The organism is Pseudomonas sp. AL03, from assembly GCF_029960815.1.
Lineage (GTDB): Bacteria > Pseudomonadota > Gammaproteobacteria > Pseudomonadales > Pseudomonadaceae > Aquipseudomonas.
In genome coordinates this window covers 1-57,671 of the sequence record NZ_JASBRE010000011.1, presented here as the reverse complement: position 1 = coordinate 57,671, position 57,671 = coordinate 1, and the positions used below count along the sequence as shown (strand labels likewise).

At 59.0% G+C, this 57,671-nt stretch carries 49 protein-coding genes, 5 tRNA genes and 7 pseudogenes (1 of these 61 running past the window's edge); 24 read left to right on the top strand and 37 right to left on the bottom strand.

Annotated features, from left to right (window positions below):
* The 7 genes from QK293_RS12930 to leuC all read right to left on the bottom strand — a co-directional run.
* Positions 1-1,288 carry the 5' end (the start) of a FimV/HubP family polar landmark protein gene (locus QK293_RS12930; RefSeq protein WP_282377662.1) on the bottom strand. 1,337 nt of this gene lie to the left of the window's left edge, so only the first 1,288 of its 2,625 coding nucleotides appear in the window; its start codon is at positions 1,286-1,288; the stop codon falls past the left edge of the window.
* Positions 1,289-1,496: 208 nt separating this feature from the next.
* Positions 1,497-2,507, bottom strand: a complete 1,011-nt coding sequence (locus QK293_RS12925) for an aspartate-semialdehyde dehydrogenase (RefSeq protein ID WP_282377661.1) — start codon at positions 2,505-2,507, stop codon at positions 1,497-1,499.
* Between the two features lie 244 nt (positions 2,508-2,751).
* Positions 2,752-3,864, bottom strand: coding sequence for an aspartate-semialdehyde dehydrogenase (gene asd, locus QK293_RS12920; protein ID WP_282377660.1), 1,113 nt, complete (start codon positions 3,862-3,864; stop codon positions 2,752-2,754).
* A gap of 69 nt (positions 3,865-3,933) precedes the next feature.
* A complete protein-coding gene (gene leuB / locus QK293_RS12915; protein ID WP_282377659.1) occupies positions 3,934-5,016 on the bottom strand; it encodes a 3-isopropylmalate dehydrogenase in 1,083 nt (360 codons plus the stop codon).
* Between the two features lie 65 nt (positions 5,017-5,081).
* Positions 5,082-5,846: a methyltransferase domain-containing protein gene (locus QK293_RS12910; protein ID WP_282377658.1), complete on the bottom strand. Its 765-nt coding sequence runs from the start codon at positions 5,844-5,846 to the stop codon at positions 5,082-5,084.
* A gap of 129 nt (positions 5,847-5,975) precedes the next feature.
* Positions 5,976-6,620, bottom strand: coding sequence for a 3-isopropylmalate dehydratase small subunit (gene leuD, locus QK293_RS12905; RefSeq protein WP_282377657.1), 645 nt, complete (start codon positions 6,618-6,620; stop codon positions 5,976-5,978).
* Positions 6,621-6,630: 10 nt separating this feature from the next.
* Positions 6,631-8,049 carry a 3-isopropylmalate dehydratase large subunit gene (leuC, locus tag QK293_RS12900; RefSeq protein ID WP_282377656.1) on the bottom strand — a complete coding sequence of 473 codons (1,419 nt, stop codon included), beginning with the start codon at positions 8,047-8,049 and terminating at the stop codon, positions 6,631-6,633.
* Positions 8,050-8,202: 153 nt separating this feature from the next.
* Here leuC and QK293_RS12895 point away from each other — a divergent pair, with 153 nt between their 5' ends.
* Both QK293_RS12895 and QK293_RS12890 read left to right on the top strand, forming a co-directional pair.
* A complete protein-coding gene (locus tag QK293_RS12895) occupies positions 8,203-9,093 on the top strand; it encodes a LysR family transcriptional regulator (protein WP_282377655.1) in 891 nt (296 codons plus the stop codon).
* 65 nt (positions 9,094-9,158) lie between these two features.
* Complete coding sequence (locus QK293_RS12890) at positions 9,159-12,437, top strand: bifunctional diguanylate cyclase/phosphodiesterase (RefSeq protein WP_282377654.1); 3,279 nt, start codon at positions 9,159-9,161, stop codon at positions 12,435-12,437.
* 113 nt (positions 12,438-12,550) lie between these two features.
* Here QK293_RS12890 and QK293_RS12885 read toward each other — a convergent pair whose 3' ends face one another.
* The 9 genes from QK293_RS12885 to gltX all read right to left on the bottom strand — a co-directional run bounded on the left by QK293_RS12885 (position 12,551) and on the right by gltX (position 17,765).
* Positions 12,551-13,510: a tRNA-dihydrouridine synthase gene (locus QK293_RS12885; RefSeq protein WP_282377653.1), complete on the bottom strand. Its 960-nt coding sequence runs from the start codon at positions 13,508-13,510 to the stop codon at positions 12,551-12,553.
* Between the two features lie 50 nt (positions 13,511-13,560).
* Positions 13,561-13,998: a thioesterase family protein gene (locus tag QK293_RS12880; RefSeq protein ID WP_282377652.1), complete on the bottom strand. Its 438-nt coding sequence runs from the start codon at positions 13,996-13,998 to the stop codon at positions 13,561-13,563.
* 48 nt (positions 13,999-14,046) lie between these two features.
* On the bottom strand, positions 14,047-14,880 hold the full coding sequence (locus QK293_RS12875; protein WP_282377651.1) for an alpha/beta fold hydrolase: 834 nt from the start codon (positions 14,878-14,880) through the stop codon (positions 14,047-14,049).
* 31 nt (positions 14,881-14,911) lie between these two features.
* The gene (locus tag QK293_RS12870; RefSeq protein WP_282377650.1) at positions 14,912-15,451 is read right to left on the bottom strand and encodes a TetR/AcrR family transcriptional regulator; all 540 of its coding nucleotides are present in this window, start codon (positions 15,449-15,451) and stop codon (positions 14,912-14,914) included.
* 182 nt (positions 15,452-15,633) lie between these two features.
* Positions 15,634-15,709, bottom strand: a tRNA-Glu gene (locus QK293_RS12865).
* Between the two features lie 80 nt (positions 15,710-15,789).
* Positions 15,790-15,865, bottom strand: a tRNA-Ala gene (locus QK293_RS12860).
* 52 nt (positions 15,866-15,917) lie between these two features.
* A tRNA-Glu gene (locus tag QK293_RS12855) sits at positions 15,918-15,993 on the bottom strand.
* Positions 15,994-16,072: 79 nt separating this feature from the next.
* Positions 16,073-16,148, bottom strand: a tRNA-Ala gene (locus tag QK293_RS12850).
* 135 nt (positions 16,149-16,283) lie between these two features.
* A complete protein-coding gene (gltX, locus tag QK293_RS12845) occupies positions 16,284-17,765 on the bottom strand; it encodes a glutamate--tRNA ligase (RefSeq protein WP_282377649.1) in 1,482 nt (493 codons plus the stop codon).
* Between the two features lie 140 nt (positions 17,766-17,905).
* Here gltX and QK293_RS12840 point away from each other — a divergent pair.
* Positions 17,906-18,609, top strand: a pseudogene (locus tag QK293_RS12840) (HlyD family secretion protein); the annotation flags it as partial.
* A gap of 49 nt (positions 18,610-18,658) precedes the next feature.
* A complete protein-coding gene (locus QK293_RS12835; RefSeq protein ID WP_282377753.1) occupies positions 18,659-20,149 on the top strand; it encodes an MDR family MFS transporter in 1,491 nt (496 codons plus the stop codon).
* A gap of 145 nt (positions 20,150-20,294) precedes the next feature.
* Here QK293_RS12835 and uvrB read toward each other — a convergent pair whose 3' ends face one another.
* Entirely contained in the window at positions 20,295-22,310 is a 2,016-nt protein-coding gene (gene uvrB, locus QK293_RS12830; protein ID WP_282377648.1) for an excinuclease ABC subunit UvrB, read from the bottom strand.
* Positions 22,311-22,663: 353 nt separating this feature from the next.
* Here uvrB and QK293_RS12825 point away from each other — a divergent pair, with 353 nt between their 5' ends.
* Together QK293_RS12825 and QK293_RS12820 are read left to right on the top strand one after the other, a co-directional pair.
* Positions 22,664-23,860 (top strand): amino acid aminotransferase, encoded by a 1,197-nt coding sequence (locus QK293_RS12825; protein WP_282377647.1) that lies wholly within the window; start codon positions 22,664-22,666, stop codon positions 23,858-23,860.
* A gap of 141 nt (positions 23,861-24,001) precedes the next feature.
* A complete protein-coding gene (locus QK293_RS12820) occupies positions 24,002-24,202 on the top strand; it encodes a hypothetical protein (protein WP_282377646.1) in 201 nt (66 codons plus the stop codon).
* Here the strand turns inward: QK293_RS12820 and QK293_RS12815 are convergent.
* Positions 24,199-24,429, bottom strand: a complete 231-nt coding sequence (locus tag QK293_RS12815) for a hypothetical protein (protein WP_282377645.1) — start codon at positions 24,427-24,429, stop codon at positions 24,199-24,201. The genes QK293_RS12820 and QK293_RS12815 overlap by 4 nt on opposite strands.
* Before the next feature lie 227 nt (positions 24,430-24,656).
* Here QK293_RS12815 and QK293_RS12810 point away from each other — a divergent pair.
* Positions 24,657-24,732: transfer RNA gene (locus tag QK293_RS12810), tRNA-Asn, on the top strand.
* A gap of 89 nt (positions 24,733-24,821) precedes the next feature.
* Here QK293_RS12810 and QK293_RS12805 read toward each other — a convergent pair.
* A complete protein-coding gene (locus QK293_RS12805) occupies positions 24,822-26,339 on the bottom strand; it encodes a nucleobase:cation symporter-2 family protein (RefSeq protein WP_282377644.1) in 1,518 nt (505 codons plus the stop codon).
* A gap of 255 nt (positions 26,340-26,594) precedes the next feature.
* On the opposite strand from QK293_RS12805, the gene QK293_RS12800 reads away from it, so the two are divergent.
* Together QK293_RS12800 and QK293_RS12795 are read left to right on the top strand one after the other, a co-directional pair.
* Complete coding sequence (locus QK293_RS12800) at positions 26,595-26,876, top strand: BrnT family toxin (RefSeq protein WP_282377643.1); 282 nt, start codon at positions 26,595-26,597, stop codon at positions 26,874-26,876.
* Between the two features lie 3 nt (positions 26,877-26,879).
* Positions 26,880-27,212: a BrnA antitoxin family protein gene (locus QK293_RS12795; protein ID WP_282377641.1), complete on the top strand. Its 333-nt coding sequence runs from the start codon at positions 26,880-26,882 to the stop codon at positions 27,210-27,212.
* 65 nt (positions 27,213-27,277) lie between these two features.
* Here the strand turns inward: QK293_RS12795 and QK293_RS12790 are convergent, their stop codons facing one another.
* The 6 genes and pseudogenes from QK293_RS12790 to QK293_RS12765 form a co-directional block, all read right to left on the bottom strand.
* On the bottom strand, positions 27,278-28,105 hold the full coding sequence (locus QK293_RS12790) for an arylamine N-acetyltransferase (protein WP_282377640.1): 828 nt from the start codon (positions 28,103-28,105) through the stop codon (positions 27,278-27,280).
* Positions 28,106-28,217: 112 nt separating this feature from the next.
* A complete protein-coding gene (locus tag QK293_RS12785; protein WP_282377639.1) occupies positions 28,218-29,012 on the bottom strand; it encodes an exodeoxyribonuclease III in 795 nt (264 codons plus the stop codon).
* A gap of 98 nt (positions 29,013-29,110) precedes the next feature.
* A complete protein-coding gene (locus tag QK293_RS12780) occupies positions 29,111-31,681 on the bottom strand; it encodes an EAL domain-containing protein (protein ID WP_282377638.1) in 2,571 nt (856 codons plus the stop codon).
* 173 nt (positions 31,682-31,854) lie between these two features.
* Positions 31,855-32,808 (bottom strand): annotated as a pseudogene (locus QK293_RS12775) (DUF1254 domain-containing protein); the annotation flags it as partial.
* 143 nt (positions 32,809-32,951) lie between these two features.
* Positions 32,952-34,523: a GGDEF domain-containing protein gene (locus tag QK293_RS12770; RefSeq protein WP_282377637.1), complete on the bottom strand. Its 1,572-nt coding sequence runs from the start codon at positions 34,521-34,523 to the stop codon at positions 32,952-32,954.
* A 228-nt stretch (positions 34,524-34,751) separates the two neighbouring features.
* Positions 34,752-34,988, bottom strand: a pseudogene (locus tag QK293_RS12765) (haloacid dehalogenase type II); the annotation flags it as partial.
* Here QK293_RS12765 and QK293_RS12760 point away from each other — a divergent pair.
* Positions 34,973-35,511 (top strand): annotated as a pseudogene (locus tag QK293_RS12760) (LysR family transcriptional regulator). The pseudogenes QK293_RS12765 and QK293_RS12760 sit on opposite strands and share 16 nt — an antisense overlap.
* 31 nt (positions 35,512-35,542) lie before the next feature.
* Here the strand turns inward: QK293_RS12760 and QK293_RS12755 are convergent.
* Positions 35,543-36,334, bottom strand: a complete 792-nt coding sequence (locus QK293_RS12755; protein WP_282377635.1) for a lipopolysaccharide biosynthesis protein — start codon at positions 36,332-36,334, stop codon at positions 35,543-35,545.
* Positions 36,335-36,533: 199 nt separating this feature from the next.
* Positions 36,534-38,285, bottom strand: a complete 1,752-nt coding sequence (locus QK293_RS12750; RefSeq protein WP_282377634.1) for a L,D-transpeptidase family protein — start codon at positions 38,283-38,285, stop codon at positions 36,534-36,536.
* A gap of 81 nt (positions 38,286-38,366) precedes the next feature.
* On the opposite strand from QK293_RS12750, the gene QK293_RS12745 reads away from it, so the two are divergent.
* The 9 genes and pseudogenes from QK293_RS12745 to tal all read left to right on the top strand — a co-directional run bounded on the left by QK293_RS12745 (position 38,367) and on the right by tal (position 44,799).
* On the top strand, positions 38,367-39,071 hold the full coding sequence (locus QK293_RS12745; protein ID WP_282377633.1) for a murein L,D-transpeptidase catalytic domain family protein: 705 nt from the start codon (positions 38,367-38,369) through the stop codon (positions 39,069-39,071).
* Between the two features lie 317 nt (positions 39,072-39,388).
* Entirely contained in the window at positions 39,389-39,781 is a 393-nt protein-coding gene (locus QK293_RS12740; RefSeq protein ID WP_282377632.1) for a hypothetical protein, read from the top strand.
* A gap of 102 nt (positions 39,782-39,883) precedes the next feature.
* Positions 39,884-40,288: a hypothetical protein gene (locus tag QK293_RS12735; RefSeq protein WP_282377631.1), complete on the top strand. Its 405-nt coding sequence runs from the start codon at positions 39,884-39,886 to the stop codon at positions 40,286-40,288.
* A 99-nt stretch (positions 40,289-40,387) separates the two neighbouring features.
* On the top strand, positions 40,388-40,660 hold the full coding sequence (locus QK293_RS12730; protein WP_282377630.1) for a heavy metal-associated domain-containing protein: 273 nt from the start codon (positions 40,388-40,390) through the stop codon (positions 40,658-40,660).
* A gap of 136 nt (positions 40,661-40,796) precedes the next feature.
* Positions 40,797-41,059 (top strand): annotated as a pseudogene (locus QK293_RS12725) (hypothetical protein).
* A gap of 40 nt (positions 41,060-41,099) precedes the next feature.
* Positions 41,100-41,885, top strand: a complete 786-nt coding sequence (locus QK293_RS12720) for a transporter substrate-binding domain-containing protein (protein ID WP_282377629.1) — start codon at positions 41,100-41,102, stop codon at positions 41,883-41,885.
* A gap of 331 nt (positions 41,886-42,216) precedes the next feature.
* On the top strand, positions 42,217-42,465 hold the full coding sequence (locus QK293_RS12715) for a short-chain dehydrogenase (RefSeq protein ID WP_282377628.1): 249 nt from the start codon (positions 42,217-42,219) through the stop codon (positions 42,463-42,465).
* A 233-nt stretch (positions 42,466-42,698) separates the two neighbouring features.
* Positions 42,699-43,694 carry a tRNA dihydrouridine(20/20a) synthase DusA gene (dusA, locus tag QK293_RS12710; protein WP_282377627.1) on the top strand — a complete coding sequence of 332 codons (996 nt, stop codon included), beginning with the start codon at positions 42,699-42,701 and terminating at the stop codon, positions 43,692-43,694.
* Positions 43,695-43,872: 178 nt separating this feature from the next.
* On the top strand, positions 43,873-44,799 hold the full coding sequence (tal, locus tag QK293_RS12705) for a transaldolase (RefSeq protein ID WP_282377626.1): 927 nt from the start codon (positions 43,873-43,875) through the stop codon (positions 44,797-44,799).
* Between the two features lie 127 nt (positions 44,800-44,926).
* On the opposite strand, the gene rssC is transcribed toward tal, so the two are convergent.
* From rssC to QK293_RS12690, 3 genes are all read right to left on the bottom strand, one after another.
* A complete protein-coding gene (gene rssC / locus QK293_RS12700; protein ID WP_007935262.1) occupies positions 44,927-45,409 on the bottom strand; it encodes an anti-sigma factor antagonist RssC in 483 nt (160 codons plus the stop codon).
* Entirely contained in the window at positions 45,409-46,590 is a 1,182-nt protein-coding gene (gene rssB / locus QK293_RS12695) for a two-component system response regulator RssB (protein WP_282377624.1), read from the bottom strand. Before rssB ends, rssC begins: the two co-directional genes overlap by 1 nt.
* Positions 46,591-46,942: 352 nt before the next feature.
* On the bottom strand, positions 46,943-47,632 hold the full coding sequence (locus QK293_RS12690) for a VacJ family lipoprotein (protein WP_282377623.1): 690 nt from the start codon (positions 47,630-47,632) through the stop codon (positions 46,943-46,945).
* A 199-nt stretch (positions 47,633-47,831) separates the two neighbouring features.
* On the opposite strand from QK293_RS12690, the gene QK293_RS12685 reads away from it, so the two are divergent.
* Together QK293_RS12685 and QK293_RS12680 are read left to right on the top strand one after the other, a co-directional pair.
* Complete coding sequence (locus QK293_RS12685) at positions 47,832-48,452, top strand: HAD family phosphatase (protein ID WP_282377622.1); 621 nt, start codon at positions 47,832-47,834, stop codon at positions 48,450-48,452.
* Positions 48,453-48,562: 110 nt separating this feature from the next.
* Positions 48,563-48,826 carry a DUF4404 family protein gene (locus QK293_RS12680; RefSeq protein WP_282377621.1) on the top strand — a complete coding sequence of 88 codons (264 nt, stop codon included), beginning with the start codon at positions 48,563-48,565 and terminating at the stop codon, positions 48,824-48,826.
* Between the two features lie 51 nt (positions 48,827-48,877).
* Here QK293_RS12680 and queF read toward each other — a convergent pair whose 3' ends face one another.
* Positions 48,878-49,708 (bottom strand): NADPH-dependent 7-cyano-7-deazaguanine reductase QueF, encoded by an 831-nt coding sequence (gene queF / locus QK293_RS12675; RefSeq protein ID WP_282377620.1) that lies wholly within the window; start codon positions 49,706-49,708, stop codon positions 48,878-48,880.
* A 61-nt stretch (positions 49,709-49,769) separates the two neighbouring features.
* Positions 49,770-49,877 (bottom strand): annotated as a pseudogene (locus tag QK293_RS12670) (copper-binding protein); the annotation flags it as partial.
* Here QK293_RS12670 and QK293_RS12665 point away from each other — a divergent pair.
* Positions 49,852-50,124: pseudogene (locus QK293_RS12665) on the top strand (hypothetical protein); the annotation flags it as partial. The pseudogenes QK293_RS12670 and QK293_RS12665 overlap by 26 nt on opposite strands.
* Before the next feature lie 59 nt (positions 50,125-50,183).
* Here the strand turns inward: QK293_RS12665 and QK293_RS12660 are convergent.
* The 3 genes from QK293_RS12660 to QK293_RS12650 form a co-directional block, all read right to left on the bottom strand.
* Positions 50,184-51,428: a lipoprotein-releasing ABC transporter permease subunit gene (locus QK293_RS12660; RefSeq protein ID WP_282377619.1), complete on the bottom strand. Its 1,245-nt coding sequence runs from the start codon at positions 51,426-51,428 to the stop codon at positions 50,184-50,186.
* 65 nt (positions 51,429-51,493) lie between these two features.
* Positions 51,494-52,177: a lipoprotein-releasing ABC transporter ATP-binding protein LolD gene (gene lolD / locus QK293_RS12655; RefSeq protein ID WP_282377618.1), complete on the bottom strand. Its 684-nt coding sequence runs from the start codon at positions 52,175-52,177 to the stop codon at positions 51,494-51,496.
* 7 nt (positions 52,178-52,184) lie between these two features.
* Entirely contained in the window at positions 52,185-53,435 is a 1,251-nt protein-coding gene (locus QK293_RS12650; protein WP_282377617.1) for a lipoprotein-releasing ABC transporter permease subunit, read from the bottom strand.
* Positions 53,436-53,529: 94 nt separating this feature from the next.
* On the opposite strand from QK293_RS12650, the gene QK293_RS12645 reads away from it, so the two are divergent.
* Both QK293_RS12645 and QK293_RS12640 read left to right on the top strand, forming a co-directional pair.
* The gene (locus tag QK293_RS12645) at positions 53,530-54,111 is read left to right on the top strand and encodes a PilZ domain-containing protein (RefSeq protein ID WP_282377616.1); all 582 of its coding nucleotides are present in this window, start codon (positions 53,530-53,532) and stop codon (positions 54,109-54,111) included.
* 14 nt (positions 54,112-54,125) lie between these two features.
* Positions 54,126-54,848 (top strand): glycerophosphodiester phosphodiesterase family protein, encoded by a 723-nt coding sequence (locus tag QK293_RS12640; RefSeq protein WP_282377615.1) that lies wholly within the window; start codon positions 54,126-54,128, stop codon positions 54,846-54,848.
* 42 nt (positions 54,849-54,890) lie between these two features.
* Here QK293_RS12640 and sthA read toward each other — a convergent pair whose 3' ends face one another.
* Complete coding sequence (gene sthA / locus QK293_RS12635) at positions 54,891-56,285, bottom strand: Si-specific NAD(P)(+) transhydrogenase (RefSeq protein WP_046055269.1); 1,395 nt, start codon at positions 56,283-56,285, stop codon at positions 54,891-54,893.
* 207 nt (positions 56,286-56,492) lie between these two features.
* A complete protein-coding gene (locus QK293_RS12630; RefSeq protein ID WP_282377752.1) occupies positions 56,493-57,473 on the bottom strand; it encodes an FAD:protein FMN transferase in 981 nt (326 codons plus the stop codon).
* Positions 57,474-57,671: the final 198 nt, after the last annotated feature.

Here is a 57,671-nt window from a genome sequence, read left to right as displayed (position 1 = left end):
GCAGAACCACCGCACCGCCGCCCACCAGGCCGAGCAGCACCGGATTGGTCAGCAGCTCGTTGAATTTTTGATCCTCGGACGCTACAGGTGTCGGCTCGACTGGCTTCTCGACCGGAGACGGCGTGGCCTCAGGCGCAGCAGCAGCTACAGGTGCCGCCGGAGCCGCGTCCGCATGCGTTGCCGCAGGGCTGGCCGCCAATTCGGCTGACATCACCGGTGCGCCCGGGGCACCTTCAGCCTGCAACTTGGCCAGTTGATTGTTCTTCAGTTCGATCAGTCGTTGCAGCTTGTCCATCTGACTTTGCAGATCGGTCATGCGGCTTTTCAGTTCGGCGTTGTCACGACGGGACGTGTCGAGGCTTTCCTGGGTCACGGCCAGCTTGTTGCTCAGGTTCTTGGCATCACCCGCGGCGCCTTTGCCTCCGGCCTTGCCGGACTCGGCAGAGACCAGGCTCAGGCTGTCTTTCACCGTTTGCGACGAAGTGCCTTCACCGCGACCGCGTTTGGTGGCATCGAGCTGCTGCTGTCCGGTCCCGGGCTTCGCCACGTAGCGACGACCCTGACGCCACGCGGTGTTCTGCGCAGAGACTTCAGCAATAGCCTTCGGTTGCGGCAGGCTGGTGCTCTGTGCCTGATCCGGCAAACGCAGCACCTGACCGGTTTTCAACCGGTTGATGTTGCCGTCGATAAAGGCATCCGGGTTCAACGCCTGGATGGCTAGCATGGTTTGCTGGACCGAACCGCCATTGCGCGCCTTTGCGGCGATTTCCCACAGGGTATCGCGCGGCGTGGTGGTGTATTGAGTCGGCCCGGTCGCGCCGGTCACTGGCGCGGTGACGGTTTGCGTCGGTGCAGGTTGCGCAGCCGCATCAGCGGTTTGCGGCGAGAATTTGGACGGATCGAGCAGCACGCTGTAATCGCGCAGCAGGCGACCGTTGGGCCACATCACTTGAACCAGGAATTTCACCATGGGTTCGGAGAGTGGTTTGCTGGACGTCACACGCAGGACGCTTTTACCGCTGGCGTTGAGCACCGGGGTAAAGGTCAGGTCATTCAGAAACGCTTGGCGGTCGACACCGGCCTTGGCGAAATCTTCGGGCGAAGCCAAGCTCGGCAGCACTTCAGCAGCAGTGAGGTCCTTGACGTCGAGCAACTCGATTTCCGCCACCAGAGGCTGGTTCAGCGTCGACTTCAGGGTCAATTCCCCGAGCCCGAGGGCATGCGCCATACCGGAGGACAGCGCCGAGGCGGCCGCTATTGCTAACACCAGTTTGCGAACTTGAACCATAGCCTAATCCTTTGTTTGAACATTCCTCGGCCAGCGAGAAGGTGTTGATAGCCGCTGCCGTAAGGCATTGCGCGCGGCGGCGAAGAGTCGTCGCGCGCGATCATTTCATTCATGCCACGCAAAGCCCCGGAGGGTGGCTCGCCTTCGGCAATCTGGCCAAGCATAGCGCTCGGCCCGAATCATTCTGTGAATTGTTGCGAAGTATCTTTTACAGCAGGTCTTTTATCAACAATTCAGCCACCTGCACAGCATTGAGCGCGGCGCCTTTGCGTACGTTATCTGACGTCAGCCACAAATTAAGTTCCGACGGGTCGTCGATCCCGCCGCGAACCCGACCAACGTAGACCACGTCCTGCCCTACCGCATCGCCTACTGGCGTCGGGTAATCACCGGCTTCCACCAGCTCGATACCGGGCGCGTCTTCCAGGGCGGCGTTGATTTTCGCCAGGTCGATGTCGCTCGATGACTGCAACGTCACGTTAAAGCTATCGCCAAAAAACACCGGGGCTTGAATGCAAGTGACGGAAATCTTTAATAAAGGCAGTGCCATGACCTGACGCAGTTCGCGTACCAGGCGTTTTTCCAGCAGCGTATGCCCCTGGTCATCGGGCTTGCCGACTTGCGCCAGCAGGTTGAAGGCCATCTGCCGATCGAAGAAGGTCGGCTCCAGCGGACGCACGTTGAGCAGCTCGGCAGTTTGCCGGGCCAGCTCGGTGACGGCTTCGCGCCCCTGGGCAGACACGGCCAGGCTGGCGGTCAGGTTGATGCGTTGCAGGTCGAGCAAACCGAGCAACGGTGCGAGCACTACCGCCAGCGTGGTGGCTGAAGGGCTTGGACTGCTGACCTGGAACGGCTTTTTCAAACCGGCCAGGATTTCGGCGTTGGCTTCAGGCACTACTTGCGGCGCCTGATCAGCCGGCAAGGCGCCGGACAGGTCGATCAGCGAGCAACCGGCCGCCGTGGCACGCGATGCGAAACTCAGGGTCACCGCCGGGCCGGCAGCGAAGAACACCAGCTGGACTTTACTGAAGTCGAACTCATCGACCTCCCGCACCCGCACGTTCTTGCCGCGAAACGGCACCGAATGCCCCGCCGATTCGCTGCTGGCGAGCAGGTGCAAATTGCCGACCGGAAAGTCGCGTTCTTCGAGAATCTGCACGAGCGTTTCGCCGACAGTACCGGTGGCGCCGATCACGGCAATATCAAAGGACTGGCTCATGGTTCTACCTCTGGCGAAACGGGGGGAGCGGCACTTTACCGGGTGGTTGGCATGCAGGCAATTCTGCCGGGGATTTGTGGTGCCTGCGCCGGCCCCTTCGCGGGCAAGCCTCGCTCCTACATGGGATCGCGCTGCACTTGTAGGAGCGAGGCTTGCCCGCGAAGGGGACCGTCTTGACGACACATTTCCCATAAAAAAACCCGCACCTCTTTCAAGGCACGGGTTCGTTCATTACTTCAGTCGATCAACGCTCAAGCAGGATCCGCAGCATGCGACGCAGCGGTTCGGCCGCGCCCCACAGCAGCTGGTCGCCGACGGTGAACGCGCCGAGGTACTGCGTGCCCATGTTCAGTTTGCGCAGACGGCCAACCGGTACGTTCAGGGTGCCGGTGACTTTCGTCGGGCTCAGTTCCTGAATGCTGACGTCACGCTGGTTCGGCACCAGCTTGACCCAAGGGTTGTGCTGGCTGATCAGCCCTTCGATGTCGGCGATCGGCACGTCTTTGTTCAGTTTGATGGTCAGCGCCTGGCTGTGGCAGCGCATAGCGCCGATGCGCACGCAGATGCCATCAACCGGGATCGGGCTCTTGAAGCGACCGAGGATTTTGTTGGTCTCGGCCTGGGCCTTCCACTCTTCGCGGCTCTGACCGTTCGGCAGTTCTTTGTCGATCCACGGGATCAGGCTGCCGGCCAGCGGTACGCCGAAGTTTTCGGTCGGGTACGCGTCGCTGCGCATGGCTTCGGCGACACGGCGGTCGATGTCGAGGATCGCGCTGGCCGGGTCGGCCAGTTGATCGGCGACAGCGGCGTGGGTCGCGCCCATTTGCTTGATCAGTTCACGCATGTTCTGCGCGCCGGCACCGGAGGCCGCCTGATAGGTCATGGCACTCATCCACTCCACCAGACCGGCTTCGAACAAGCCGCCGAGGCCCATCAGCATCAGGCTGACGGTGCAGTTGCCGCCGATGTAGTTCTTGGTGCCCGCATCGAGCTGCTGGTCGATGACCTTGCGGTTCACCGGGTCCAGCACGATCACCGCGTCATCCTGCATGCGCAGGCTGGAAGCGGCGTCGATCCAGTAACCCTGCCAGCCGTCTTCGCGCAGTTTCGGGAAGACTTCGCTGGTGTAGTCGCCACCCTGGCAGGTCAGAATCACATCGAGGGTTTTCAGCTCTTCAATGCTGTAAGCGTCCTTGAGCGGAGCAATGTCCTTGCCCACAGATGGGCCTTGGCCACCGACATTGGAAGTGGTGAAAAACACCGGCTCAATAAGATCGAAATCCTGCTCTTCCAGCATCCGCTGCATGAGCACGGAACCGACCATACCGCGCCAACCGATCAGACCTACACGTTTCATCGCAACTACACCTTCTTTAAAAAGTGGGCCGCTGCTTTCAAGAGTGAAAGTTGCAGCGGGCCCAAGAGATTACAGATTCCGCAGCGCGGCGACTACTGCGTCGCCCATTTCCTGCGTACCGACTTTAGTGCAACCCGCCGACCAGATGTCGCCAGTGCGCAGGCCCTGGTCCAATACCAGACTGACGGCCTTCTCGATCGCATCGGCCGCATCCTGCAGATTGAAGCTGTAACGCAGCATCATCGACACCGACAGAATGGTCGCCAACGGGTTGGCAATGCCTTTGCCAGCGATGTCCGGCGCCGAACCGTGGCACGGCTCGTACATGCCTTTGTTGTGGGTATCCAGCGACGCCGACGGCAGCATGCCGATGGAACCGGTGAGCATCGACGCCTGGTCGGACAGAATGTCGCCAAACAGGTTGTCGGTGACGATCACGTCGAATTGCTTGGGTGCACGCACCAGTTGCATGGCGGCGTTGTCGACGTACATGTGGCTCAGTTCGACTTCAGGGTAATCCTTGGCCACTTGCTCGACGATTTCACGCCACAGTTGGCTGGAGGCCAGTACGTTGGCTTTGTCCACCGAGCACAGCTTCTTGCCACGCACCATGGCCATGTCGAAACCGACACGGGCGATACGGCGGATTTCGCTTTCGCTGTACGGCAGGGTGTCGTAAGCCTGACGCTCGCCGTTTTCCAGGGTGCGGGTACCGCGTGGCGTGCCGAAGTAGATACCGCCGGTCAGCTCACGGACGATCAGGATGTCCAGGCCAGCAACGATTTCTGGCTTCAGGCTCGAAGCCTCGGCCAGTTGCGGGTAGAGGATCGCCGGACGCAGGTTGCCGAACAGGCCCAGTTGCGCGCGGATTTTCAGCAGGCCGCGCTCAGGGCGGATGTCACGTTCGATGGTGTCCCATTTAGGGCCGCCCACAGCGCCGAGCAGTACAGCATCGGCGGCGCGCGCACGATCCAGGGTTTCGTCGGCCAACGGCACGCCATGCTTGTCGATGGCGGCGCCGCCGATGACGTCGTGGCTCAGCTCGAAGCCCAGGTTGTACTTGTCGTTCGCCAGCTCCAGCACCTTGACCGCTTCGGCCATGATTTCCGGGCCAATACCGTCACCCGGGAGAATCAGAATCTGCTTGCTCATGCTTTCCTCATGTCATCAGTCGGTACGCCCTTGGGCGCACCCGGAAAAATTCTATCGCTCGGCGCTTATCGTTCAGCCATCAGCACCAGCACATCGGTACTGAACGAACCATCGGCTTCAATCTCAAAATACTCGCGTACTTCATTACCCATCGACTGCTGCAACTCGCGGATCGCCGCGCGCATTACCTCTGGCGTGCGCATGCGCTCGACCCAGGAGGTGTACTCCAGACGCAGCCGTTGACGGGTGGTGCTACGGGTATGCAACCCCGCTTCGCTGACCTGACGCAACCACTCACCGGCGGAATAATCGCGCACATGGCTGGTGTCGCGCAGCACTTCGACGCTTTGCAGGTAAGTGTCGAACAACGGACTGCCCGGTGACAACACGTCGATGAACGCCGCCACCCCGCCCGGCTTCAGCACCCGACGAACCTCCCGCAGCGCCAAGCCGAGATCGCTCCAATGGTGCGCCGAATAACGGCTGAAGACGAAATCGAACTCACCATCGGCGAACGGCAACCGCTCGGCGGCGCCCAGCACCGTGGACACATTGCTCAGGCCGCGGTCGACGGCGGCACCGGCCACCACGTCGAGCATCTGCTGCGACAGGTCGTAGGCCACCACTTCTTTCACCAGCGAGGCCACGTGAAAGCTCACGTGACCGGCGCCGCAGCCCAGGTCCAGCACTCGGGCATCGCCCTGCCCTGCCAGTTCAGCCTGTAGCAGTGCGAATTCGGTGCCTTGAGCGTGAACGGCGCTGCTCAGGTAGGCCGAGGCCTGTTCACCGAATTGCTTTTGTACAACCTGACTGTGGGCGGTGCTGGTCATCGTAATGTCCTGATATTTGTGTTGTCTGGGCGGGCCTCTTCGCGGGCAAGCCTCGCTCCTACAGGAGAATGCATTACAACCGTAGGAGCTAGGCTTGCCCGCGAAGGCGTCATCACGTTTTACAAACAATCACGCGTCGCGAAACAACCAGGGCTGGCTCGCACGGTGTTTGGCTTCAAACGCCGCGATCGCCTCACCTTCCTGCAAGGTCAGGCCGATGTCGTCCAGGCCGTTGACCAGGCAATGCTTGCGGAACTCGTCAAGTTCAAAGCTGTAAACCTTGCCATCAGGCCGGGTCACGGTCTGGGCTTGCAGGTCGACCGTCAACTCGTAGCCAGGATTCGCTTCGACCTGCTGGAACAGTTCATCGACTTCAGCGTCGCTCAAGATGATCGGCAGCAAGCCGTTCTTGAAGCTGTTGTTGTAGAAGATGTCGGCGTAGCTCGGCGCGATGATGCTGCGAAAACCGTATTCTTCCAGCGCCCACGGCGCGTGTTCGCGGCTCGAGCCGCAACCGAAGTTCTCGCGGGCCAGCAGCACGCTGGCGCCTTGATAACGCTCGGCGTTGAGGACAAAGTCCTTGTTCAGCGGACGCTTGGAGTTGTCCTGGTAGGCATAACCCACGTCCAGGTAGCGCCATTCGTCAAACAGGCTCGGACCAAAACCGGTGCGCTTGATCGACTTCAAGAACTGCTTCGGAATGATCTGGTCGGTGTCGACGTTGGCACGGTTCAAGGGTGCGACCAAACCGGTGTGTTGGGTAAAAGCTCTCATGTGCGGTTCCTCAGATCAGTTCGCGAACGTCGATGAAACGACCGTTGACGGCAGCCGCCGCGGCCATGGCCGGGCTGACCAGGTGAGTACGACCACCAGCGCCCTGACGCCCTTCGAAGTTGCGGTTGGAGGTCGAGGCGCAATGCTCGCCCGACTCCAAACGGTCCGGGTTCATCGCCAGGCACATCGAGCAACCCGGTTCACGCCACTCGAAACCGGCTTCGAGGAAAATTTTGTCCAGGCCTTCGGCCTCGGCTTGTGCCTTCACCAGGCCCGAGCCCGGCACCACGATGGCTTGCTTAATCGTCGAAGCGACTTTACGGCCCTTGGCGATCACCGCCGCAGCGCGCAAGTCTTCGATCCGCGAGTTGGTGCAGGAACCAATGAATACGCGGTCCAGTTGAATGTCGGTGATCGCCTGATTGGCGCTCAAACCCATGTATTTCAAGGCGCGCTCGATGGAGCCGCGTTTGACCAGGTCCATTTCCTTCGCAGGATCGGGAACGTTCTGATCAACCGCCACGACCATCTCGGGCGACGTACCCCAGCTGACTTGAGGCTTGATCTGAGTGGCGTCGAGCTCGACCACGGTGTCGAATACGGCGTCAGCGTCGGACACCAAGTCTTTCCAGGATTCGACCGCCATGTCCCATTCCGCGCCTTTCGGGGCGAATGGACGACCCTTGACGTAAGCCACGGTTTTTTCGTCGGCAGCCACCAGACCTACGCGAGCGCCGGCCTCGATGGACATGTTGCAGATGGTCATGCGGCCTTCAACGGACAAATCGCGAATGGCGCTGCCGGCGAACTCGATGGCGTGGCCGTTACCGCCGGCGGTGCCGATTTTGCCGATCACCGCGAGCACGATGTCCTTGGCCGTCACGCCGAACGGCAATTTGCCTTCGACCGACACCCGCATGTTTTTCATTTTCTTGGCGACCAGACACTGCGTGGCGAACACGTGCTCGACCTCGGAAGTCCCGATGCCGTGGGCCAAGGCGCCAAACGCGCCGTGAGTCGAGGTGTGCGAATCGCCGCAGACCACGGTCATGCCCGGCAAGGTGGCACCCTGCTCCGGACCGATCACGTGAACGATGCCCTGACGCACATCATTCATTTTGAATTCGGTGATGCCGTATTCATCGCAGTAGTCATCGAGGGTCTGAACCTGCAAACGCGAGACCTGGTCGGTAATCGCTTCGATGCCGCCCTTGCGATCCGGCGTGGTCGGTACGTTGTGGTCCGGGGTCGCGATGATCGAGTCGACGCGCCAAGGCTTGCGCCCGGCCAGACGCAGGCCTTCGAAAGCTTGGGGAGAAGTCACTTCATGGATGATGTGGCGGTCGATATAGATCAGCGACGACCCATCGTCGCGCCGTTTCACTTCATGGGAATCCCAGAGCTTGTCGTAAAGCGTTTTGCCGGCCATCAGACGGTCCTCATCAGCTTGCTGCTATTTTCTATGCCTTGGGTCATGCACGGTTCAATAACCCCTTGGCTTGTGAGGTCGATCCTAGGGGGTTACATTAAATAACTCAAATTCATATTTTTTATGCTTTGGATAACCAACTGGAATACCACAATGGATCTGGCCAACCTCAACGCGTTTATCGCGATTGCCGAGACCGGGAGTTTCTCCGGCGCTGGCGAACGGCTACACCTGACCCAACCGGCGATCAGCAAGCGCATTGCCGGACTGGAGCAGCAATTGAAGGTGCGCCTGTTCGATCGCCTGGGCCGTGAAGTCAGCCTGACCGAGGCCGGGCGCGCTTTGCTGCCGAGGGCCTATCAGATCCTGAATGTGCTGGACGACACCCGCCGCGCCCTGACCAACCTGACCGGCGAAGTGACCGGTCGTCTGACCCTGGCCACCAGTCACCACATCGGCCTGCACCGTTTACCACCCTTATTAAGGGAATTCACCCGACGCTACCCACAGGTGGCGCTGGATATTCAGTTCCTCGATTCGGAGGTGGCCTACGAAGAAATACTCCATGGCCGCGCCGAACTGGCGGTCATCACCCTGGCACCGGAGCCCCACGCACTGATCAAGGCCACGCCGGTGTGGGACGACCCGCTGGACTTCGTGGTCGCCCCGGAGCACTCGCTGATCAGCGACGGCCCGGTCAGCCTGGCGGACATTGCCCTGCACCCGGCGGTATTTCCTGGTGGCAACACCTTTACCCACCACATCGTCCGGCGCCTGTTCGAAGCTCAAGGCCTGACGCCGAACATCGCCATGAGCACGAATTATCTGGAAACCATAAAGATGATGGTCTCGATTGGCCTGGCCTGGAGCGTGTTGCCGCGCACCATGCTGGATGATCAGGTTGCGCGAATACCTTTACCGGGCATACAACTGACTCGCCAGCTAGGCTATATCCTGCACACAGAAAGGACGCTATCGAATGCGGCGCGAGCCTTCATGGCCTTGCTGGATGCACAAATCGATCTGCCAGGGACTCTCGGCTAAGCTGTGCTACTTCTGTAGAGCCTCGAGTTACTGTCACTAACACCCCACTCAGCCAAGGCTTGCCAATGCCGAAATCTGTTGACCGTGTTCCGCCGATGCCGCGTATACAGGCGCTTGACCCGAAACGGTCCGAGCAGAGCTGGGAAAGCGCCCCACAATTGTTGGCCGCCCTCAACGGTGCACGTCTGGGCGCCTGGTATTGGGACATCGAGCGCGGGCAGATCAGTTGGTCGCGCGGTACCCAGGCGCTGTTCGGCTTCGATCCCCGGCAACCGCTGCCGGCGGATCTGGAATACCTCGACTTGCTGCCGCCAGAGGATCGGGCGAAAACCATTCGCGCTTTCCACGCGGTGATCGCCGGCGCTCCGCTGGAACAGGCGATGCACCACCGCATTCGCTGGCCCGACGGCAGCCTGCACTGGCTGGAGATCAACGGCAGCCTGTTGCCGGACAAACACGGTCGGCCACGGATGATTGGCGTGATCCGCGAAATCACCCACCAGCGCCAGCGCGAACAAGCGTTGAGCAGCTCGGAAAAGCGCTTTGCCACGCTGTTCCACCTGTGCCCGAACATGGTCCTGCTGACCCGTCAGGAAGACGGCCTGATTACCGAAGCCAACCAGTATTTTGAAAGCCTGTTCGGCTGGCCCGTGCAAAACGCCATTGGTCGTACCACTTTGGAACTGGGCCTTTGGGTGCACCCGGAGCAACGGGCACAACTGGTCAAGGCCACCAAGGCCAAGGGCGAACTGGTCAGCATGGAGGTGCAGTTTCGTGCCAGCAATGGCCAAGTCCATGACGGCATTCTCAGCGCACAAAAGGTGGAGCTCGAAGGCCAGCCGTATCTGCTGAGTACGTTTCTGGACACCACCGAACGAAAAGCCGCCGAGCTTGCCCTGAAAGACAGCCAGGAGCGGCTCGACCTTGCTCTGGATTCGGCGCAACTGGGTACCTGGGACTGGCACATTCCCAGCGGCATGCTGTACGGCTCGGCACGCGCCGCCCAGTTACACGGGATGGAGGCCAAACCTTTCCATGAATCCTTTGACGAGTTTTTCGAAGGCGTGCCCGACGAAGAGCGCGGCACCATGCGCGACGCCTATCGCAGCCTGCGAGAAGGCCCGGCCGGCAATTATCAACTGACCTACCGCGTGCAATTGCCGGATGGCAGCTCGCGCTTCCTGGAAAGCCGCGCCCGACTCTATCGCGACGACAACGGCGCCCCGTTGCGCATGGCCGGCACGCTGCTCGACATCACCGATCAGGTGGAGCGCGAGCAGCTGCTGGTGGCGTCCGAAGAGAAGTTCGCCACCCTGTTCCAGGTCAGCCCGGACCCGATTTGCGTGACCCGTCAGGACACCGGCCAATTCATCGAGATCAACTCCAGTTTCACCCAGGCCTTCGGCTGGAGCGCCGCCGACGTGATTGGCCGCGGCGCCGACGAAATCGGTCTATGGGACGCTTCGGCGAAAAGCCTGCGACGGATCGAGCAGGTCATCCGTGAACAAGGCCTGAACAACGTGGCGATCCTGGTTCAGCACAAAGACGGGCAATCCCTGACCTGCGTGATCTCCAGCCGCCAGATCAGCGTCGGCGACCAGCCGTGCATCGTCACCACCCTGCGCGACATTACCCAGCAACAACGCTCGGAAGCGGCGCTCAAGGCCAGTGAAGAGAAGTTCGCCAAGGCGTTCCACTCAAGCCCCGACGCGATCACCATCACCGAGCGCGACACCGGACGCTATCTGGAGGTCAACGACGGCTTCTGCCGCCTGACCGGCTACCGCGCCGACGAAGTGATTGGTCGCACGGTGTATCAGGTCGGCATCTGGGCCGATGAAAAACAACGCTCGGCGCTGCTCGCCGAACTACAGATCAAGGGCCGGGTGCACCACCAGGAAACGCTCGGGCGCAATAAACGCGGCGAGCTGCTGACTGTCGAGGTCTCGGTGGAGCCGATCACCCTCAACGAAACCGCTTGCCTGCTGCTGACTGCGCGGGACGTCAGCCTGCTGAAAAACGCTGAAGCGCAAATCCGTCACCTGGCCTACCACGACCCGCTGACCAACCTGCCCAACCGCGCGCTGCTGATGGATCGCCTGAGCCAGCAGATCGCCCTGCTCAAGCGCCACAACCTGCGCGGTGCCCTGATGTTTCTCGACCTTGATCACTTCAAGCACATCAATGATTCGCTCGGTCATCCGGTGGGCGATACCGTGCTGAAAATCATCACCGCGCGCCTCGAAGCCAGCGTGCGCATGGAGGACACCGTCGCCCGTTTGGGCGGTGACGAATTCGTGGTGCTGCTCAGCGGGCTCGAAGGCTCGCGCAACGAGGTCAGCGAGCAGGTTCAGCAGTTGGCGGACACCTTGCGTGAACTGCTGTCGGAGCCGATGTTCCTCGACGGACAACGCCTGCAAGTGACCCCGAGCATCGGCATCGCGCTGATTCCCGACCATGGTTCGACCCCGACCGACCTGCTCAAACGCGCCGACATCGCCCTCTACCGAGCCAAGGACTCAGGCCGCAATACCACGCAGATGTACCACAACACCATGCAGAAGGCTGCGAGCGAACGCCTGCGCATGGAAACCGACCTGCGCCTGGCCCTTTCCCGGGGTGAGTTCCGCGTGCACTACCAACCTCAGGTGGACGCCCGGAACGACCGCATCGTCGGCGCCGAGGCGCTGGTACGCTGGAACCACCCGGAACTTGGCGCGCAATCGCCCACCGAGTTCATCAAGGTGCTGGAGGACAGCGGACTGATTCTGGAAGTGGGCACCTGGATCATCGACGAAGCCTGCAGCGCCTTCAAACAACTGATCGCCAATGGCCTGGTCGACCCGCTGGACTTCAGCCTGTGCGTAAATATCAGCCCGCGGCAATTCCGGCAAAACGACTTCGTCGAACGCATCGAACACAGCCTCAGCAGTCATGGCCTGCCCTGCTCGCTGCTAAAACTGGAAATCACCGAAGGCATCGTGATCCAGAACCTGGAAGACACCATCAACAAAATGCGTCGCCTGAAAAAACTCGGCGTGAGTTTTGCGATGGACGATTTCGGCACCGGCTATTCCTCGCTGACTTACCTCAAGCGTCTGCCGGTCGACACCCTGAAAATCGACCAGTCGTTCATCCGCGACGCCACGACCGACCCCAACGACGCCGAGATTATCCGCGCCATCGTCGCCATGGCCCTCAGCCTCGAATTGAAAGTGATTGCCGAAGGGGTAGAGACACCGGAGCAGCTGGAATTTTTACAGGGGCTGGGCTGCCATTTTTATCAGGGGTTTTTGCACAGCCCGCCGCTGCCGGTGGAGGAGTTTCAAAAGCTGCTCAAATGACGCGGACCTTGTAGCCGCTGCCGAGCAGCGCGAGGCTGCGTTCGGTTTGGGCCGCATTCGGACGAAGCAGTCGTGAGTTCTGCCTGCATGTGCTGTTTTTTTTTAATTTGGATTCAGGCCGCTTCAGACACCTGAAGACCCAGTAAACGCGAGACCTGATCCAGTTCGGTCTCGCGACGCAGGACGGTGAACAACTCGACCGCTTCGGGATAATTGCGGGTCAGCATCGCCAGCCACTGCTTCAAGCGACCCGGCGACTGGCGTGGCGTCATCTGCGCCTTGGCTTGCAGCCAGAAGTCCTGAATCAGCGGCAGCAGCTCAGCCCAGGTCATCTCGATGACGTCCTCACCGGCCCGCGCTGCCGCGATTTGCCGCGCCAGGTCCGGGCGCGAGACCAGACCGCGACCGAGCATGATGTCCTCGACACCGCTGATTTCGCGGCAACGACGCCAGTCTTCGACGCTCCAGATATCACCATTGGCGAACACCGGCACCTTGACCACGTCCTGCACCCGCGGAATCCATTCCCAGTGGGCCGGCGGTTTGTAGCCATCAGTCTTGGTCCGAGCATGAACGACGATGTGTGCCGCGCCACCTTCGGCCAGGGCCGTGGCACACACCAGCGCACCGTCCGGACTGTCGAAACCGAGGCGCATCTTCGCGGTCACTGGAATGTGCGCCGGAACCGCACGACGGACATGCTCGACGATCTGGTTCAGCAGCTCAGGCTCTTTGAGCAGCACCGCGCCGCCACGGGATTTATTGACGGTCTTGGCCGGGCAGCCGAAGTTCAGGTCGATCACCTCGGACCCCAGCTCGCAGGCCAGCGCGGCGTTTTCTGCCAGGCATACCGGATCGGAACCGAGCAGCTGTACCCGCAGCGGCACGCCGGACGCGGTCCGGGCGCCGGTCAGCAGCTCCGGGCCGAACTTGTGGTAATAGGCAGGCGTGAGCAGTTGATCGTTGATCCGAATGAACTCGGTCACGCACCAATCGATACCGCCCACACGGGTCAGTACGTCCCGCAGGATGTTGTCGACCAACCCCTCCATGGGCGCCAAAGCAATTTGCATGAAAAACACACTCAACGAAAAACGTGCAGCAGTTTACTCGAAAGCATCGATTAGATCGCGACTTGCAACGCGGGGCCGTAGCCCTCGATGAATTCCGTTGGCATACGCTTGGGCTTGCCGGTCGACAGTTCGATGCAGACGAAGGTGGTTTGCGCCCGCAGCAACGTAGTGTTGTCGCTGGGGCGCTTCAACTGAAAGTGCCGGGTCATTTTCAGGCGCTGGTCCCAATCGACAATCCAGGTCGCCAATTGCAATTCATCGCCTTCATAGGCGGCCGCCAGGTAATCGATTTCGTGCCGCACTACCGCCATCGCCCGGTCCAGCCGACGATACTCGACCAGATCCAGGCCCAGCCGCTGGGAGTGGCGCCAGGCACAGCGTTCGAGCCAGGTCACGTACACCGCGTTGTTCGCGTGACCCAGCCCATCGATGTCCTCTGCGCCGACTTCCAGATCAATGATAAATGGCGTTGCCCGATCCCAGCCCATGCCCCACTCCTGGTCAGAAATTTTTTACCGGGGCAGTGTAACGGATGCTCAGGCCGATTGGCGCGATTGCAGACTGCGACCGGCCAGCAGCGAAAGAACGCCTTCGATCACCCGAGGGTCCGCCAGCACCCGTTGATGACCACCCGCTTCCAGGCGCAACAGACGGCTGTCAAACCAGGCTTCGTTGATCAGCTGCGATTCCTTGACCGGAACGTAGCAGTCGTCTTCGGCATGGACGATCAGGCCGGGCATGTCGAGTTGATAGTGCGCGACATCCAGCGCCGCAGCGCGCATCCCGACGTCTTTCTCGACCTGGCGAATGAACGCCGAACGGGCTTTCGGTGGCAACCGCACGTAACGGGCGAAACCGCGCAACACGCCGAGAATCCGAGCCGGGGCGGCGATGGTGACCAGGGTTTCGGTGCGCAAGCCCAGTTGAACGGCGAGCATGGCACTGGCACCACCCATGGAGTGACCGATAACCGCTTGCAGCGGCGGCAACTCGGCAGCGGCTTCAAGCATGGCTCGAGCAAACAGCACGACGTTCGCTTCGCTGCCCGGCGAGCGACCGTGAGCCGGGCCATCCAGAGCAACCACGGTGTAACCGGCATCGACCAGTGCGGTGATGAGGCTGGCAAACTGCGTTGGCCGACCCTCCCAACCGTGCATCAGCAACACGGCCGGACCCTGCCCCCAACGCAGTGCCGAGAGGCCAAAGCGCAAGGTGATCCGCTCGGATTTCGCCAACAGCGGCAATTCCCAATCACGCGGCGGCAGCTCCCGCGGTGTCATGAATGCCAGTCGCATTATGCTCGCGACCAGTTTCGGTGCGAACCAGCCCAAGGTGCCATTAACGCCACGAACCCACTTCAACGTGCTCATCGCTCTCACTCCTCAGGCCAAGGCCTTCAGGTCATAGCACCGCCGATTTGGCGGCGCGCAGCAATCGATCGGACAACTCTCCTGGCCCCAGCGCGCGCGCCAGAGCCAAACCACCGACCATCAAGGCCATGTCGGCCAAGGCTTTGTCGGTCTCTTCCGGGCTGGCCGCCAACTGCGCGACCATCAACTCCACATGCTCATTCAGTGCCACACGAAACGCGTCCGGCAGCCGGCCCAGTTCACCGACCGAAGCCGGAATCGGGCACGCTGACTCAGAGGAATCACGGTGTTTGCGTGACAGATAGAACGCAGCAACCAACGCGCGACGCTCTTCGCCGGTTAACTGGGCATCCATGTCGGCAATCAAGCCACGGCGGTGGCCGAGCAACTGCTTGAATGCTTCCAGCATCATCGCGTCCTTGCTTTCGAAGTGCGCATAGAAGCCGCCGACGGTGAGGCCGGCTGCACCCATCACTTCGCCCACGCTCGGTTCGGCCGGGCCACGCTGAATCAGCGCTGCACTGGCAGCCTTGAGGATGCGTTCGCGGGTTTGAGCTTTTTTATCGTTCATCGTTGCCTCCGAATATTACGACTAGAATATTATTCTCATAATAATTTTTCGCAAGTCGTGGATGTGACCGCTGGTCTGAAGAACAGTTTGAAAGAATTAGGGGATTTGGCAAACGCCAGACAAACAAAAGGGCCATTCAATAATTGAATGACCCTTATAAAATCCCGCAGAGCGGGTAATCGTGGCGTCCCCTAGGGGACTCGAACCCCTGTTACCGCCGTGAAAGGGCGGTGTCCTAGGCCACTAGACGAAGGGGACGCAAAACCTTCTATACAACTGATCAGCGCTGAGAGCTGATCGATTCAAGGCCGGTGTGGCCAGACCTTGAACTGTAAAATTGGTGGAGCTAAACGGGATCGAACCGTTGACCTCCTGCATGCCATGCAGGCGCTCTCCCAGCTGAGCTATAGCCCCGATTTATCGCCTGGCGGCGGAGCGGCATCTTGCGATACTGCTTCTGTAAAACTGGCGTCCCCTAGGGGACTCGAACCCCTGTTACCGCCGTGAAAGGGCGGTGTCCTAGGCCACTAGACGAAGGGGACGTAAACCCTTCTATACAACTGATCAACCCTGAGAGTCGATCGCTTCAAGACCGGTGTGGCCAGACCTTGAAGTGTAAATTGGTGGAGCTAGACGGGATCGAACCGTCGACCTCTTGCATGCCATGCAAGCGCTCTCCCAGCTGAGCTATAGCCCCTCATCGCTGAGGACGGGGCGAATCTTAATGGCGCTTCGGAAGGCTGTCAAACTTATTTTTAACAATTTCAAAAATTTTTTGCCGCCATAACAATCACTTACCGCCCTCCCCCCGAAAAACGGGGGTAAAACGATCTTAGGCGATGTTGCCCAAGAGTTTTTCCCATTCCTTGTTTTCCTTCTTCGACACGCCACCGAGCAAGTCGATCGCCTGGCGCAGACGGAAACGGGTCAAGTCCGGACCGAGGATTTCCATCGCATCCAGCACCGACACCGAACTGGCCTGGCCAGTGATCGCGGCAAACATCAGCGGCATGGCGTCACGCAACTTCAGTTCCAGGGATTCGACCACTGCTTGAATCGTTGCGGTGATGCTGTCCTTTTCCCACTGACGCAGGCTTTCCAGCTTCCACAAAATCAACTGCATCAACTGACGCACCTGATCGCCCGACAGCTTCTTGGATTCGAACAACTTGGCGTCCGGGTTCACGCCACCGGCGAAGAAGAAACCGGCCAGCGGGGCGACCTGGCTGAAGGTTTCAACCCGACCCTGCACGTGCGGCGCGATCTTCATCATGTATTCCGGATTCAGCGCCCAGGTCTGCAAGCGGCTGGCGAATTCTTCCACCGGTAGGTCACGCAACCACTGGCCGTTGAGCCACGACAGTTTCTCGATGTCGAAAATCGGCCCGCCGAGGGAAACACGGCTCAGGTCGAAGTGGTCGACCATTTCCTGCAGCGAGAACTTCTCGCGCTCGTCCGGCATCGACCAGCCCATGCGACCCAGGTAGTTGAGCATCGCTTCCGGCATGAAGCCCATGCGCTCGTAGAACGTCACCGAGGTCGGGTTCTTGCGCTTGGACAGCTTGCTCTTGTCCGGGTTACGCAGCAGCGGCATGTAGCACAACTCCGGTTGTTCCCAGCCGAAGTACTCGTACAGCAGAATCAGTTTCGGCGCCGAGGGTAGCCACTCTTCGCCGCGCAGAACGTGGGTGATACCCATCAGGTGATCATCGACCACGTTAGCCAGGAAGTACGTCGGCAGGCCGTCGGTCTTCATTAACACTTGCATGTCCATGCGATCCCATGGGATCTCGACGTCGCCACGCAGCATGTCCGGCACCACGCAGACGCCTTCGCTTGGCACCTTCATGCGGATGACATGCGGCTCGCCAGCGGCCAGGCGACGCGCGACTTCATCCGCAGACAGCAACAGCGCACGACCGTCGTAACGCGGGGTTTCGCCGCGCGCCATTTGCTCGGCGCGCATCTGGTCCAGCTCTTCGGCCGTACAGAAGCAAGGAAAGGCATGGCCCATTTCAACCAGCTGCTGGCAGTACTTCTGATAGATCTCGCCGCGCTCGCTCTGACGGTAAGGACCGTGCGGGCCGCCGACGTCCGGGCCTTCGCTCCAGTCAATACCCAACCAGCGCAGGGCGTCGAAAATCTGTTGTTCGGACTCGCGGGTCGAACGCAATTGGTCGGTGTCTTCGATGCGCAGGATGAACTCACCGCCATGCTGCTTGGCAAAGCAGTAGTTGAACAAAGCGATGTAAGCGGTACCTACGTGGGGATCCCCGGTGGGCGATGGCGCGATGCGAGTGCGGACGGTGGTCATGGCAAGTCTCGAAATGAAGATATAACAAAGGGCGAATGGTAACAGGCGTTGCCCGCCCGGCTCCAGTGAACAGGGCATTTAAGCCAAGGTTGCGTCTACAACGCACGTATGCCGCGGTGAATGGCCGAATATCAGCCGATGCCAGTGACGCGCAAGTCGCCTCCAGCCAGGCCAGCCTCGGTCGTTCGCAGATCGACTTGTCTCGCGCGCAGACCCTGCGCAAACCCGGTTACGTGTCGGAAGAACGAGTAACCACCCTCTCCGCCGACAACCCATCGCCCGCTCGCAAGTGACCAACGCCCAGGCGGACACACAAAGTCAGCGCCAACAAATCAACGCCCTGGCCGCCGAGATCAACCGCCTCGACGCCATGATCGCCAACGCCAAAACCGACCTGGCCCAGGCCGAACTGAACCTGACCCGCAGTGAAATCCACGCCCCCATCAGCGGCCTGATCGGCCAGCGCGCTGCCCGTGAAGGCCAGTACGTGCAGGCGGGTGCTTATCTGATGTCGATCGTCCCGGACCAGGACATCTGGATTCAGGCCAACTTCAAGGAAACCCAGATCGGCCACATGCAGCCCGGCCAAAAAGCCGAACTGATCTTCGATGCCTGCAGCGATACACCCATCGATGCGCGGGTGGACAGCCTGTTCGCCGCTTCGGGCGCACAGTTGAGCCTGTTGCCGCCGGACAATGCCACCGGCAACTTCACCAAAGTCGTACAACGGATTCCGGTAAAACTGACCTTCGCCGCGAACAATCCGCTGCAAGGCAAGATTCGTCCGGGCATGTCAGTCACCGCTAAAGTGAACATCAAAGACGCCCCTGACGATGGCCGGTGATCAACTGATCCGCCCGGCCGGCGAACCGACCCGGCGGGACTGGATTGCGGTGATGAGCGTGATGCTCTGCGCCTTCATGGCGGTGCTCGACATCCAGATCACCAACTCGTCACTCAAGGACATTCAGGGCGCGCTGGCGGCGACCCTGGAAGAAGGTTCGTGGATTTCCACCTCGTACCTGGTGGCGGAAATCATCATGATCCCGCTGACGGCGTGGCTGGTGCAGTTGCTCTCGGCGCGTCGGCTCGCGGTGTGGGTGTCGCTTGGATTTCTCGCCGCTTCCCTGCTCTGCTCCATGGCCTGGAGCCTGGAAAGCATGATCGTCTTCCGCGCCTTGCAGGGCTTTACCGGCGGTGCGCTGATTCCGCTGGCGTTCACCCTCACGCTGATCAAACTCCCCGAACACCACCGCGCCAAAGGCATGGCCATGTTCGCCATGACCGCAACCTTCGCACCCTCCATCGGCCCGACTCTGGGCGGCTGGCTGACCGAGAATTGGGGCTGGGAATACATCTTCTACATCAACATTCCGCCGGGGCTGATCATGATCGCCGGCCTGATGTACGGCCTGGAAAAAAAACAAGCCCATTGGGAACTGCTGAAAAGCACCGACTACATGGGCATTCTCACGCTGGGCGTCGGCCTCGGTTGTTTGCAGGTGTTTCTGGAAGAAGGCCATCGCAAGGACTGGCTGGAATCGAGCCTGATCGTGACCCTGGGCAGCATCGCGCTGATCAGCCTGATCACCTTTGTGATCGTGCAGACGTCCAAGCCCAATCCGCTGATCAACCTCGGCATCCTGCGCAATCGCAACTTCGGTTTATCGAGTATTTCCAGTGTCGGGATGGGGGGCGGTTTGTACGGCTCGATCTACCTGTTGCCGCTGTACCTGGCACAGATCCAGAACTACAACGCCTTGCAGATCGGCGAAGTGATCATGTGGATGGGCGTGCCGCAGCTGTTTCTGATTCCGCTGGTGCCGAAGCTGATGAAATACGTCTCGCCGAAATGGGCGTGTACGCTGGGTTTCGGGCTATTTGGATTGGCGAGTTTTTCATCGGGCGTGTTGAACCCGGACTTCGCCGGGCCGCAGTTCAATCAGATCCAGATCATCCGGGCGCTGGGCCAACCGCTGATCATGGTGACCATCTCATTGATCGCTACCGCCTACATCCTGCCGCAGGACGCGGGGTCGGCATCGAGCCTGTTCAACATCCTGCGCAACCTCGGCGGCGCGATTGGCATCGCCCTCCTCGCTACGTTGCTGGATGCGCGGACCAAGACTTACTTTGATTACTTGCGTGAAGCGATTGTGCCGACCAACCCGCAGGTAGCCGAGCGCATGGCATCGCTGGCGGATCGGTTTGGCAGTGAGACGGCAGCGCTGGGCAAGCTCAGTGAAATTGCGCATCAGCAAGCGTCGATCATGGCTTACAACGATGCCTTTCACTTTGTCGGGATTGCGTTGGGGATCAGCATGCTGGCGGTGTTGCTGACCAAGGCGTTGCCGGCGGGGTTGAAGGCCGACGAAACACATTGAAATCGCGGCGCGGCCTTCGCGGGCAAGCCACACCCCCACAGGTTTTGTGTCGTTCGCATAATTGATAAACGACACAAAACCTGTGGGAGCGTGCGGGCGGCGATCCGACTTGCCCGCGAAGAGGCCCGCTCGGGTGCTGCAAAACTCAAACGGTGATCAACCGCTCCCGCAACTTGCCAATCTCATCACGCATCTGCGCCGCGGCTTCGAATTCCAGGTCGCGAGCAAGCTGATACATCTTCTCTTCCAGCGCACGAATGCGCTTGGCGATTTCGCCCGGCGAACGCAATTCCGCTTCGTACTTGGCGTTCTCCTCGGCGGCCTTGGCCATGCCTTTGCGCTTCTTGCTGCGCGAACCCGGCACGGTGGCGCCTTCCATGATGTCGGCAACGTCCTTGAACACGCCTTTGGGCGTGATGCCATTGGCCAGGTTGAAGGCGATCTGCTTGTCGCGACGACGCTCGGTTTCGCCGATCGCCCGCTCCATCGAGCCGGTAATGCGATCCGCGTAGAGAATCGCCCGACCATTGAGGTTGCGCGCCGCCCGGCCGATGGTCTGGATCAGCGAGCGCTCGGAACGCAGGAAGCCTTCCTTGTCCGCATCGAGAATCGCCACCAGGGACACTTCCGGCATGTCCAGACCTTCACGCAGCAAGTTGATCCCCACCAATACATCGAAGGTGCCCAGACGCAGATCGCGGATGATTTCGACCCGCTCAACCGTGTCGATGTCCGAGTGCAGATAACGCACCCGTACGCCATGGTCAGCCAGGTAATCGGTCAAGTCTTCGGACATACGCTTGGTCAACGTCGTGACCAGCACCCGCTCTTCCAGCGCCACGCGCTTGCCGATTTCCGAGAGCAAATCGTCGACCTGGGTCAGCGCCGGACGGATTTCGATTTGCGGGTCCACCAGGCCGGTCGGGCGCACCAGTTGCTCGACCACGCGACCGGCATGTTCGGCCTCGTAGTTACCCGGCGTCGCCGAGACAAAAATCGTCTGCGGGCTAATGTTTTCGAACTCGTCGAAACGCATCGGCCGGTTATCCAGCGCTGACGGCAGGCGGAAACCGTATTCCACCAGCGTCTCCTTACGGGAGCGGTCGCCTTTATACATGGCGCCGACCTGCGGCACGCTGACGTGGGATTCGTCGATCACCAGCAAGGCGTCGGCCGGCAGGTAGTCAAACAAGGTCGGTGGCGCCTGGCCAGATTCACGGCCGGACAGGTAGCGCGAGTAGTTTTCTATACCGTTGCAGTAACCCAGCTCGAGAATCATCTCCAGGTCAAACCGGGTGCGCTGCTCCAGACGCTGCGCTTCCACCAGTTTGTTGTTGGAACGCAGGTAGTCCAGGCGCTCCTGAAGCTCGACCTTGATGCCTTCGATGGCGCCGAGCAGGGTTTCCCGTGGCGTCACGTAGTGGCTTTTCGGATAGAAAGTGAAACGCGGCAACTGACGGATCACTTCGCCGGTCAACGGATCGAAGGCGGAAATCTTCTCGACTTCGTCATCGAACAGCTCGATGCGGATCGCTTCAAAATCGGATTCCGCCGGGTGGATATCGATCACATCGCCGCGGACCCGGAAGGTCGCACGGGCGAAATCCATGTCGTTGCGGGTGTATTGCAGGTCTGCCAGGCGACGCAGCAACGCACGCTGATCGAGCTTGTCGCCGCGATCCACGTGCAGAACCATCTTCAAATAAGTTTCCGGGCTGCCCAGGCCGTAGATGCACGACACCGTGGTGACGATGATCGCGTCTTTGCGCTCCAGCAACGCCTTGGTCGCGGACAGTCGCATCTGTTCGATGTGATCGTTGATCGAGGCGTCTTTCTCGATGAACGTATCCGACGACGGCACGTAGGCTTCGGGCTGGTAGTAGTCGTAGTAGGAAACGAAGTACTCGACGGCGTTGTTCGGGAAGAACGCTTTGAACTCGCCGTACAACTGTGCAGCCAGCGTTTTGTTCGGCGCCAGCACCAGGGTTGGACGCTGCACCTGGGCGATCACATTGGCGATGCTGAAAGTCTTGCCCGAGCCGGTCACACCAAGCAACGTCTGGTGCGCCAGCCCGGCTTCGATGCCCTCGACCATCAGACGGATGGCTTCCGGCTGATCGCCGGCGGGCTCGAAGCGGGAGACTAGCTGGAATTCAGACATGAAATAACCTCTCGGTTTTCGAAGCAGGAGTCGCGCCTTGTACGGTCAAACCGGACAGCAACGAGAAAGACCGCAAACGACCGATGTCGCCCGAGGAAAAAACTGGATTGTGCTTAATGTGGTGCCGACTGCCCGCGCTTTCAAGGCAAACGTCCTACATCGGGTAAAACGTTTGACGCGGCCAATCGACTAACGGTCGAAAAATAATCGGAAAAACTTACCGTAAAAGCAGAATCGTCTGTCGCCATCAATCGCTGATGGCCTCTATACTAGCTCCCCGTTTGTGCACCGCTCTAGTGCATTCGGCTGGAGCGCGACACGTCCCTCCACTCTCCATTCAGAGCCGCCGCAAAATGAGCCTGTTCTCCGCTGTCGAAATGGCACCACGTGATCCAATCCTGGGCCTCAACGAAGCATTCAACGCCGATACCCGTACCAACAAGGTCAACCTGGGGGTCGGTGTTTACTGCAACGAGGAGGGGCGAATTCCACTCCTGCGCGCCGTTGTCGAAGCCGAGACGATTCGCGTCGCTCAACACGCTTCCCGTGGCTACTTGCCAATCGACGGCATCGCCGCCTACGACCAGGCTGTGCAAAAATTGCTGTTTGGCAACGACTCGCCGCTGATCGCTGCAGGCCGGGTCATCACCACCCAGGCCGTTGGCGGTACTGGCGCGCTGAAAATCGGTGCCGACTTCCTCAAGCAACTGCTGCCGAACGCTGTCGTGGCGATCAGCGACCCGAGCTGGGAAAACCACCGTGCGCTGTTCGAAACTGCCGGCTTCCCGGTTCAGAACTATCGCTACTACGACGCCGCAACCCACGACGTGAACCGTGCTGGTTTGCTGGAAGACCTGAACGCCCTGCCGTCCGGTTCGATCGTTGTGCTGCACGCGTGCTGCCACAACCCGACCGGCGTGGACCTGAGCCCGGCAGACTGGAAAAACGTTCTGGACGTGTTGAAAGCCAAAGGTCACGTGCCGTTCCTCGACATGGCCTATCAGGGCTTTGGCGATGGGATCGACGAAGACGCCGCTGCGGTACGTCTGTTCGCTGAATCAGGCCTGACGTTCTTCGTTTCCAGCTCGTTCTCCAAATCCTTTTCGTTGTACGGCGAGCGCGTGGGCGCCCTGTCGATCGTCAGCGAATCGAAAGAAGAAAGCGCGCGCGTGCTGTCGCAAGTCAAACGCGTGATCCGCACCAACTACTCCAACCCGCCGACCCACGGTGCAAGCATCGTCGCCGCCGTGTTGAACAGCCCGGAACTGCGCGCTCAATGGGAAGAAGAACTGGCTGAAATGCGCCTGCGGATTCGCGGCATGCGCATTCAGATGGTCGACCTGCTTGCCCAGAAAGCGACCCAGCGTGACTTCAGCTTCGTCGGCCGTCAGCGCGGCATGTTCTCCTACTCCGGCCTGACGGTTGAGCAAGTGACCCGCCTGCGTAGCGAGTTCGGCATCTACGCCCTGGACACCGGCCGCATCTGCGTTGCCGCGCTGAACCAGAGCAACATCGATGTCGTGACCAAGGCCATCGTTGCGGTGATCTGAGTCGTCGAGTGGTAAAAAAACGGGAAGCCCTTGGGCTTCCCGTTTTTTATTTGTCTCAGATAATTCTCAATGCATCGACCGAGGGCTCTAGACTGCACCCACAGGTTTTATGTACACCCCGAAATTCTTACGAGAGCCAACATGAAAAACGATGACCTACGCGCCGACCGCGATGAGCTGGACCATTTCGCGCCTCGCACTCCGGCCAAACGTAGCAATAACCTGGTGATGCAAGTCGCTGCCGGCGTGTTTCTCGGCGGCCTGGCCTTGTGGCTGGTGCAACTGATCACGACGATGCTGTACGCCAAACTGATGCTCGCCACCGTCACCTTCGGCGGTTAGGTCAGTTCGGTTGCGCGTTGGCTGGCAGCGTCGTCATAGGCGACGTAGAGCGATTCGGCGACCTGGCTTTTGATGGCCTTGGTGCTTTCCAGGCCAAGGACAAAACCTTCGGCCTTGCCACCGGCACGGTTCAATTCGTCAGCGGTACTGGCCTGAGTGATTGCGTCGAACAGTTTTTCGGCGTGAGGACCGACGCCTTTGGGCAGGCTGATCTGAGCGATGCTCATGCGAACACCCCGTTCTGGCGAGGCGTGGTGGTTGGTTGATTCATGGCGCGTACCTTTTCGGCGAATGGCCGGCAGCGCGTGTAACCACTTCCGGGCGGCCATGGTAGACCTCTGAGGGGATTCTGGTAACCGCCCACGGTCGATAAACCACCGTCCGTCCCCATGAATCCGTCAAGAGGCCAACAGGTGCTTGACTTCTCTTTTTGAATCAGTAACATACACGCCATTCCGCGATAGCTCAGTTGGTAGAGCAAGTGACTGTTAATCACTGGGTCCCTGGTTCGAGTCCAGGTCGTGGAGCCATACAGCAATATCGAAAAGCCCCTGAATCGAAAGATTCAGGGGCTTTTTTGTGGGCGACAGATCTACAGTCCTATTAGCGAGTGCAGCCGTCAGACATGCTCACCACTTTTCGAATGCACCGCCCGCGGCTCTGCATGTCCATGGTCCGCTTCCACCACCGGGATCTCATTCCCGTCGCAGTCACGCAGTTTGCCTTCGCTAAAGTAATCCCCTTCGCGCAACGCCGCCAGATCCTGATAGCGCAGGACACGCTCAGTACCGGCCGCGAACACCGATTGCTGATCCGAATTACCGGCGGTGAGGTGGTTGAAGGTCAGGTTGAGTACGATGGCCATGATTGCCGAGGAGCTGATGCCTGAATGGAAGATCGTTGCGAACCAGCTTGGGAAGTGGTCGTAGAAATTCGGCGCAGCGATGGGGATCATGCCGAAGCCGATGGAGGTGGCGACGATGATCAGGTTGACGTTGTTGCGGTAGTCGACCTTGGACAGCGTACGAATCCCGCTGGCTGCCACGGTGCCGAACAGCACGATACCGGCGCCGCCGAGAACAGAAGTCGGTACCGCGGCGATGACCCGGCCCATAAACGGTAGCAAGCCGAGGACCACCAGAAACACACCACCGGTAGCCACCACGAAGCGGCTCTTGATGCCGGTCACCGCCACCAGCCCGACGTTCTGAGCGAAGGCGCTTTGGGTAAAGGAGCCGAAGATCGGCGCGATCATGCTCGACAGCATGTCGGCGCGCAGGCCGTTGCCCAAGCGTTTGGAGTCGACCTTGGTGTCGATGATTTCACCCACCGCGAGGATGTCCGCCGAAGTTTCCACCAGGGTTACCATCACCACGATGCACATCGACAGGATCGCAGCGAAGTGGAAGGTCGGCATGCCGAAATGGAAGGGTGTCGGGAAGCCGAACATCGGGCCCTGGGTGACGGACGAGAAGTCTGCCATGCCGAGGAACACTGCGATCACCGTACCGATGACCATGGCCAACAAGATCGACAAACGAGAGATGGTCGCGCTGCCGATCTTGCTCAACAACAGCACCAACACCAGCGTCACGGCCGCCAGACCGATGTTCGCCATGCTGCCGAAATCCGGGGCGTGGCTGTTGCCGCCCATGGCCCAGCGTGCGGCTACCGGCATCAGCGTCAGGCCGATGGTGGTGATCACAATGCCCGTGACCAGCGGCGGGAAAAACTTGGTGATTCGTGAGAATACCGGCGTGATCAACAAACCAATCAGGGAGGCGGCAATCACCGCCCCGAGAATTGATTGAAACCCGCCCTCCCCGCCACTGCTGACAATCGCCACCATCGTCGCGACACCAGAGAAAGACACGCCCTGTACCAGCGGCAATTGGCAGCCAAAAAACGGTAATCCCAGCGTTTGCAGTAATGTCGCCAAGCCACCCGCAAACAATGAAGCAGCAATCAGCAAACCAATGTCCGCCGGCGAGAGCCCGGCCGCCTGGCCGATGATCAAAGGCACCGCGACAATGCCGCCGTACATGGTCAGAACGTGTTGCAGGCCGTAAGCCATATTCGCGCCGACACCGAGATTTTCGTCCTCAGGCCGTAGGTGTGAAACAGGGGGCGTTTTCATGGTGTGGGGGGTTCCCTGGTTTTTGTTGTGCGCACACTGTATGCAAGAGTCAGGACAAATGTCTATAGAGTTGTATACAACTAGTCAGTCAGATTATGGACACCTGTCCACGCGGTCCTTTACCTGCGCAGCCTCCCCCTCCAAAAACTTTTGAAATACATCCTTTCTTTGCCTCGTTCTTTGCCCGCTAGTCTTGGGAGTTCAAAGCGACCGTTGGCACGGACGCCTCTCGCTTATACATATAAAGTATGCATAATGAAGCCATTCGACATTCAGTATCACAAGGCAAAGAACGCAGCTAACAAATTAAAGCACCAAGGAATCAGCCTCGCGGAAACCGAGGCCGTGTTTTATGACGAGAGAGCCCTCTCGTTGCAAGACAACCATCACGATGAGCAGCGATGGATCATCATGGGGCAGGATGCCAAAGGTCGTTTGTTGGTCGTCGCGTACACCTATCGCGATCCGAATTTCGTTCGAATCATTTCTGCGCGCATCGCCACCAAAAGCGAGCGCCGGCGCTATACGGAGGTTTGATCAATGAAAGACGAATACGACTTCAGCAATGCCAAGCGCGGAGCAGTTGCTTCTGGCAAAGGCAAAACCCGAATTACCATTATGCTGGATGATGTCGTCATAGAGGCTGCTCGCTCTATGGCCGAGAGCGAGGGATTTGGCTATCAGACGGTAATCAACAACACCTTGCGCCAGACCTTGCTCACCGATAAAGGCAAAACGGCTGAGTCGGATCAGTGCACCGCTGTGGCGAACGCGGGACATTTCAAAGAAGGGATTACAGCCTGCGAACTGCGCAGCCTGGAGAAAAAACTCTCAGAGGTACTCAGCGAAATCCATCGAGTGATGGAGTCTTGATCCTGCCTCATGAACCCTGTCGAGCGATTCACGCCCGAGTGCCGCTGCTTGTTACTAAAGCTGAGCTAGCTTGATTCAATCAGCCCCTCAAACACCCGCTTCAACCCGGCATGCACCGGCACCCGAATTCCGAACTCACGCTCCAGCAATCCGATCAACTCATCCACATCCGTCACTTGCCGCCGTTCAGTCTCACTGCCGATACGATGAATTGCAAAATTGCCGTTATTCAGCGTGCGTCGCCACCCTTCCCCGGTGCGCGCCACCATCAGCTGCCTGGCGAAAGACGATTCGGGATGGGTCGAGACGTACCAGTTGCCGACGGCGTAATCGATGTCTTCCTGGCGCTGTAAATCGAAAATGTACATCGCTCGCCATTCGCCGCCGACGTTGGCACGCAGGGTGTAACCATCCACGTGTTGTTCGATGCGATAAGGTTCGTGAGGTGTGAGCTGTTCAGCCGGGTTATCGAGCATCAGCGGTGCAGTGGGCACCATGCCGCCGAAGCCGACGTCGGTGATGTAGCGCACGCCGTCCAGGGTTACCAGGCTCAAGCGGTGCGTACGGGCGGTCCTCGCGCCTTCGGGCTGGCCCATGACCACTCGGCCGGAGATGCCGCGAGCATCGAAGCCCAGTTCCTGGAGCAAGACCAGAAACAGGTTGTTGAGTTCGTAGCAGTAACCGCCGCGACCGTCGTGCAGGACCTTTTGCTCGATGGACGGCAGGTCGATGAGCACCGGCTGGCCCGACAACGTGGTGAGGTTTTCGAACGGGAAGGCGCCGGTGTGACGCAGTTGAAGTTGGCGCAGGGTTTCCAGAGTCGGCGCCGGGGGCGCGTCGAAGCCCAGACGCTGCAGGTACAACGCTCGGTTCGTCAGGTGTGGCTCGCTCATTGCTCTGTCCTTATGCAGGGGGCCGCGGATCTCTGGGCCGATGGGCGCCATGTATAAGGGATAAAGCGGCTCGACTGACAATTGATTTAGCCAATCGCCGCACACATAAAGATCAACGCCGCTTGCGCGAACTCAACCGAATCCACGTCGGCGCGTGATCGCTGGCATGCGGCTCGTTGCGAACCCAGGCATCGACTCCGGCCTCATGCAGATAAGGGCTCAGCGCCGGGTTAAGCAGCAGATGATCGATGCGCAGGCCCGAGTTTTTCTGCCAGTGCTGGCGAAAATAATCCCAGAAGGTATAGAGCCGATCCTCCGGATACAGTTGACGCAAGGAATCGGTCCAGCCCTGGGCCAACAGGCGCTGATAACACTCGCGGCTTTCAGGTTGCAGCAACGCATCCTTCAGCCAGGATCGCGGGTTGTAGATGTCCAGGTCGGTGGGCACCACGTTGTAGTCACCGGCCAGCACCACGGGATGCTCACTGGTCTGCAGCGTCTGCGCGTGATGGATCAGCCGTTCGAACCACGCCAGCTTGTAATCAAACTTCGGCCCCGGCTGCGGGTTGCCATTGGGCAGGTACAAGCAGCCCACCAGAATCCCGTGCACGGCGGCCTCCAGATACCGGCTATGGGTGTCGCTGTCATCGCCCGGCAGACCTCGACGACTCTCCAGCGGCTGTGCATCCCGCGCCAGAATCGCCACCCCGTTCCACGAAGACTGACCTTGCCAGATCGCGCCGTAGCCAGCGGCCTCAAGCTCGGCGGCGGGGAATGCACTGTCGACCGACTTGAGCTCCTGCAAACAGGCAATGTCCGGCTGCTCTCGCTCAAGCCAGGCCAACAAGTTCGGCAGCCGGGCGCGCATGCCGTTGACGTTGAACGTCGCGATTCTCAGGCTCTTCATGTTCCAACGCTCGCAATGGCGGGTCGATATCCAGTTGTGACCGGGGTGCGCCCCGGCAGTTGCCATCGCGAGCGCGACAGGTGACTAAAGGCACGCCCCTACACTGGAAACTCGTCCTGCGACGCCTTGAGCAGTGGCAGCAACGCTTGCTTTTCCATGGGTCGACTCAAATAGAATCCCTGTACCTCATGGCACTGATCCGAGATCAGGAAGTCCATCTGCTCCGGGGTTTCGACCCCCTCTGCCGTCACGGTCAGGCCCATGGCCTTGCCCAGGTTGATGATTGCCTGCACCACGGCGCGGTCATTGCCGCCGCCGCTCATGGACGAGATGAAACGTTTGTCGATCTTGATCCCGTCGAACGGGTACGAGCGCAGGTAACCCAAGGACGAATAGCCGGTGCCGAAGTCGTCCATGTTCAACCGCACACCCAGCTCCTTGAGCGCATTCATGGTCGCCAGCGCGCCCTCCACGTCGATGAGCATCACGTTTTCGGTGATCTCCAGCTCCAGGCGACTGGCCGGTAAACGGGTCTGGATCAACGCCTCCCTGACGTCCTCCACCACATCGCTGCGGGCAAATTGAACAGGCGACAAATTGACCGACACCATCAACGCACCGGGCCAGGTCAAGGCCGTTTCACAGGCTTCACGCAACACCCAACGCCCCAAAGGCACGATCAAGTCAGTCTGCTCGGCCAATGGGATAAACGCGTCGGGGCTCAGCAGCCCCTGTTCCGGATGCTGCCAGCGCAGTAACGCTTCCACCGAGACGACCTGCTTGCCGCCCATGTTGTAGCGCGGCTGGTAATGCATCACAAACTCGTTGTTCTTGATCGCCCGGCGCAGGTCGTTTTCCAGTCGCCGGCGGTGCTGGATCTGATCGTTCATGTGCGGCGCAAAATAGCTCCAGGTCCTCTTGCCATCGGATTTAGCCTGATACAGCGCAATGTCGGCACACCGGATCAACTCATTGGGGATGTGACCCTGACGCCGACTCAAGGCGACACCGATGCTCGCCCCGATGTGCAGCGTGTGATGCTCGTAATGAATCGGCTGGTGCAGGCTCTCGAGCAAGCGCTCGCAGAACCGGTCGATTTCCGCGTGGCTGTCCATGCCGTTGAGCACCAGCACAAACTCATCACCGCCGAGCCGAGCGACCAGATCAATGTCCCGCGTGCACTCGCGCAATCGGGTGGCAACTTCCAGCAGCACTGCGTCACCGGCCGGGTGGCCGAGGGAATCGTTGATCGGCTTGAAGTTATCCAGATCGATCATCAACAGCACCAGCGCCGCCGAATGCTCTTTCTGCGCCAGGGCCTCATCGAGGAATCGCGCCAGTTTGTTGCGATTCGGCAGACCCGTCAGGGCATCGTGCAACGACAGATGCTGAATCTGGGCATGGGCGGCGACTTCATCGGTGATGTCGCTGGCCGTTCCGCGATAGCCCAGCACCGCGCCCTTGCGATGGATCGGTCGAGCCGAAACCCGGCAAATACGCTGTTGCCCCGATTGATCGCGATAGGAGCAGCGCAAATGGCTGACGGGCTGTTCTTCATTGAGCTTATGCAGCCACAGCGACAAGGGAATCGTATCGCAATTGAGCAGTTGCCCGATGTCCTGCCCTATCCATTGCTGATCGGAATAACCGGTAACGGTGGCGAAACGTCCTGACAGATAAGAGATGCAAAGCTTGTCGTCGATGTCCCAGATCCAGTCGGAAGCGGCCTCAGCCACTGCACGAAAACGTTCTTCACTGGCCTCCAGCGCCTGGTTCGATAAATCGAGGCTGGTGTAGCTGGCATCCACGTGCCCAGACGTGCGTAAGACATACCGGAAGAAATAAACCGTTAACAACGCCAGCACCGACAGCGCCCCGCCCAATGGCGGCAGCAACGACCAGAGCAACTGATGACCCGGTTGTTCAAGTCGGGAAACCAGGCTGTAGCCGGTGCCCGCCAGTGCCACGGCTGGCCTGCCGGGCGCGAGGGCGTCATCAGGCGCCAGGTTTAAATCATGCAAACCGTAATCGGTGCTCAGGGCGCTGAGCTTGTCAGGGCTTAATGGGTCGACAAATACCAGCACCGAGGTGCTTTGGGGATCGGCCGCCGGCCTTTCGTCATTGGGGACGATTGCGGCAGCCGTCAGCAATGCCGGTTTGCCCTCGAACAGTGTGAACTGGCTGACGGGATCAATGAGGCTTTCCTGACTCTGGACTGCCTGTATCAGCGTCGCCATCGATGCCGAAAGATAGGTGGTCGCCGCCTCTTGCACCTGAAGCCCGCGCACCACGGCGTATTTGGTTTGCTGATGATCGACCACGAAGACGCCATCGTAGTGATCGATACTGAATAAGGTTTTGCCCAGGTTCTGCTCGACGTAGGCCCATTGCACATCGACCTTGCCGTTCAAATGGTCGTAGGCGGTCGTCCAGTTTGCATAACTGGCGACGTAGTTTTTCGAAGCGGTGATGCGGTTTTCCAGCGCACGCTGGGTATAGAACGTGGTCTTGGCCAGGTCTTGGGCGTCCAGCCGCCCGGCAATGTTGAACAGGGCCAACAGGGCGATCAACACACCCAGAACAGACAGCAGGCCGACGACAATCACCAGGTTGCGGGTTATCGGCGTATGACGGGGAGCGGCGACGGTGGTAACGGCAGTTATATCCATGCACTTGATCCTGTCAATCGATTGCCTGATCGGGATGCGACGCTCGAGATGCCTTTTTGCCAGGGCACTCGCCGAACGTTCACTGACCATAGCAGCCATGCTGGGCTCTGGCGCCCGGATAACGCCATATCGCCGACTCAGTTGGCTCTTGCTGTAACTGCCGCTAAGCCTCAGGTTGAACCGACCCTTCGGCCGTTGACCATGCGAGTGAGCGTTGGAGCCTTCCACGTCATCAGCGTCTGCGCGTCTTCCGGCACGGTCTGAAGCGCTGCTTTGATTTCAGGCTCCAGCGCATCCATGTTGAACGATTTTCCGGGTTCGAGACCGATACGCTTCATCTGCACCAGGATCGGTTGATCGGTGATGTGCGCAGGGTGCACTTTGAGCAACTGGGCGGCGTAGGCGAAATAGTCGGCCACCGACATTACGTCGACCTGGGTCTTTGGTGGGGTCTTCAGGTCCACGGTTGTGTCGACTTTCACGCTGGCAGGTTCAGGGCTTTTACCCAGCAGGGACAACGGTGTCACGGTGTAGCCAGACTGAACTTTGTGCACGGCCGCGTAGTCCGCCGCACCGTCGGTGTTAGTGTGGCCAATGACCCAGACAAAGGGTGTAGGTGCCGGCAGATGGTTCAGTCCGGCAGGCACCGTCCCGGTCCAGTCTGGTGGTGTCACCAGAAACTGCCCGGCTTCTGCACCCGTGGTGCGCCAAGCCGGTGAGGCGAATACATCGGTCCACATGTCGAGCATCGGCAGCACGTAAAAACGCCCGGCCGTATCGGGCGCTGCGATCACCAGCGGTTCTTTGGTCAAATCCAGCCAGGCAATGGAGTACAGGGTGTCGACGCTCGAGCGCACCACCCCGTTGAAATCTGCAGGTGGATACTGCGGCACGCTGACAAACCTGTTCATCGGACCTTTACCGAATTCCTTGCCCGGTTCGATAGGGGTAAATTGCTTGCGGGTGATGTCCAGGGTCAACAGCGGGTAAAAATAAAGGTAGGCATCCACGCCGATGACGCGAGCTTCTTCGGCTGTGACTTTCGATTGAGCGTGGCTCGCGAGCGGAAAAATAGCGGTGACTGCAACGGTTAGAGCAACGGCTGTCAATGCTTGAGTTATCAACATTGTGGCGATCGTCCGTGCGGTGGGGAGACCTGCCGGAATCGGCAAAGCTACCGCAACTCTAGACGATCAATTCAAGAGGAGCTGACAGGCGGACAGCCGGCTGGCCGAGGTGTTGCGCGGGTGAAACAACCTCGAGCTACACCTCAACGATCCGAACGCAGCAGTGCCTCGACACCGCCCTCCATCGACAGCACCGCCGAGCGGTTTCGCCCCGAATGCTTGGCTTGATACAGCGCCGCGTCCGCTCGTTCGATAAACACTTCCATGCTGTCCCGCCCCGTCGGCACAAACGAATAACAGCCAAGACTGACCGTCACGAAGCCCGTGGGTGAACCGCTGTGGATGATGTTCTTGTCCATGACGCTGCGGCGGATCTGCTCGGCAATCACCATCGCGCCGTGAATGTCGGTGTCGGGCAGCAAAACCGCAAACTCTTCACCGCCGTAACGCACGGCCAAATCGGCCTTTCGATGGCAGCACCCCTTCACCGCCCGCGCCACTTCGGCCAGGCAATGGTCCCCCGCCACGTGGCCGTATGCATCGTTGTAGGGTTTGAAGTAATCGATATCGAGCATGATCAGGCTCAGCGAACTCGACTGCCGGGCGCCACGGCCGAACTCGATGTCCAGCGCCCCTCCGAACAACCGGCGATTGGCCAGGCCGGTCAGGCTGTCATGGGTCGCGATCAGCTTCAGCGCTTCCTTCGCCTTGCGCAAATCCGCCTCGACCCGCTCGCCGAGGCGCACCTGATGAAGGAACACCCAGCCGAACAGCCCCACGCCCAGCACCACCAGGGCAACGATGACCGTTGAATGAAACGCCGTGTCGTACCAATCCTTGAGAATCGATTCCCTGGACGAGGCGGCGGACACTACCAGCGGATAAGTGTCGAGCAGACGGTAGCCATGCAACCGCACAACACCATCGATCAGCGAACTGAACATCGCATTACCGGAGGGCGCATTGGGCAGCAATTTTTCAAAGATCTCGCTCTTGGCCAGTGACGTGCCGATCAGCGATTCCACAAACGGTCGTCGCGCCAGCAGGGTTCCGTCGGTCAACCCCAAAAACATTGAACCGTTGTCATCAATGCTGAAGCTTTTGAAGAACTGATCGAAGTACGCCATCTCGATGCCGGCCAACAAGACGCCCTGGAAATTGCCATTCTTGTCGTTCACACGCTTGGATATCGGAATGATCCACTCGCCATTTTTCCGACTGCGAATCGCCGGCCCGATGTGCGCCAGGGAGGAGACGTTCTGCTGGTGGAACTTGAAATAATCGCGATCTGCCACACCCGGACCGCGTGGCAGATCGTCGAAAGAGGTAACCACCCACTGTCCCTTCTGGTCGAACAGAAATATCCCGTGCAATTGATTCAGCGCCTGCACCCGCCGGGCGAACGTTTTCTGCAAGCGTGCCTTTTGGGGCGCGCCGAAACCGTCAGCCTGAATCCAGTCCGCCAGGCTGGTCAGCACCAGATCGGCTTGCATGAAGGTGTCTTCGGCCTGCTGCGCCATGGCCCGCGTCAGGTTTGAAGAGGCCACTTGTGCCAATGCCAGGTCATGCCGGCGCGACTGTTCCAGTTGCAGGTAAAGCAAACCGCACAGGCTCAGGCAGACGACCGCAATAAACAGCACCGCTGCTTTGCGCAGCGGTAACCGTTTCAGGGTGACACCCGTGGCGTTGTGCGGCTCGTGAAGAGGGATTGGCAAAAGCTCGTCCTGCAAGGGCAAGGCATGGGTAAAAGACCCAAAACCCTTATTTTTTGTGAGCTTAGTCTACGGGGGAGTAACGGGCAAATGTCCTTTGGCTAGCCGCCGCATCGCATTGTGCAAATGCGCTCGGGCACTTTCTGCATCCCCCAGGCGCATTTTCTCGTACGCACGCTGGGCAATCTCATGGGGCACCGGCTTGAGTTCGCGCTGAGTCGCCATCGCCATCAACTGCACCTGGGCGAGGTGCAATCCCTGCGTGCTCAATTGGCGAAACGAGCGATGCAGCGGGACCTGCTCCAGGCGGTGTTCATGCCGGTCGTACACCTCGATCAGTCGCTCGACATCAACGGCGTGGTCGCCCTTGTCGCGCAAAATCTCGGCGGCCACGGCCTTCAAGCCTTCATCCCACTGTATCAGCGTGCCGTAGCAACCGAAGGGAAGCCGCCATGCTCGACCTCGAATTGTTCAAGACGTTCGTCTGCGTGGTCGACGAAGGCAGCTTCACCCGCGCCGCCGAGCGTGTGCATCGAACCCAATCCACCGTGGGCCAACAGGTTCGCAAACTCGAAGAACTGGTCGGGCATTCGCTGCTGCTTCGTGGTCGAACCGGGCAGAACATCAGCGTCACCGAGCATGGCGAACTGCTGATTCACTATGCCCGGCGCATGGCGCTGATCCTCGCTGGTTTCAACCGGGCCAGACCGCAAGCGCGTCTGGAAACCGTCAGCGGCATGAGCACCGATCTCAAGCAGAAACTGAGCGCCGGCGCCCTCGACATTGCATTGGTCAAGCGCGAACCGGACAGCGGGCCGTGCTGGGTAGCCTGGCCGGAAGTGTTGGTGTGGTATTACCTGAGCACAGCATATGCACCGACCTGCCCGAATTGCCGCCGATGGAGTTGGCGTTGATCAGCCGCGCGGGTGCGCTGACCGGGCTGCAACGGGCGTTGGTGGGGTTTTTGTGCGAGGAGCTGGGCCAGGCATGATCACAAAGAATGGGCGTACCACGAACAACCTTTAGATCATCTTGTCGATCTCATCCAACGTCACCCGGGGAATGAGTTCACCCGGAATTCTTGAGGAACTCGACAGGTTGTAGACCTGAAAATCTTCATCCACGACGTACTTCGACAAGATCTCTAACGACGGCAGGATTCGCGTATAAAAATGCTGATCGAGCAGGCATGGCGACGTTAACGTGTCGGCCTCTTCGTAAAAACGGCTCACAGACTGATTCAAGTCGACGCCTACCAAAAACACCTTGGTAAACCCCACGTGATACGCAATCTGCAAAGCCAGATACGCCACAGTGCGGGCATCAAAAAAACCGCGCTTAAGATTCTTGCTGAAACCGAGGGTTCTATTGCGGCCATTTCCGAGTTTGCGACTTCTGACGAGTTCTTTATCAGCCCTGAAAACCAGGTCCGTCCAGGAGAGCTTGGGGGCTCGTCCGAGTAAATACAGCTCGCCCTCAGGCGCTACCGTCGTATGCCAGATATGCTCTTCCCACAGTGCAACCCGCTGACTAATACGCATGGCCTGTGAAAACAGTTCGGGCTGTTGTCGGGAAAAGCCTTGATCCGTACAGGCATAAAAGAACGGCCGGATACCCGACCCGGTAAACATAGAGATGGCGCCGTTCATCGTGATCATCGGAACGTCGGCAAACTTTTCCAGCGGAAAATCTTTAGCGGACGCCCCCGAGGCAATTATAAACACAGCTCCTTTTTGAATGTTGCGGCACTCATCGAGGTCATGCGCATGAAGCATACCGGTGATGAGTGACGAGTTTTTTTGCGCAACATCCATCTTCAATTTCCCTATCCCTTCACATCGATGATCGGTGACTATTTTGCATTGTGATAGTTTTCAACAGGCGAGCCAACTTTTTGGCTTTGCCAACGCCGGAATCTGCGACGGAGCGCAAAGGCTGACGCAGAGCGCTTGCATCGTTGGCGCATCGATGACAGCCCTTACCTTACAGATATCAATCCCTCCGTCTTCATGCCTACTGCCAGTTTTGCTCCGTGGCTACAGCGGACGTTCCTGCTTGTCGCACATCCAGAATGGGCAGCTCCGAAGGCAGATTCAATCCCCGCAGCACCGCGGAATCGTACCCGTAGACATCGGGTTTAAACATCACTCGACCATCGTTACTCAGGTCCACTGTCCAGTAAGCCAACAGCACCGGCACCTTGACGGGAAGCCTGATATTTTCGGTCTTGCCGTTAGCCAACCGGGCCTGTATCCCGGCGCTATTCCAATGAACCGGGTCGTTGAATAACAGCTCAACCAACTGCAGTGGATTCTCCACCCGTATACAGCCTGAACTGGTGGCACGGCGCGATTGAGCAAACAACTCGCGATGCGGCGTGTCGTGGAGATAAATCGAATAGTCATTGGGAAACCGAATGACCACCTGCCCCAGCGAATTGTCCGGCCCGGCATCCTGTCGCAACGTGATACCACGCGGGTTATCCCAGTCGACGGTCGACGGATCGAGCATATTCCCCTCTCGATCTAGGGCTCTTACCCGGTTGGCGGCAAGGTAGCCGGGGTCTCTTTGAATTTTTGGCAGCATATCTTTGACGAGGATCGTCGGTGGCACGGTCCAGGTGGGGTTGAACGTTACATAAGTAATCTCGGATTGAAACACCGGCGTACTGCGAAACGGCTTACCGACCTGTACCCGGGAACGCCAAATCGCCTTACCGTCGCGATAGAGCGCAACTTTGTAACCAGCTATATCAACGATGACAAAAGTGCCCTGAAGTTTGTACAGCAACCAACGTGCGCGCTCCATGTTCACCCGAACCTGGTCTATCCGAGCCTCGACGGGCACATTCAACGCAGCCAGTGTCGCGGCCCCCGCCACGCCGTCCGCCCCCAGGTATTGCTCGGCTTGATACTTTTTCACCGCCGCGGCGACGCTGCCGTCGTAATCAGTGCGTTGCTTCATTGATGGGGCCAGATACCCACCCACCACTAAACGTGTTCGCAACTGCGCGACAGAGGCGTCATCCATGCCTGGCTTGAGCGATTGGCCTTCGGTAATTTTCGGCCAGCCACCCGCGTTTCGAACCTTGCGCAGTTGCGCCAGGCCCACGCGCAGGCTGCCGTAGACCGCCTCTTGTGGTGGCGCTTGCGCGAAGGCGCGTGCCACATCATGAGCATCGAGCGCGGCGAACAAGTTATTCATGTCTCCACGAGGATCGGCACCTACGGGGTCAAAGTTCCAATGGATGTCCAGCCGCGAAGGATCAACCTTGCCGCGCCGCAACTGCAGTAGCGCCGTGATAAAGGTCCGGGTGGCGGCGATATCGAACGCCGCCCTTTGCGCCGTCGTCGGCTCTGCTGCCCGCATCGACGCTCTGGCGTTCGCCAACTCATCAATATGAAAGTCCGCGGGGTCCAGCCCGTCGGCCTGAGTGTCACTCAAGCTTTTCAATAACTGGATGACATCGCTGTCGCTCGCCCAGGCCGAGCGATAACCCCGATGCATGTAAAAATCCATGACCACACGACTCGGATCCATCCGTTGGTGGCCAGGTGAGGTGAGTAAGGGTGGAAAAGATGAACTCAATGGCTCAAGTGTCGCCTGAATCGTTTGGGCGACGAAGTCGTCGGGTGCTACGCCATTTCTGCTGTTTGCCGGAGATACCGGCTCAATCGGCGAAGTTTCTGCAATCGCTGCGCCACTGATCAGCAAGCCCATAAAAAAGATGCGGCTTATGACGAATAACCTTGTTAATTGCCCCATGGATAATCCTTAATCGCCCCGTATTCAACGGCTAGCACCCTGCACACTGCTAGACTCGAAACATTAATGTGAGATTTACATATGGCGCTAGACCGCTTTGGCTTTCTATTCACGGCCCTGCTGCTGACGTCAGTTTCGGTACCGGCAGCCTACGCCGATTCGCTTGAAGCCGCGCTGCTCAAAGCAGCACCAGGCGCTAACGCCAAAGTCATTGGACTGGCCGTACGCGCCACCCAATGCAGCTTGGCCCAAGGCACAGCACCTGTCCAAAGGCTTGCCGTCATCGACTACTCCCTGCCTTCGACCGAACAACGGCTATGGGTGTTCGATCTGAAAAAACGTAAATTACTGTTCCACGAACTGGTTGCCCATGGCCGCAACAGCGGCGAGAACATGGCGGTCAAGTTCTCCAACCAGAATGAAAGCTTTGCCACCAGCCTCGGCTTGTACCGCACCCAGTCGAGCTATGTCGGGCAGAACGGCTACTCCTTGCGCATGGAAGGACTGGAGCCGGGTTTCAACGACAAAGCGTTCGAGCGGGCGATCGTTATTCACGGGGCGCCCTATGTCAGTCCGGTTCTTGCCCGAACCAATGGGCGGATTGGTAGAAGCCTGGGTTGTCCGGCAGTGCGGCCGGCGATTGCGCATAAGTTGATTGATTCGATGAAGGATGGGCAGTTGTTGTTTTCTTACTATCCGGATCAGCGTTGGTTGAAGTCGTCTTCGTATATCAACTGCCGTGGCGGCACTGTAGCCGCGGCTTCAACGTCCAGTTCACGCCAATAGACACTACAACAAAGAGCGTCGATGAATGTCGCATCGCGGTGTCGGGAGTCGTGTTGCCGTTCCGGCCGATGGTGGCGGGGACGGCGGTGCTGGGTTTTCTGTTGCCTGTTGTAGCGGCAAATGCATTGCGGTGCAGTGTGGTAGTGGAGTAGGTGGCGGCGGTGTTGATTGTGGGGTTGGTGGCCTGGCTGGGGGCATTGAGTCCAGAGATGGAAGTGAGCGCGGAGTCACGCAAAGGGGCACCACTTGATATGGATCAATGACGGCCTCTTGCTCGGGACTAAGCTCAAGATAACCCCTCGGATCGGGTACACAATATGCTCTGGCTCCGCACTCACTTACCGCTGCTGATCCGCCAAGTGCTCGCACTGTGGCTGTTGGCCTTTGCGGTAGCGGCGAGCCAGGGATGCCTGAGTCTGCCGCCTCATGACCTGACCGCCGCCCATGAAATCACCCGCAGCGCCGGCCATGACGACAGTCATGAACTGCATGCCAGCGGTTGCCTGCAATACTGCGAACACAGCTCGACAGCACTGAGCCCCACCCTGCTCCTGCCCACCTTCAAACACACCCTTTGGGTCGTCCTGTTTCTGCTGCCTGCACTGATCCTGAGTGCCCGTTCCCAGACTCCGTTCGCGTTTCTCACCTTACACCGCCCGGCGCCACCCTGGCCGCCAGCACGCCTGCGCTTCGTTCGCTTCAACGATTAAAACCGTCCTCCGAGCGCCCGGAATTCCGGCCGCCCCCTTTGGCTTCGCCTCTTTAGCGCGGCTCAATAGTTCCTGTACGTCCCTGACTCACTGGAGATTGCCATGCATACGCACTTCAAAACACTCGTCGCCGCACTGCTCATCAGTAGCCCATTGGTTGCTCTGGCCGTCGACGAACATCACCCCGACACACCGCCAACCGCACCGGCCACCGCCACCGCTACCGCTACCACGCAAGACAAGGCCATGAGCGAACAGATGCAAAAAATGCAGGCGGCCCACGAAAAAATGATCGCCGCCAAAACCCCGGCCGAACGCCAGGCCGCCATGCAAGAAGGCATGGCCACGATGAAGGACAGCATGGGCATGATGCACAACCATTGCCAAGGCATGGGAATGGGCAAAGGCATGTCCCACGGCAAGGACCGCTCAAACCAGATGATGGACATGATGATGAAAATGATGGATCAGCAATCGAGCATGATGAAGATGCCGATGAGCAACTAACGTCCTTAAAGAAGCGCTTGACCTTGCCATCATGGCAGGGTCAACCATCGATCCACGTCATCACACCACCTGCCACTCACAATAAAAGAGGCTTACGCAATGAACAGCACTGAACTGCAAGTCGAAGGCATGCGCTGCGGGAGCTGCGTCAAACACATCAACGCCGCGTTGCAGCCGCTCGCGGGGGTTGGTGAAGTGACTGTCGATCTGGCGTCCGGCCGGGTCAAGGTGACTGGGGATGCCGAGAGCGATGTTCTGTTATCGGCACTGAAGGAGGCTGGGTATCCAGCAAGCGTACTGGCAGAAGACAAACATGAAGAAGGCATAAATACAAAGTCTGGCTGCGGTGGTTCAAGTTGCCGCTGTCACTGAGTCCGCCCCGGTCAGGATGACATTGAGGCCGGGGCGCATTTTGTGTGTCCAGCCCTGAAAACAGGTCAGAACGTGTCAACCTTATTGCTGAAGGGACACATCCAGCAACTGTTTGAGAGTCGGTCGGCCCTGAGCCCTGCTCTGGGCTTGCTCTTCTCACAATGCCGAGTTCTGCGAAGCCTTTGAAGACGCCGATATCGAAACAATCCCCATCATAAAGAACACCCTACCCTGCAAATCAAGTTCTACAACATTCACGACAATGACGGCGACACTCGAAAAGTGGAACGCCTTACGGAAGAGCAACGCGCGTGGATTATCGACTACTGAAAATACCATTTGGGGATCGAGACCGACCTGAAAACCCAGGATGATGTTGAGCGGCGCAGTAAAAAATAAGTACCCTCAGCCCCCACTCCATCATGGAAGCCGGATAACAATGAAGAACATAAAAAGCACGATGATGCTCGGTGGCCTGCTTGCTCTATCGTTTGCCGCTCAGGCAGAGCAATCGCATTTGGACAGCGTCATCCAACAAGGCCAACTGCGCGTGTGCACAACAGGCGACTACAAACCCTATACCTACAAAGCCGAGGACGATAAATACTCTGGCATCGACATCGCCATGGCCCGCTCGCTGGCCGACAGCCTGGGCGTCAAGGTCGAGTGGGTGCAGACCACCTGGAAAACCCTGATGCCCGACATGCTGGCAGGTAAATGCGACATCGGCGTCGGCGGGATCTCGGTCACGCTGGAACGTCAGAAAAAGGCCTTCTTCAGCACCACACTGGACGTCGACGGTAAAATCCCGCTGGTGCGCTGCGAAGATCAGGCGTTGTACCAGACCGTCGAGCAAATCAACCAGCCTTCGGTTCGCCTGGTCGAACCGGCCGGTGGCACCAACGAGGCGTTTGTTCACGCGTTTCTGCCCAAGGCGCAGTTGCGCCTTCACGACAACGTGACCATCTTCCAGGAGCTGCTGGACAAGCAGGCTGACGTGATGATCACCGATGCCTCGGAAGCGCTGTATCAGCAGAAACTCAAACCCGGTTTGTGCGCGGTGAACCCGACGCAATTCATGCAGTATGGCGAGAAGGCATACTTGCTGCCCCGGGACGACATCACTTGGAAATTGTATGTCGATCAGTGGTTGCACCTGGCCAAGGTGACGGGTAATTACCAAAAAGTCCTCGGTCAATGGTTGGCGACGCCCGAGCCTAAATAGCCGCCACGTACACAATCCATGTAGCAGCTGGCGAAGCCTGCGTCCGGCTGCGCAGCAGTCGCCCTTCAAAGACAACGCAACGGCAGAAACACCCAAGCCGTTGCGTCACACCTCAATCGTCGTGCAACAACCCCGAGGTGTACTCACTGAAACTGCTACCGATTGCGCTCCCACCGAAGCTTAACTTGTTGGCGTTGTTGGGACTGCGTGCGCGGGAGACCTTAGGATCTGCCGGTTTCTCCATTGCCCGGTTCGCCAACCCGCGTACGGCTACCACCCATTCGTTTGGCGACGTCTGAGTTGTAGTTCTCTCAAATTAATGGAGTTCCACATGAACGTATGTATGGCTTTAACCAGGAACGTCGATGACCTTCCCTCGCTGTATGTAAATACCACCCAACCGCTGCACTCACTGCTTAGCACCGCTCGCTACCGAATTGGCGCGGTAACGCAGATCCTGGAAAACCTCGCGATGCGCGGCGACATCACCACGGACTCGGTGATCCTCAGCGACTTCGCATTGCTTTGCTGCATACCCTTGCGCGATGGCTGCGATGTATTGGATGCTGAACCGTCCTGACGTCACAACGGGGCGCCCTCCTCGAACGCCCCTTCGGACTCATGGAAGCTGCCAACAAAAAGAAGCTTCGTAAAAAATGGGGACAGATTGTTTTACTCGTAGCGATCCAGTCGATTTCCTTCTACGTCGTTGCTCAGATGCCCTGAACAATCGCAACAAGGCTTGCCTAAGCCCTGCAAGCCCAACCCTGTTAAACTCCCCACCTCCCAGCCCCACCCATCTCAGAACCGCCAATGCCCCCAATCACCGCCACACCCGCCCCGCTCTCCCGCCGCTTCTCCGTCGCCCCGATGATGGATTGGACTGATAGGCATTGCCGGTTTTTCCTGCGCCTACTCTCCAAGCACGCGCTCCTCTACACTGAAATGGTCACCACCGGCGCGCTCCTCAACGGCGACCACGACCGCTTCCTGCGTCACAACGAAGCCGAACACCCGCTCGCCCTGCAACTCGGCGGCAGTGTGCCGCTGGACCTGGCGATGTGCGCGCGCATGGCGCAGGAGCACGGTTACGACGAGGTGAATCTGAATGTCGGCTGCCCGAGTGATCGGGTGCAGAACAATATGATCGGTGCGTGCCTGATGGGACATCCGCAGTTGGTGGCTGATTGTGTGAAGGCGATGCGCGATGCGGTGTCGATTCCGGTGACGGTGAAGCATCGGATCGGGATTAATGGGCGGGACAGTTACGAGGAGTTGTGTGATTTCGTCGGCACGGTTCGGGATGCCGGGTGCACGAGTTTTACGGTGCATGCGCGGATTGCGATTCTGGAGGGGTTGTCGCCGAAGGAGAATCGCGACATTCCGCCCCTGCGCTATGACGTGGCGGCGCGGTTGAAGACGGATTTTCCGGAGCTGGAGATTATTCTCAACGGCGGGATCAAGACACTGGAAGCCTGTCACGAGCATTTGCAGACGTTCGACGGTGTGATGCTGGGGCGTGAGGCGTATCACAATCCTTATGTAATGGCTGAGGTGGATCAGCAACTGTTCGGCAGCACTTCGCCGGTGATCAGCCGGGCCGAGGCGCTGGCGCAGTTGCGGCCTTATATAGCAGCGCACATCGATGCGGGCGGCTCGATGCACCACATCACTCGGCATGTACTGGGACTGGGCACCGGGTTTCCGGGGGCGCGCAAGTTTCGGCAGTTGTTGTCGGTGGATATTCATAAGGCCAAGGAGCCTTTGGTGTTGCTGGATCAGGCGGCAGAGTTGCTTGAGGGCCGTTAGCGGTCGCTTGGGTTGAACCTGTGGTCTGATTTGGCATCGTATTTACCGATACCGCGCCCCGCCTTTCAAACAGCCGTTTTCAGGTTGTTGCCGCTGGGGCCATCGATACGTACACGCACCCTTGAGTGGCTGACAGCGCTCGGGTAATGTCATTAGACCCATAGGACAGAGCACGCCCATGACTTCCAAGCTGGAACAACTCAAACAAATGACCACCGTGGTCGCCGACACCGGCGACTTCGAAGCTATCGCTCGCGTTAAACCCGTGGACGCTACCACCAACCCTTCCCTGCTGCTCAAAGCGGCGGCCATTTCCGGTTATGCCGAGTTGCTGAACGCATGCGTCAGTGACTGCAAGGGCGATGTTGGCCTGGCCAGCGACCGTTTTGGCGTTGCGGTCGGGCTAGAAATTCTGAAAGTGATCCCTGGTCGTATTTCCACCGAAGTGGATGCGCGCCTGTCGTTCGACACTGACGCCGTATTGAAGCGTGCGCACCGTCTGGTCGACTTGTACGACAAGGCCGGCATTGGTCGTGACCGCGTGCTGATCAAGATCGCTTCCACCTGGGAAGGCATCCGTGCCGCCGAGACGCTGGAAAAGGAAGGCATCCAGACCAACCTGACGTTGCTGTTCTCGTTCGCTCAGGCTGCGGCGTGTGCTGATGCAGGGGTGTTCCTGATTTCGCCGTTCGTGGGTCGTATCTACGACTGGTTCAAGAAGGCCAATGGCAACGACTACACCGGCGCGGATGATCCGGGTGTGCAGTCGGTGACGCGGATCTACAACTACTACAAGGCCAATGACTACAAGACTGTGGTCATGGGCGCGAGCTTCCGCAACCTGAATCAGATCGAGCAGCTGGCGGGTTGTGACCGTCTGACCATCAGCCCGGATTTGATTGATAAGCTGGCGACGGATACTGGCAAGCTGGAACGCAAATTGGCGCCAGGTCATGCCGGTGAAACACGTTTGAGCCTGAATGAAGCGCAGTTCCGTTGGTTGTCCAACGAGGACGCGATGGCGACCGAGAAACTGGCTGAGGGTATTCGTCAGTTCGCTCGCGACCAGGAAAAGCTTGAGGCGTTGTTGCAAGCCAAGTTGTGATCTAGTTCATAGCAATGCAAAAAGGGCGAACCCTCACAGGTTCGCCCTTTTTTGTGCACCATTTTTGGGTCTGCTTCGCAGTCCAGCGGGACGGTGCGGCGTTCCGACAAGCTCCCTCGCCACAGGATCAGTGACGCTCGAGGGCGTTCACCAGATCATGGAATGCTTCACGATTGGAGTCGTTGAGGCCCATGAGGATCTTGTGTGCTTCGAGCACTTTGATCCGCACCACTTCTTCGGACTGATCCTGGTCCGGCAGGTCGGTCAGGCACTCAGGGCACGGGATCGGGCGGTCAACGATGTTGAACACCTGCTCGAAGCCCATGGACTGCAGCAGACGGGTGATGTCTTCGTGAGTGGTGACGACGGTCGGCAGCAAGCCGACCTTTTGCCGCGACAGGATCGACAGTTTGGCCAAAAGGCCAAGGGTGGTGCTGTCGATGCTGCGGGTTTCGGTCAGGTCGATCACGATCGCATTGAAGTTCAACGCCGTGAAGATCCGCTCAATAGTCGCATCCAACGCCGAACACAGGGTCAGGCGAACTTCACCGACGAACTTCAGGACGAAGGTGCCATCCTGCTCGGCGAACTGGATTCTACCGGTACTCATTAAAGATTCCTGCTCAACACCAACAGGGCGATATCATCCGGCATCTCCCCTAGCGTGGCCAATCCAAAAACCTGCCGCAGCCCATCCAGGGTGCCGCCCGCAGCCTTGACCCGTTGGGGCAACGCCGCTTCTTTCTCTTTGAGTGTAGGTTCTGGCAAAAGGTCCAGAATGCCATCAGACATCAGCGTCAGGCTGAACGTCGGTGGCAATTCCATTACGTGGTCTTCGTAGGTGGCTTCATTGAAGAGGCCCACCGGCAGACCACGACCGTCCAGATAACGAACACTGTCTGGCGTGTACAACACAGGCAACGGCAAATGACCGCCGATGCTATAGGTCAACAAACCTGTCTCCTCGTCGATGACACCACCGACCATTGTGACGTGTTTACCCAGCTTACAACTGATCAGGCCTCGGTTGATATGACCAAGGACCTCTGAAGGCTTGAATTCCGGCAATGTGCCGCTGCGCTTGGATTCGAACAGCAAGCGCGTGGTCATGAACTTCAACAGCACGGTAACGAAGGCTGAAGAGGCGCCATGACCGGAAACGTCCGCCAGGTAGAAGGCTACCCGACGCTCGTCGACCCGAAAGTAGTCAACGAAATCACCCGACAGGTACAGCGATGGGATGATCTGGTGCGCAAACTGGAACTCGTCGATGGTCCAGGGACTGACCGGCAGCATGTTCATCTGCACCTGGCGACCGGCGTTCTGGTCTTCCTGGAGCAGGTTCAGGCTGGCGGCGAGCTCACGATTGGCCTCTTCCAGCTTCTCGCGGTAGCGCTGGTTTTCCAGCAGCAGGCGCGCACGATCCAGGGCCCGGCGAACAGAATGCTCGAGCACGGCAAGATCTTCGAGAGGCTTGATCAGGTAGTCCGCCGCGCCCAGGCGCAAGGCCTCGACCGCGTCGTTCATCACGCCGGCACCCGAAACCACGATCACCGGGGTTTGTGGCGACAGCTCGGTGACCTGGCGAATGAGTTCGAGCCCGCCCATCTGCGGCATACGCAGATCGCAGATGACCAAGTCGGGCTTGTCTTTCTCGAATACCTGAAGACCCTGCTGGCCATTGCTGGCCTGCAGGACACTGAAACCACTGTCTTCCAAGTAGGCCGCGAGGCTCGCGCGCACTACTTCGTCATCATCGATTATCAGCAGCGTGGCACTGGTTTTTGGCATGTGGGCAAACGGCGCCAGAATTAGGTTGGCGTAGCAGGCAGGGGCTTTGTCCCGGCTCACACTACTGGATTCGCTTTCTAGCCTCTCTACTGCACTGTTTTCGAGCGTTTGCCCTACACACAGGCACACCAGAGGTGCCCTTCTAAGGCGCAGACGGTACTCCCATCCGCGGGGCGTTTCAAGCTCACGCCGATGGTCGCTTGACGTCTTTCCATTTCAAATCACCGGGAGTTATAAAAACAGGCAAAACCGTAACCTAATGGAAGGTTAGAACCCATGCGTCAAACCGGTCCCGGAGGCCCAACGAAAGAAGGCGGCCAACTGGCCGCCTTCTTGGGTTTACCGGTAGAGATCAAAAATCGTCTTCAATCTGGCCGTCTTTGACTTTGAATTCGCGGTTCTGCAAGTACGCATTGCGGATGAAGGTGTACTTGTCGCCACTGATCAGCTTCTCGGCCGACAACAGGCTGGCACGGGTATCGACAATGTTCAGGCCGAAGATCGAGTTACGCACGGGCACGTCGTGGATATACGGGTACGGGCCGGTATAGCCGTCGACATACTTGGACGGCGCGTCACGTAGCGTGCTTGGCCCCAACAACGGCAACATCACATACGGGCCGCTACCCACACCCCAGTAGCCGAGTGTCTGGCCGAAGTCTTCGTCACTGCGTTGCAGGCCCATTTTGGTGCCCACGTCGATGAAGCCCAGCAGGCCGAAGGTGGTGTTGAAGATCAAGCGTGCGGTGTCGACGCCAGCGGCGGCCGGTTTGGCCTGCAAGATGTTGTTGGCAAGGTTGGTGACATCACCGACGTTGCGGAACATGTTGTGAATACCGTCTTCAAGAAACTGTGGCGTCACGAACTGATAGCCTTGCGCCAAAGGCTTCAGTGCATAGGTATCGACAACGTCGTTGAACGTGTAGATCGGGCGGTTGATGCTTTCCCAAGGGTCGTCTTCCGAGGCTGCCTGGGCAACGAACGGAACCAGCAGTACGCTGGCAAACACACAAAGCTGAGCTAGATGATTGCTCCAGCGCATAGAAAACTCCTTGGATTGTACTGTCGCGGGCGCTTGGCCCAAGCGTGAAGCTGGCTAGTATAAGACGGAAAAGCCGCCTAAGGCAGCACCGTGCGAGGCAACCTTCAGATCATTCGCGATGATTGTGAGCGATTCACATCAGTGTCACTCAACTGTCACCGTCGCCCCCTAGCCTTGAGGCTATTTCAGGGATGTTGATATGCCGCACGCTGAAACATTGCCCCACATTGCGCCCAGCCTGACCGCCGTCCTGTTCGGCCTCAGTGGTTGCCTGGTGGATTTCGGCGCACGCACGCGCACGCAAAGCAGCCACTCTGCCGTGCACGCCGAAGCCACGCCCGGTGCGCTGGATAGCCTGCGCAGCTTGCAGCATCAGCAGATTCCCTGTGCCTGGCTCGATGAGCTCCCCCCTGCCCTCAGCCATTCCCTGGCCGTCGCATTGCCTTCATGGATCAAACCCTCGCAACACCCCGAAACAAACAATCCATGGCCGGCGCCGCACGCCTGCTGGCAAGCCTTGATGACGTTGAATGTCGAACGACTGGAGGGTTGCGTACTGGTCAGCGGCGAACCGCGATTGCTGCAAGCGGGGCTCAATGCCGGGTTGTGGACGATTGGGCTGGCGTCCTGCGGCTCGCTCTGCGGCCTGGCGCCCAACGACTGGCAGGCGCTGACTCAGCAGGAACGGGAATTCAAACGCGGAAAGGCAACGGTGCAACTGTTCGGTCTGGGTGTGCATTCGGTGATCGATCACCTCGGTGAACTTGACACTTGCCTGGCAGATATCAGCCTGCGCCGACTCAAGGGCGAAAAGCCCTGATGGAGATCATGCAGGTTGCACGCAAGTGGATTAATCTAAGGGTCAAGCCATAGACCTTTGGCGTGCTGCTGCGGTCTATGCCAGTGCCTATCGATAAAAGGAAGAACGCCATGCCTGCCCGCGAACTGCAACAACAGCTCAATACTCTGCGCGAGCAATTGGAACAGAATCCACCGCTGACCGAGGCCGAGCGCGAAGACCTGCACTTGCTGATGCAACAGATCGAACTGGAGCTTGATCTCGAAACCAAAACCAAGGACTCCAGCCTCGCCGACAATGTGAACCTGGCCGTCGATCGCTTCGAAATCGAACACCCGACCCTTGCCGGCACCTTGCGCAACATCGTGCAAGCGCTGGGCAATATGGGAATCTGAACCCGCCAAATGTAAAAAAGCCCCGCTAGTGATAGCGGGGCTTTTTTGCTCTTACTGGCGGACCAGCCGATCGTTCGGCAACTGCACTTCTTCAGTGCTGCGATACGGGTTGATGTCCAACCCACCGCGCCGCACATACCGCGCATACACCGTCAATTTCTCCGGTTTCAGCAACCGTTGCAGGTCGAGGAAAATCCGCTCCACGCACTGCTCGTGGAAGTCGGAGTGCTGACGGAAGCTCACGATGTATTCCAGCAAACTCGCGTGATCCAGCGCCGCGCCACGGTATTCCACCGCCACGCTGCCCCAGTCCGGCTGACGGGTGACCGGGCAGTTGGATTTGAGCAAATGACTGTGCACGCTCTCCTCCACAATGCGCGATTCATCGCAACGCAGCAGTTCCGGACGCGGTTGCTCATAGTTGCTGACGCTGATATCCAGATCATCAATGCACACACCCGGTAACGCCACAACGCCTTCGGCCTCGACGTCCTTGAGCCTGCGAATCCGCACGCCGACCGGTTTACCGGCCGCGGCCGACAGGTCTTTGACCAGCGTCGATTCAAGGCTTGCAGTGTCGGCAAACGGCGTCTGGTTCAGGGAGTTGAGATACAGCTTGAACGACTTCGACTCGATGATATTCGGTGAATCCGCCGGGATGCTGAATTCGCCAATGGCCACCACTGGCTTGCCCGAAGGCAATAGCCACGACAATTCGAAGCAGTTCCAGAAATCCACGCCTTTGTAGGGCAGGGTTTCAGCCGTCAGGCCCAGTTCGGCCCATTTCGCGGTGCGCGGGATCGGGAACAGCAACGACGGTGTGTAGGTGGCGATGTATTCGCTGGATTTGCCCAGCGGCGAGTGTTCGGCTGCGGGATGCATGGCGGAAACCTGACTGAAGAATCAGCGGATTCTACCAGCCTTTGCTCCCGCCTTTGAGTGCTTACTGACTGACAGTCAACTTGCCGACCATCCCGGTCTGGTAAGGACCGGAGATGTTGCAGGAAAATTCCAGGTTGGTGGCCTTGGTGAAGGTCCAGGTCAGCTCGGCGGTCAACGACATGTTGTACCTGGCCAAGGCCGACCACGGGTTGTTGATGCCCAGCGCGAACCGCTGGAGCTGACGGAAGAAGCGGAAAAGCAAGCCAAAGGATTGAGCGTGACGATTGAGAACAGTGGAGACGGAATTGACGGGGCGTTGCTGCCGCGTTTATTTGATCGCTTCTACCGGGCAGATTCGTTGCGAGTCGGATAACGGGTGGACGCGGTTTGTAATTGAAATGCCGAAGGGGGATTGAGGCCTGCAGGCCTCATTCCCACGCAGAGCGTGGGAATGATCATATAGCGGCGTAACGGCTTACGAATACCGCAACGCGTGAGCCGGCTCGATCTTCGCCGCACGCCATGCCGGGTAAACGGTGGCGAGGAAGCTCAGAATGAAACCCGCCGAGCAGATCAACAACACATCCCCGCCCTGCAGTTCAGATGGCAAGTTACTGACGAAGTACACGTCGGAACTGAAGATGTGCTGCCCACTGACCCGCTCCATCCAGCCGACCAGTTCACTGACATTCAGCGCCGCAACCACGCCGAGCACACCGCCGATCAAGGTGCCGACAATCCCGATCACCGTGCCCTGGACCATGAAGATCGCCATGATTTGCCCCGGCGTGGCACCAATGGTGCGCAGGATCGCGATGTCCGCGCCCTTGTCGTTCACCACCATGATCAGGGTTGCAATGATGTTGAACGCCGCCACCGCGACGATCATCAGCAACAGCAGGCCGATCATGGTTTTTTCCATTTTCATCGCGCTGAACAGACTGCCCTGAGTGTGGGTCCAGTCGTCAGCCTTGTAAGCGGTGCCCAGCCCGCCAGCAATATCGCTGGAAACCTTCGGCGCCGCGTACAAATCCTTCACCGCCAGACGCACGCTTTGCACCTGATTCGGCGCCCAGTGCTGCATCTGCGCGGCATCGGCCACGTGGATCAGCGCCATGGAACCGTCCAGTTCGGCGCCGACCTTGAACACGCCGACCACGTTCAACCGCTGCATGCGCGGGGTGATGCCGCCCGGTGCGTTGCTGATTTCCGGCACGATCAGGGTGATCTTGTCGCCGACGTTCAAGCGGAAGCGGCGTGCCGTGATCTCGCCGACCACCACGCCAAACTCACCGGGTTTCAAGGCATCGAGACGGCCCTGAACAATGTGCTGGGCGACGATCGATACCTTGCCTTCCAGCGCCGGATCAACGCCGCTGACCTGGATCGGCTGCATCGTCCCCTTGTAGGACAGCATGCCTTCCATCTCGGTGAACGGCACGGCGGCCGTCACTTCAGGATTCTTCATGGCCGCAGCGGCGACGGGCTGCCAATTATCGATCGGATTGACGCCGACGATCGTCGCGTGAGGCACCATGCCGAGGATCCGCGAGCTCATTTCGCGCTGGAAGCCGTTCATCACCGACAGCACCACGATCATCGCCAGCACGCCCAGGGCGAGGCCGATCATCGAGGTCATCGAGATGAAGGAAACAAAGCGATTGCGGCGCTTGGCGCGGGTATAGCGCGTGCCGATAAAGATCGATAACGGTCTGAACATTCGCTGGGGCACCGTATAAAAATAAAAGACCCGACGCACTTTTCAGCACGCCGGGTTTTGGTCAATCAGATGGGCGTCAGGCAACCTTCCTGCAAATGCAGGACGCGATCCATCTGGCGAGCCAGGTTCATGTCGTGAGTCACCACCAGGAACGCCGTGCGCATCGAGGTGCTGAGTTCCAGCATCAAATCCTGAATACCCTGGGCGGTGTGTGAGTCGAGGTTGCCGGTCGGTTCGTCGAGCATCACCAGGCCTGGCTTGTTCACCAGGGCGCGGGCGATGGCCACACGCTGGCGTTCGCCACCGGACAGTTCCGAAGGCTTGTGTTCCAGGCGATGGCCCAGCCCTACCCGCTCCAGCAACGCGGTGGCACGCTGACGTGCTTCGGGGATCGCGGTTTTGCCGATCAGCAGCGGCATGCAGACGTTTTCCAGTGCGGTGAACTCGGGCAGCAAGTGATGGAACTGGTACACGAAGCCGAGGGAACGGTTACGCAGCAGGCCACGGTTCTTCTCGCTCAGTGCCGAGAGTTCTTCGCCGTCGAGCCAGACGCTGCCCTTGGTCGGCGTATCAAGGCCGCCCAGCAGATTGAGCAACGTACTTTTGCCCGAACCCGAGGTGCCGATAATCGCCACGCGCTCACCCGGATGCAGTTCCAGTTGCAGACCCGCCAGAACCTCAACCGACTCCGGGCCTTCCTCGTAGGATTTGCCCAGGTTGCGGCAGCTCAAGATTGCTTTATCACTCATGCCCGACTCACTCATAACGTAGCGCCTCCGCAGGCTGGGTGCGCGCGGCACGCCAGGCTGGATATAGGGTGGCGAGGAAACTCAGGACCAACGCGGCGGCGCAGACCATCAACACATCCTGGCTCTGCACTTGCGACGGCAGGTAATCGATGAAGTACACGTCGGCGTTCAGGAACTTGTGCCCGATCAGGCCTTCGAGGGCCGAGATCGCGGCGCTAACGTTCAGCGCGGCGAAGATCCCGACCACGGCGCCGATCAGCGTACCGATCACACCAATGACCGTACCCTGGACCATGAAGATCGCCATGATCTGCCCCGGCGTGGAGCCAAGGGTGCGCAAAATCGCGATGTCGCCCTTCTTGTCGTTCACCACCATCACCAGTGTGGAAATAATGTTGAACGCAGCGACGGCGACGATCAGCAGCAACAGCAAACCGATCATGGCTTTTTCCATGCGGATCGCTTGATACAGATTGCCGTGGCTGCGCGTCCAGTCGCGGGCATAGAAATGGTCTTCGCCGAGTTGCTGGGCGATGCTCCACGCCACGCGTGGTGCCTGGAACAGGTCGTCGAACTTCAGGCGAATGCCCTGGACCTGATCCGGCTTCCAGCGATGCAGCTTGGCCAGATCCTGCAGATTGGTGATGCCCAGGTAGCCGTCCAGTTCACCGGCGCCGACGTGGAAGATGCCGACCACCGTGAAGCGTTTCATGCGCGGGAACATCCCGGCCGGGGTCACGGTGACTTCAGGTGCCACAAACGTCAGCTTGTCGCCGATCGCCGCCCCCAACTTGGCCGCGGCCTTGTCGCCGATGACGATGCCGAAACTGCCCGGCGCCAGGTCGTCGAGTTTGCCCTGCTGCATGAAGTTATCGATGATCGAGACCTGGCGTTCCAGCGCAGGGTCGATGGCATTGAGCAGGACTTTGGAGACCTTGCCGTTGTTGGTCAGCAAACCCTGCATCTGGGTAAACGGCGCCACGGCCGTCACCTGCGGGTTTTGCTTGACCTTGGCGGCCAGGCTTTGCCAGTCGCTGATCGGTTCACCGGACTCGATGGTCGCGTGGGGCACCATGCCCAGCACGCGGGTGCGCATTTCATGATCGAAGCCGTTCATGACCGACAGCACAACGATCATCACGACCACGCCAAGGGCGAGTCCGATCATCGAGGTCAGGGAAATGAATGACACAAAATGATTGCGACGCTTTGCACGGGTATAACGCGTGCCAATAAATACGAAGAGAGGTCTGAACATGTCGGGGCTTGTTCGGAGGGAAAAGGAACGTCCTTGTGGCGGGGGTCGATAACCAGCTTTACACTCAGACCACCGCCGCTACCATGGGTTCGCCATGTCGACATTAGATGAAGAAGATCGCCGCGAATACTACCGTATCGAGGACACGATCGCACTGGAAATTCGGCCCCTGTCCGCTCCCGAAGCCGCAGGCCAGGAAGTGTTGCAGGATGCTTCTCCTCTGTTCAACTTGCTCAGCGAACTGCACCTGAGCGAATTCGAGTCACAGCACTTGTTGCGCCAAATCAGTGAGCGCGACCGGAACCTCGCGGCGCTCCTGAAATCTCAGAATAAACGCATCGATTTGCTGAGCCAGGTGATCGCAATCACCGTGCTCGGGCAAATCGGCGAGCCGCAGCCGGTGATCATTTCCGAAGGTGGGATCGACTTTCAGCATCCGACGCCGATTGCCGAGGGCGCACACCTGTCGGTCAAACTGGTGCTGATGCCGCAAGCCCTCGGACTGTTGCTGCGGGCTCGCGTCACCCATTGCGATCGCAAAGGCGACGGCTACGACGTCGGTACCGAGTTCGAGTACCCGACCGATGCCCAGCGCCAATTGCTGGCCCGCTACATTTTGCAGAAGCAGGCTCAGGAACGACGTCTGGCCCGCGAACAAAACGAATCAGGCATTTAATTTAAGGAAGAACCGTGACTCACATCTACGGCCATCGCGGCGCCAAGGGCGAAGCACCGGAAAACACGCTGACCAGCTTTCAGCAATGCCTCAAGCACGGCGTGCGCCGCTGCGAACTGGACCTGCACCTGGCCATGGACGGCGAGTTGATGGTCATCCACGACCCTACGCTCAAGCGCACCACCGACCGACGCGGCAAAGTCGTCGAGCACACGGCGGCCGAACTGGTGACCTACGACGCGCGAAAGGGCGGCCCGGGCTGGATCAAGCCCTGCCCGATTCCAACGCTGGAAGAACTGTTCGAGAAATGCGATTTCGAGCACTGGCAGCTGGAAGTCAAAAGCGCTTCACGCACCCGCGCCGCGACGACGGTGCTGGCTATTCGCGAAATGGCTCAGCGTTTCGGCCTGCTCGACAAGGTCACGATCACCTCGAGTTCACGCGAAGTGTTGAAAGCCGCACTGGACCTGGTGCCGGACGTGTCCCGCGGATTGGTGGCCGAGTACGCCTGGCTCGACCCGTTGAAGGTCGCGCAAAGCTATGGCTGTGAGATTCTGGCGCTGAACTGGACCCTGTGTACGCCGGAACGCCTGCAGAAGGCGCAGCGTCAAGGGCTGCATGTGTCGGTATGGACAGTCAACGAGCCCGCGCTAATGCGCAGACTCGCCGACTTCGGCGTTGACAGCCTGATTACAGACTTTCCCGGTTTGGCCAGCGCCACGCTCGAGAATTGCTGAAATCGGTCTCCCCGGCCGGCTCAGGCCACCGGCCGGAGCCGCTCAAAAAAGCCGGTTGAGGCCATCGTACGCCGCTACCCGATAGGCTTCGGCCATGGTCGGGTAGTTGAACGTCGTGTTGACGAAGTACTTCAGCGTGTTCAGTTCACCCGGCTGGTTCATGATCGCCTGACCAATGTGAACGATCTCCGACGCCTGATAACCGAAGCAGTGAACGCCAAGCACTTCCAGGGTTTCGCGGTGGAACAGAATCTTCAGCATGCCCTGAGGTTCGCCGGCGATCTGTGCACGCGCCATGCCCTTGAAGAACGCCTTGCCCACTTCGTACGGCACCTTGGCCTGAGTCAGCTCCTGCTCATTCTTGCCGATCGAGCTGATCTCCGGAATGGTATAGATGCCGGTCGGCACGTCGTTGACGAAGCGCCAGCTATTGTTGTCAACGATGCTGCCAGCGGCCGAACGACCCTGGTCGTGAGCGGCACTGGCCAGGCTCGGCCAACCAATCACGTCACCGGCGCCGTAGATATTCGGCTTGCAGGTACGGTAGGCCTCGTCGACTTCGATCTGGCCGCGGCTGTTGACCTTCACGCCGACGTTTTCCAGACCCAGCTGATCGGTGTTGCCGGTACGACCGTTGCACCAGAGCAAGGCGTCGGCCTTGATCTTCTTGCCGGATTTGAGGTGCAGGATCACACCGTTGTCCACGCCTTCGACGCGGTCGTAGTCTTCGTTGTGGCGAACCGTGATGTTGTTGTTGCTGAAGTGGTAGCTCAGGGCCTGGGAAATTTCCGAGTCGAGGAAGCTCAGCAACTGACCGCGGTTGTCCACCAGCTCAACCAGTACACCCAGACCGCTGAAGATAGAGGCGTATTCGCAACCGATCACACCGGCGCCGTAAACGATGAGTTTGCGCGGGGTGTGACCGAGGCTGAGGATGGTGTCGCTATCGTAGATACGCGGGTGGTGGAAATCGATGTCCGCCGGGCGATACGGGCGCGAACCGGTGGCGATGATGATGTGCTTGGCCACCAGTTTTTCGACCACGCCGTTGGCGCAGACCACTTCGATGGTTTGCTCGTCGGCGAAGCTGCCGGTACCGAAGAACACGTCGACGCGGTTACGGGCGTAGTAGCCGGTGCGCGAAGCAACTTGTTTGGAGATGACTTTTTCGGCGCTTTTCAACACGTCCGGGAACGAGAACCAGCGTGGCTCACCAATGGCCCGGAACATCGGGTTGGTGTTGAACTGCATGATCTGCCGGACCGAGTGACGCAGTGCCTTGGACGGGATGGTACCCAGGTGGGTGCAGTTGCCGCCGACCTGGCGACGGCTATCGACCATCGCCACCTTGCGCCCTGCTTTGGCGGCGTTCATTGCCGCGCCTTCTCCCGCCGGGCCGGAACCCAGCACCACCACGTCGTAGTTGTAGACAGCCATGCGTACTCCTCAGAACAGGCCGCGGCGCCATCGGCACCTGCGGCTAAATCACGCCGATCTGCGGCGTGAAGGAACAATTTGGGGCCAGTGCAGAACCCGGACACAGTCTATATAAGCGTCAACGCCGGGCACATTAACCCTTGGTCGCGTCGTAGGCTACTTTTGCCTGCACTACAACGCCAGTCTTCGATGCTTGAATCGCCGTCATCACTCGGTTGTTCCGCCACTCAAGCGTTCAAAAGCCTGATTGGTTCGTGTGACGAAACCTGTATCGGCACGAATCACAAAGAATGCACCGATGTCATGCGTTTCGGCATAGTCCCAACCCCTTTCGGGACCCAGAATCAGCAACAGCGTCGATAAGCCATCGGCCATCAATGCTGAAGGATGAATCACCGTGACTGACGCCAAGGTGTGTAAGACCGGTGCCCCGGTGCGGGCATCGAAGGTGTGGGAATAACGCCGACCGTCCTGCTCGAAATAGTTACGATAGTCGCCGGAGGTAGAAACGCCGTAGCCGTCGACAGCGATGATGCGCTGGGCCACTTGCTGGTCGTCGCGGGGTTCTTCCACGGCGATGCGCCACGGTGAGCCGTCAAGTTTTTTACCGGCCGCCTTGAGTTCGCCGGTGGCTTCGGCGAGGTAGTTATGGATGCCCATCCCGTCGAGTTTTGCGGCAATCGTATCGACCGCGTAACCGGCGGCGATGCTATTGAAGTCGACCTCGACGGCGGCGTCCTTGCACAGTTGATCGCCATCGATACGCAGGTGCTGGTAACCGACTCGCTGCCGCACTTCGGCCAGCGCTTGGGCCGCGGGGATTTTTTCCTCGCGAGCCTGCGGGCCGAAACCCCAGAGGTTGAGCAGAGGTTCCACGGTCAGATCGAAGGAACCTTCGCTTTGTTCCGACAGACGCTCACCGACGCGCACCAGTTTGAGGATTGGCGCGGGCATTTTCTGACAGCGGTTGGCGGGTAGATCGTTGAAGCGCTCGATGTCCGAGTCGCTGCGGTAGGTCGACATTTGTTGATCGACTTCAGCAAGGATCTTTTCGACCTGGACACGGACCTCGGCCGGGGCGGGAAGACCGGCATGGCGCAGGTACTTGATCGAATAGGTGCTGCCCATGGTCGGGCCGCCGAAGCTTTCCATGGAGTCGCCGTTTCCGCAGCCTGTCAGGGCGCCCATCAGGACCACAAAACCGCACAGCCGCCATTTCAACAATCCTGCATCCCCTGGAGAGCCCCATGACACAACGCCAAGGCTCGCCATTATGCGGTAGAAGTGTGGGAGCGAACACCGCACAAACTAAAACGCCCCGACCAAAGTCGTAATGCTGTTCACTTAAGCGGAGCAGCCTTACGGTCTACTGGAAACCGGGTTTTC

Bases quoted from the DNA above. Each gene is read 5' to 3' on its own strand.
- sthA (WP_046055269.1), bottom strand. From the start codon at position 56,285: ATGGCTGTCTACAACTACGACGTGGTGGTGCTGGGTTCCGGCCCGGCG.
- QK293_RS12805 (WP_282377644.1), bottom strand. From the start codon at position 26,339: ATGAAAACGCCCCCTGTTTCACACCTACGGCCTGAGGACGAAAATCTC.
- QK293_RS12870 (WP_282377650.1), bottom strand. From the start codon at position 15,451: ATGAACGATAAAAAAGCTCAAACCCGCGAACGCATCCTCAAGGCTGCC.
- QK293_RS12750 (WP_282377634.1), bottom strand. From the start codon at position 38,285: ATGGGGCAATTAACAAGGTTATTCGTCATAAGCCGCATCTTTTTTATG.
- QK293_RS12790 (WP_282377640.1), bottom strand. From the start codon at position 28,105: ATGAGCGAGCCACACCTGACGAACCGAGCGTTGTACCTGCAGCGTCTG.
- lolD (WP_282377618.1), bottom strand. From the start codon at position 52,177: ATGAGTGATAAAGCAATCTTGAGCTGCCGCAACCTGGGCAAATCCTAC.
- uvrB (WP_282377648.1), bottom strand. From the start codon at position 22,310: ATGTCTGAATTCCAGCTAGTCTCCCGCTTCGAGCCCGCCGGCGATCAG.
- QK293_RS12660 (WP_282377619.1), bottom strand. From the start codon at position 51,428: ATGTTCAGACCGTTATCGATCTTTATCGGCACGCGCTATACCCGCGCC.
- tal (WP_282377626.1), top strand. From the start codon at position 43,873: ATGACTTCCAAGCTGGAACAACTCAAACAAATGACCACCGTGGTCGCC.
- QK293_RS12680 (WP_282377621.1), top strand. From the start codon at position 48,563: ATGCCTGCCCGCGAACTGCAACAACAGCTCAATACTCTGCGCGAGCAA.
- QK293_RS12755 (WP_282377635.1), bottom strand. From the start codon at position 36,334: ATGGATGTTGCGCAAAAAAACTCGTCACTCATCACCGGTATGCTTCAT.
- QK293_RS12925 (WP_282377661.1), bottom strand. From the start codon at position 2,507: ATGAGCCAGTCCTTTGATATTGCCGTGATCGGCGCCACCGGTACTGTC.
- QK293_RS12800 (WP_282377643.1), top strand. From the start codon at position 26,595: ATGAAGCCATTCGACATTCAGTATCACAAGGCAAAGAACGCAGCTAAC.
- QK293_RS12715 (WP_282377628.1), top strand. From the start codon at position 42,217: ATGAACGTATGTATGGCTTTAACCAGGAACGTCGATGACCTTCCCTCG.
- QK293_RS12630 (WP_282377752.1), bottom strand. From the start codon at position 57,473: ATGGGCGCCCTGACAGGCTGCGGAAACGGCGACTCCATGGAAAGCTTC.
- dusA (WP_282377627.1), top strand. From the start codon at position 42,699: ATGCCCCCAATCACCGCCACACCCGCCCCGCTCTCCCGCCGCTTCTCC.
- QK293_RS12650 (WP_282377617.1), bottom strand. From the start codon at position 53,435: ATGTTCAGACCTCTCTTCGTATTTATTGGCACGCGTTATACCCGTGCA.
- QK293_RS12720 (WP_282377629.1), top strand. From the start codon at position 41,100: ATGAAGAACATAAAAAGCACGATGATGCTCGGTGGCCTGCTTGCTCTA.
- rssB (WP_282377624.1), bottom strand. From the start codon at position 46,590: ATGCCAAAAACCAGTGCCACGCTGCTGATAATCGATGATGACGAAGTA.
- QK293_RS12730 (WP_282377630.1), top strand. From the start codon at position 40,388: ATGAACAGCACTGAACTGCAAGTCGAAGGCATGCGCTGCGGGAGCTGC.
- QK293_RS12890 (WP_282377654.1), top strand. From the start codon at position 9,159: ATGCCGAAATCTGTTGACCGTGTTCCGCCGATGCCGCGTATACAGGCG.
- queF (WP_282377620.1), bottom strand. From the start codon at position 49,708: ATGCATCCCGCAGCCGAACACTCGCCGCTGGGCAAATCCAGCGAATAC.
- QK293_RS12785 (WP_282377639.1), bottom strand. From the start codon at position 29,012: ATGAAGAGCCTGAGAATCGCGACGTTCAACGTCAACGGCATGCGCGCC.
- QK293_RS12895 (WP_282377655.1), top strand. From the start codon at position 8,203: ATGGATCTGGCCAACCTCAACGCGTTTATCGCGATTGCCGAGACCGGG.
- QK293_RS12740 (WP_282377632.1), top strand. From the start codon at position 39,389: ATGCTCTGGCTCCGCACTCACTTACCGCTGCTGATCCGCCAAGTGCTC.
- QK293_RS12820 (WP_282377646.1), top strand. From the start codon at position 24,002: ATGAAAAACGATGACCTACGCGCCGACCGCGATGAGCTGGACCATTTC.
- QK293_RS12795 (WP_282377641.1), top strand. From the start codon at position 26,880: ATGAAAGACGAATACGACTTCAGCAATGCCAAGCGCGGAGCAGTTGCT.
- QK293_RS12885 (WP_282377653.1), bottom strand. From the start codon at position 13,510: ATGCAAATTGCTTTGGCGCCCATGGAGGGGTTGGTCGACAACATCCTG.
- QK293_RS12735 (WP_282377631.1), top strand. From the start codon at position 39,884: ATGCATACGCACTTCAAAACACTCGTCGCCGCACTGCTCATCAGTAGC.
- leuB (WP_282377659.1), bottom strand. From the start codon at position 5,016: ATGAGCAAGCAGATTCTGATTCTCCCGGGTGACGGTATTGGCCCGGAA.
- QK293_RS12880 (WP_282377652.1), bottom strand. From the start codon at position 13,998: ATGGGCTGGGATCGGGCAACGCCATTTATCATTGATCTGGAAGTCGGC.
- QK293_RS12690 (WP_282377623.1), bottom strand. From the start codon at position 47,632: ATGCGCTGGAGCAATCATCTAGCTCAGCTTTGTGTGTTTGCCAGCGTA.
- QK293_RS12815 (WP_282377645.1), bottom strand. From the start codon at position 24,429: ATGAGCATCGCTCAGATCAGCCTGCCCAAAGGCGTCGGTCCTCACGCC.
- gltX (WP_282377649.1), bottom strand. From the start codon at position 17,765: ATGACCACCGTCCGCACTCGCATCGCGCCATCGCCCACCGGGGATCCC.
- QK293_RS12910 (WP_282377658.1), bottom strand. From the start codon at position 5,846: ATGACCAGCACCGCCCACAGTCAGGTTGTACAAAAGCAATTCGGTGAA.
- asd (WP_282377660.1), bottom strand. From the start codon at position 3,864: ATGAAACGTGTAGGTCTGATCGGTTGGCGCGGTATGGTCGGTTCCGTG.
- rssC (WP_007935262.1), bottom strand. From the start codon at position 45,409: ATGAGTACCGGTAGAATCCAGTTCGCCGAGCAGGATGGCACCTTCGTC.
- leuC (WP_282377656.1), bottom strand. From the start codon at position 8,049: ATGGCCGGCAAAACGCTTTACGACAAGCTCTGGGATTCCCATGAAGTG.
- QK293_RS12745 (WP_282377633.1), top strand. From the start codon at position 38,367: ATGGCGCTAGACCGCTTTGGCTTTCTATTCACGGCCCTGCTGCTGACG.
- QK293_RS12780 (WP_282377638.1), bottom strand. From the start codon at position 31,681: ATGGATATAACTGCCGTTACCACCGTCGCCGCTCCCCGTCATACGCCG.
- QK293_RS12825 (WP_282377647.1), top strand. From the start codon at position 22,664: ATGAGCCTGTTCTCCGCTGTCGAAATGGCACCACGTGATCCAATCCTG.
- QK293_RS12645 (WP_282377616.1), top strand. From the start codon at position 53,530: ATGTCGACATTAGATGAAGAAGATCGCCGCGAATACTACCGTATCGAG.
- QK293_RS12875 (WP_282377651.1), bottom strand. From the start codon at position 14,880: ATGAGCACGTTGAAGTGGGTTCGTGGCGTTAATGGCACCTTGGGCTGG.
- QK293_RS12685 (WP_282377622.1), top strand. From the start codon at position 47,832: ATGCCGCACGCTGAAACATTGCCCCACATTGCGCCCAGCCTGACCGCC.
- leuD (WP_282377657.1), bottom strand. From the start codon at position 6,620: ATGAGAGCTTTTACCCAACACACCGGTTTGGTCGCACCCTTGAACCGT.